The sequence below is a fragment of the Actinoallomurus vinaceus genome (assembly GCF_039542055.1).
Taxonomy (GTDB): domain Bacteria; phylum Actinomycetota; class Actinomycetes; order Streptosporangiales; family Streptosporangiaceae; genus Actinoallomurus; species Actinoallomurus vinaceus.
In genome coordinates this window covers 230,687-284,939 of record NZ_BAABHK010000016.1, presented here as the reverse complement: position 1 = coordinate 284,939, position 54,253 = coordinate 230,687, and the positions used below count along the sequence as shown (strand labels likewise).

At 71.1% G+C, this 54,253-nt stretch carries 58 protein-coding genes and 1 pseudogene (1 of these 59 only partly in view); 30 read left to right on the top strand and 29 right to left on the bottom strand.

Annotated elements, in window-relative coordinates; translation table 11 throughout:
* Positions 1-407, top strand: a pseudogene (locus ABEA24_RS41820) (hypothetical protein); the annotation flags it as partial.
* 54 nt (positions 408-461) lie between these two features.
* Here ABEA24_RS41820 and ABEA24_RS41815 read toward each other — a convergent pair.
* Positions 462-662 carry a DUF1416 domain-containing protein gene (locus ABEA24_RS41815; RefSeq protein WP_345439122.1) on the bottom strand — a complete coding sequence of 67 codons (201 nt, stop codon included), beginning with the start codon at positions 660-662 and terminating at the stop codon, positions 462-464.
* 206 nt (positions 663-868) lie between these two features.
* Here ABEA24_RS41815 and ABEA24_RS41810 point away from each other — a divergent pair, with 206 nt between their 5' ends.
* The 5 genes from ABEA24_RS41810 to ABEA24_RS41790 all read left to right on the top strand — a co-directional run bounded on the left by ABEA24_RS41810 (position 869) and on the right by ABEA24_RS41790 (position 6,909).
* A complete protein-coding gene (locus ABEA24_RS41810; protein WP_345439120.1) occupies positions 869-4,435 on the top strand; it encodes a DUF6531 domain-containing protein in 3,567 nt (1,188 codons plus the stop codon).
* Complete coding sequence (locus ABEA24_RS41805) at positions 4,432-4,704, top strand: S1 domain-containing protein (RefSeq protein WP_345439118.1); 273 nt, start codon at positions 4,432-4,434, stop codon at positions 4,702-4,704. Before ABEA24_RS41810 ends, ABEA24_RS41805 begins: the two co-directional genes overlap by 4 nt.
* A gap of 547 nt (positions 4,705-5,251) precedes the next feature.
* On the top strand, positions 5,252-6,067 hold the full coding sequence (locus ABEA24_RS41800) for a hypothetical protein (protein WP_345439116.1): 816 nt from the start codon (positions 5,252-5,254) through the stop codon (positions 6,065-6,067).
* 10 nt (positions 6,068-6,077) lie between these two features.
* Positions 6,078-6,398, top strand: a complete 321-nt coding sequence (locus ABEA24_RS41795; protein ID WP_345439114.1) for a WXG100 family type VII secretion target — start codon at positions 6,078-6,080, stop codon at positions 6,396-6,398.
* A 34-nt stretch (positions 6,399-6,432) separates the two neighbouring features.
* Entirely contained in the window at positions 6,433-6,909 is a 477-nt protein-coding gene (locus ABEA24_RS41790) for a WXG100-like domain-containing protein (protein ID WP_345439112.1), read from the top strand.
* Between the two features lie 160 nt (positions 6,910-7,069).
* On the opposite strand, the gene ABEA24_RS41785 is transcribed toward ABEA24_RS41790, so the two are convergent.
* From ABEA24_RS41785 to ABEA24_RS41750, 9 genes are all read right to left on the bottom strand, one after another.
* On the bottom strand, positions 7,070-7,378 hold the full coding sequence (locus ABEA24_RS41785) for a DUF1416 domain-containing protein (RefSeq protein WP_345439110.1): 309 nt from the start codon (positions 7,376-7,378) through the stop codon (positions 7,070-7,072).
* A 41-nt stretch (positions 7,379-7,419) separates the two neighbouring features.
* The gene (locus tag ABEA24_RS41780) at positions 7,420-8,259 is read right to left on the bottom strand and encodes a sulfurtransferase (RefSeq protein WP_345439108.1); all 840 of its coding nucleotides are present in this window, start codon (positions 8,257-8,259) and stop codon (positions 7,420-7,422) included.
* Between the two features lie 79 nt (positions 8,260-8,338).
* Positions 8,339-8,761: a DUF4395 domain-containing protein gene (locus tag ABEA24_RS41775; RefSeq protein WP_345439106.1), complete on the bottom strand. Its 423-nt coding sequence runs from the start codon at positions 8,759-8,761 to the stop codon at positions 8,339-8,341.
* Between the two features lie 55 nt (positions 8,762-8,816).
* A complete protein-coding gene (locus tag ABEA24_RS53835; protein ID WP_364393238.1) occupies positions 8,817-8,900 on the bottom strand; it encodes a putative leader peptide in 84 nt (27 codons plus the stop codon).
* 158 nt (positions 8,901-9,058) lie between these two features.
* The gene (locus ABEA24_RS41770; RefSeq protein WP_345439104.1) at positions 9,059-9,475 is read right to left on the bottom strand and encodes a TlpA family protein disulfide reductase; all 417 of its coding nucleotides are present in this window, start codon (positions 9,473-9,475) and stop codon (positions 9,059-9,061) included.
* Between the two features lie 137 nt (positions 9,476-9,612).
* Positions 9,613-10,323 (bottom strand): anti-sigma factor family protein, encoded by a 711-nt coding sequence (locus ABEA24_RS41765; RefSeq protein ID WP_345439102.1) that lies wholly within the window; start codon positions 10,321-10,323, stop codon positions 9,613-9,615.
* Complete coding sequence (locus ABEA24_RS41760; RefSeq protein WP_345439100.1) at positions 10,320-10,829, bottom strand: sigma-70 family RNA polymerase sigma factor; 510 nt, start codon at positions 10,827-10,829, stop codon at positions 10,320-10,322. The genes ABEA24_RS41765 and ABEA24_RS41760 overlap by 4 nt, the downstream gene beginning before the upstream one ends.
* Before the next feature lie 40 nt (positions 10,830-10,869).
* The gene (locus tag ABEA24_RS41755; protein ID WP_345439098.1) at positions 10,870-11,574 is read right to left on the bottom strand and encodes an LmeA family phospholipid-binding protein; all 705 of its coding nucleotides are present in this window, start codon (positions 11,572-11,574) and stop codon (positions 10,870-10,872) included.
* Between the two features lie 128 nt (positions 11,575-11,702).
* Complete coding sequence (locus tag ABEA24_RS41750; RefSeq protein WP_345439096.1) at positions 11,703-11,957, bottom strand: MoaD/ThiS family protein; 255 nt, start codon at positions 11,955-11,957, stop codon at positions 11,703-11,705.
* 137 nt (positions 11,958-12,094) lie between these two features.
* Here ABEA24_RS41750 and ABEA24_RS41745 point away from each other — a divergent pair, with 137 nt between their 5' ends.
* The gene (locus tag ABEA24_RS41745) at positions 12,095-12,805 is read left to right on the top strand and encodes a winged helix-turn-helix transcriptional regulator (RefSeq protein ID WP_345439094.1); all 711 of its coding nucleotides are present in this window, start codon (positions 12,095-12,097) and stop codon (positions 12,803-12,805) included.
* A gap of 18 nt (positions 12,806-12,823) precedes the next feature.
* Here ABEA24_RS41745 and ABEA24_RS41740 read toward each other — a convergent pair whose 3' ends face one another.
* Together ABEA24_RS41740 and ABEA24_RS41735 are read right to left on the bottom strand one after the other, a co-directional pair.
* The gene (locus tag ABEA24_RS41740; RefSeq protein ID WP_345439092.1) at positions 12,824-13,111 is read right to left on the bottom strand and encodes a hypothetical protein; all 288 of its coding nucleotides are present in this window, start codon (positions 13,109-13,111) and stop codon (positions 12,824-12,826) included.
* A 42-nt stretch (positions 13,112-13,153) separates the two neighbouring features.
* Positions 13,154-13,939, bottom strand: a complete 786-nt coding sequence (locus ABEA24_RS41735) for a hypothetical protein (protein WP_345439090.1) — start codon at positions 13,937-13,939, stop codon at positions 13,154-13,156.
* A 118-nt stretch (positions 13,940-14,057) separates the two neighbouring features.
* Between ABEA24_RS41735 and mshD the strand changes: the two genes are divergently transcribed.
* The 5 genes from mshD to pstB all read left to right on the top strand — a co-directional run bounded on the left by mshD (position 14,058) and on the right by pstB (position 19,008).
* Positions 14,058-14,954 carry a mycothiol synthase gene (gene mshD / locus ABEA24_RS41730; RefSeq protein WP_425551301.1) on the top strand — a complete coding sequence of 299 codons (897 nt, stop codon included), beginning with the start codon at positions 14,058-14,060 and terminating at the stop codon, positions 14,952-14,954.
* A 200-nt stretch (positions 14,955-15,154) separates the two neighbouring features.
* On the top strand, positions 15,155-16,255 hold the full coding sequence (pstS, locus tag ABEA24_RS41725; protein WP_345439086.1) for a phosphate ABC transporter substrate-binding protein PstS: 1,101 nt from the start codon (positions 15,155-15,157) through the stop codon (positions 16,253-16,255).
* Positions 16,256-16,365: 110 nt separating this feature from the next.
* A complete protein-coding gene (gene pstC, locus ABEA24_RS41720) occupies positions 16,366-17,343 on the top strand; it encodes a phosphate ABC transporter permease subunit PstC (RefSeq protein WP_425551299.1) in 978 nt (325 codons plus the stop codon).
* On the top strand, positions 17,340-18,218 hold the full coding sequence (pstA, locus tag ABEA24_RS41715) for a phosphate ABC transporter permease PstA (RefSeq protein WP_345439084.1): 879 nt from the start codon (positions 17,340-17,342) through the stop codon (positions 18,216-18,218). Before pstC ends, pstA begins: the two co-directional genes overlap by 4 nt.
* Positions 18,219-18,231: 13 nt before the next feature.
* A complete protein-coding gene (gene pstB, locus ABEA24_RS41710) occupies positions 18,232-19,008 on the top strand; it encodes a phosphate ABC transporter ATP-binding protein PstB (RefSeq protein WP_345439082.1) in 777 nt (258 codons plus the stop codon).
* An 82-nt stretch (positions 19,009-19,090) separates the two neighbouring features.
* On the opposite strand, the gene ABEA24_RS41705 is transcribed toward pstB, so the two are convergent.
* Together ABEA24_RS41705 and ABEA24_RS41700 are read right to left on the bottom strand one after the other, a co-directional pair.
* On the bottom strand, positions 19,091-20,122 hold the full coding sequence (locus ABEA24_RS41705; protein WP_345439080.1) for an inorganic phosphate transporter: 1,032 nt from the start codon (positions 20,120-20,122) through the stop codon (positions 19,091-19,093).
* Positions 20,123-20,156: 34 nt separating this feature from the next.
* Positions 20,157-20,774, bottom strand: coding sequence for a DUF47 domain-containing protein (locus ABEA24_RS41700; RefSeq protein WP_345439078.1), 618 nt, complete (start codon positions 20,772-20,774; stop codon positions 20,157-20,159).
* A gap of 226 nt (positions 20,775-21,000) precedes the next feature.
* Between ABEA24_RS41700 and ABEA24_RS41695 the strand changes: the two genes are divergently transcribed.
* Entirely contained in the window at positions 21,001-21,282 is a 282-nt protein-coding gene (locus ABEA24_RS41695) for a metal-sensitive transcriptional regulator (protein ID WP_345439076.1), read from the top strand.
* Between the two features lie 65 nt (positions 21,283-21,347).
* Here the strand turns inward: ABEA24_RS41695 and ABEA24_RS41690 are convergent, their stop codons facing one another.
* Both ABEA24_RS41690 and ABEA24_RS41685 read right to left on the bottom strand, forming a co-directional pair.
* On the bottom strand, positions 21,348-21,515 hold the full coding sequence (locus tag ABEA24_RS41690) for a hypothetical protein (protein ID WP_345439128.1): 168 nt from the start codon (positions 21,513-21,515) through the stop codon (positions 21,348-21,350).
* A gap of 113 nt (positions 21,516-21,628) precedes the next feature.
* A complete protein-coding gene (locus ABEA24_RS41685; RefSeq protein WP_345439074.1) occupies positions 21,629-27,040 on the bottom strand; it encodes a hypothetical protein in 5,412 nt (1,803 codons plus the stop codon).
* A 178-nt stretch (positions 27,041-27,218) separates the two neighbouring features.
* Between ABEA24_RS41685 and ABEA24_RS41680 the strand changes: the two genes are divergently transcribed.
* Together ABEA24_RS41680 and ABEA24_RS41675 are read left to right on the top strand one after the other, a co-directional pair.
* Positions 27,219-27,806: an RNA polymerase sigma factor gene (locus ABEA24_RS41680; protein ID WP_345439072.1), complete on the top strand. Its 588-nt coding sequence runs from the start codon at positions 27,219-27,221 to the stop codon at positions 27,804-27,806.
* A complete protein-coding gene (locus ABEA24_RS41675; protein WP_345439070.1) occupies positions 27,799-28,956 on the top strand; it encodes a CU044_5270 family protein in 1,158 nt (385 codons plus the stop codon). Before ABEA24_RS41680 ends, ABEA24_RS41675 begins: the two co-directional genes overlap by 8 nt.
* 84 nt (positions 28,957-29,040) lie before the next feature.
* On the opposite strand, the gene ABEA24_RS41670 is transcribed toward ABEA24_RS41675, so the two are convergent.
* The gene (locus tag ABEA24_RS41670) at positions 29,041-29,568 is read right to left on the bottom strand and encodes a gamma carbonic anhydrase family protein (RefSeq protein WP_345439068.1); all 528 of its coding nucleotides are present in this window, start codon (positions 29,566-29,568) and stop codon (positions 29,041-29,043) included.
* Positions 29,569-30,063: 495 nt separating this feature from the next.
* Here ABEA24_RS41670 and ABEA24_RS41665 point away from each other — a divergent pair, with 495 nt between their 5' ends.
* Together ABEA24_RS41665 and def are read left to right on the top strand one after the other, a co-directional pair.
* A complete protein-coding gene (locus tag ABEA24_RS41665; RefSeq protein WP_345439066.1) occupies positions 30,064-30,951 on the top strand; it encodes a DivIVA domain-containing protein in 888 nt (295 codons plus the stop codon).
* 58 nt (positions 30,952-31,009) lie between these two features.
* Positions 31,010-31,540, top strand: a complete 531-nt coding sequence (gene def, locus ABEA24_RS41660) for a peptide deformylase (protein WP_345439064.1) — start codon at positions 31,010-31,012, stop codon at positions 31,538-31,540.
* A 6-nt stretch (positions 31,541-31,546) separates the two neighbouring features.
* Here the strand turns inward: def and ABEA24_RS41655 are convergent, their stop codons facing one another.
* Positions 31,547-31,879: a hypothetical protein gene (locus tag ABEA24_RS41655; protein WP_345439062.1), complete on the bottom strand. Its 333-nt coding sequence runs from the start codon at positions 31,877-31,879 to the stop codon at positions 31,547-31,549.
* Positions 31,880-31,910: 31 nt separating this feature from the next.
* Here ABEA24_RS41655 and ABEA24_RS41650 point away from each other — a divergent pair, with 31 nt between their 5' ends.
* Together ABEA24_RS41650 and ABEA24_RS41645 are read left to right on the top strand one after the other, a co-directional pair.
* Positions 31,911-32,138, top strand: a complete 228-nt coding sequence (locus ABEA24_RS41650) for a TetR/AcrR family transcriptional regulator C-terminal domain-containing protein (protein WP_345439060.1) — start codon at positions 31,911-31,913, stop codon at positions 32,136-32,138.
* A 177-nt stretch (positions 32,139-32,315) separates the two neighbouring features.
* Positions 32,316-32,642, top strand: coding sequence for a chorismate mutase (locus ABEA24_RS41645; protein ID WP_345439058.1), 327 nt, complete (start codon positions 32,316-32,318; stop codon positions 32,640-32,642).
* Positions 32,643-32,798: 156 nt separating this feature from the next.
* On the opposite strand, the gene ABEA24_RS41640 is transcribed toward ABEA24_RS41645, so the two are convergent.
* The 4 genes from ABEA24_RS41640 to ABEA24_RS41625 form a co-directional block, all read right to left on the bottom strand.
* Positions 32,799-33,740: a type IV toxin-antitoxin system AbiEi family antitoxin domain-containing protein gene (locus ABEA24_RS41640; RefSeq protein ID WP_345439056.1), complete on the bottom strand. Its 942-nt coding sequence runs from the start codon at positions 33,738-33,740 to the stop codon at positions 32,799-32,801.
* Positions 33,741-34,016: 276 nt separating this feature from the next.
* Positions 34,017-35,552, bottom strand: a complete 1,536-nt coding sequence (locus ABEA24_RS41635; RefSeq protein WP_345439055.1) for a DHA2 family efflux MFS transporter permease subunit — start codon at positions 35,550-35,552, stop codon at positions 34,017-34,019.
* A 184-nt stretch (positions 35,553-35,736) separates the two neighbouring features.
* Complete coding sequence (gene arfB / locus ABEA24_RS41630; RefSeq protein WP_345439053.1) at positions 35,737-36,165, bottom strand: alternative ribosome rescue aminoacyl-tRNA hydrolase ArfB; 429 nt, start codon at positions 36,163-36,165, stop codon at positions 35,737-35,739.
* An 8-nt stretch (positions 36,166-36,173) separates the two neighbouring features.
* Complete coding sequence (locus tag ABEA24_RS41625) at positions 36,174-36,542, bottom strand: VOC family protein (protein ID WP_345439051.1); 369 nt, start codon at positions 36,540-36,542, stop codon at positions 36,174-36,176.
* A gap of 320 nt (positions 36,543-36,862) precedes the next feature.
* Here ABEA24_RS41625 and ABEA24_RS41620 point away from each other — a divergent pair, with 320 nt between their 5' ends.
* Positions 36,863-38,503 (top strand): carboxylesterase/lipase family protein, encoded by a 1,641-nt coding sequence (locus tag ABEA24_RS41620; protein WP_345439049.1) that lies wholly within the window; start codon positions 36,863-36,865, stop codon positions 38,501-38,503.
* A gap of 386 nt (positions 38,504-38,889) precedes the next feature.
* Here the strand turns inward: ABEA24_RS41620 and ABEA24_RS41615 are convergent, their stop codons facing one another.
* The gene (locus ABEA24_RS41615) at positions 38,890-39,600 is read right to left on the bottom strand and encodes a TetR/AcrR family transcriptional regulator (RefSeq protein WP_345439047.1); all 711 of its coding nucleotides are present in this window, start codon (positions 39,598-39,600) and stop codon (positions 38,890-38,892) included.
* A gap of 37 nt (positions 39,601-39,637) precedes the next feature.
* Between ABEA24_RS41615 and ABEA24_RS41610 the strand changes: the two genes are divergently transcribed.
* From ABEA24_RS41610 to ABEA24_RS41595, 4 genes are all read left to right on the top strand, one after another.
* The gene (locus ABEA24_RS41610; RefSeq protein WP_345439045.1) at positions 39,638-40,681 is read left to right on the top strand and encodes a zinc-dependent alcohol dehydrogenase family protein; all 1,044 of its coding nucleotides are present in this window, start codon (positions 39,638-39,640) and stop codon (positions 40,679-40,681) included.
* A 142-nt stretch (positions 40,682-40,823) separates the two neighbouring features.
* Positions 40,824-41,315: a SigE family RNA polymerase sigma factor gene (locus ABEA24_RS41605; protein ID WP_345439043.1), complete on the top strand. Its 492-nt coding sequence runs from the start codon at positions 40,824-40,826 to the stop codon at positions 41,313-41,315.
* A complete protein-coding gene (locus ABEA24_RS41600) occupies positions 41,312-42,427 on the top strand; it encodes a WD40 repeat domain-containing protein (protein ID WP_345439041.1) in 1,116 nt (371 codons plus the stop codon). Before ABEA24_RS41605 ends, ABEA24_RS41600 begins: the two co-directional genes overlap by 4 nt.
* A 49-nt stretch (positions 42,428-42,476) precedes the next feature.
* Positions 42,477-43,298 carry an oxygenase MpaB family protein gene (locus tag ABEA24_RS41595; RefSeq protein ID WP_345439039.1) on the top strand — a complete coding sequence of 274 codons (822 nt, stop codon included), beginning with the start codon at positions 42,477-42,479 and terminating at the stop codon, positions 43,296-43,298.
* A gap of 46 nt (positions 43,299-43,344) precedes the next feature.
* Here ABEA24_RS41595 and ABEA24_RS41590 read toward each other — a convergent pair whose 3' ends face one another.
* The 3 genes from ABEA24_RS41590 to ABEA24_RS41580 all read right to left on the bottom strand — a co-directional run bounded on the left by ABEA24_RS41590 (position 43,345) and on the right by ABEA24_RS41580 (position 45,472).
* On the bottom strand, positions 43,345-44,109 hold the full coding sequence (locus ABEA24_RS41590) for a crotonase/enoyl-CoA hydratase family protein (protein ID WP_345439037.1): 765 nt from the start codon (positions 44,107-44,109) through the stop codon (positions 43,345-43,347).
* A gap of 10 nt (positions 44,110-44,119) precedes the next feature.
* A complete protein-coding gene (locus ABEA24_RS41585; protein WP_345439035.1) occupies positions 44,120-44,893 on the bottom strand; it encodes an SDR family NAD(P)-dependent oxidoreductase in 774 nt (257 codons plus the stop codon).
* Positions 44,894-44,977: 84 nt separating this feature from the next.
* A complete protein-coding gene (locus ABEA24_RS41580; RefSeq protein WP_345439033.1) occupies positions 44,978-45,472 on the bottom strand; it encodes a hypothetical protein in 495 nt (164 codons plus the stop codon).
* A 77-nt stretch (positions 45,473-45,549) separates the two neighbouring features.
* On the opposite strand from ABEA24_RS41580, the gene ABEA24_RS41575 reads away from it, so the two are divergent.
* Entirely contained in the window at positions 45,550-46,227 is a 678-nt protein-coding gene (locus ABEA24_RS41575) for a response regulator transcription factor (RefSeq protein ID WP_345439031.1), read from the top strand.
* The gene (locus tag ABEA24_RS41570) at positions 46,224-47,726 is read left to right on the top strand and encodes a sensor histidine kinase (RefSeq protein WP_345439028.1); all 1,503 of its coding nucleotides are present in this window, start codon (positions 46,224-46,226) and stop codon (positions 47,724-47,726) included. Before ABEA24_RS41575 ends, ABEA24_RS41570 begins: the two co-directional genes overlap by 4 nt.
* A 137-nt stretch (positions 47,727-47,863) precedes the next feature.
* On the opposite strand, the gene ABEA24_RS41565 is transcribed toward ABEA24_RS41570, so the two are convergent.
* Complete coding sequence (locus tag ABEA24_RS41565) at positions 47,864-48,442, bottom strand: MBL fold metallo-hydrolase (RefSeq protein ID WP_345439026.1); 579 nt, start codon at positions 48,440-48,442, stop codon at positions 47,864-47,866.
* A gap of 138 nt (positions 48,443-48,580) precedes the next feature.
* A complete protein-coding gene (locus tag ABEA24_RS41560; RefSeq protein WP_345439024.1) occupies positions 48,581-49,306 on the bottom strand; it encodes an SDR family oxidoreductase in 726 nt (241 codons plus the stop codon).
* A 159-nt stretch (positions 49,307-49,465) separates the two neighbouring features.
* Between ABEA24_RS41560 and ABEA24_RS41555 the strand changes: the two genes are divergently transcribed.
* The 3 genes from ABEA24_RS41555 (at position 49,466) to ABEA24_RS41545 (ending at position 52,971) form a co-directional block, all read left to right on the top strand.
* Positions 49,466-50,380, top strand: coding sequence for a LysR family transcriptional regulator (locus ABEA24_RS41555; RefSeq protein WP_345439022.1), 915 nt, complete (start codon positions 49,466-49,468; stop codon positions 50,378-50,380).
* Positions 50,381-50,393: 13 nt separating this feature from the next.
* Positions 50,394-51,344: a prolyl aminopeptidase gene (gene pip, locus ABEA24_RS41550; RefSeq protein ID WP_345439126.1), complete on the top strand. Its 951-nt coding sequence runs from the start codon at positions 50,394-50,396 to the stop codon at positions 51,342-51,344.
* Between the two features lie 181 nt (positions 51,345-51,525).
* The gene (locus ABEA24_RS41545) at positions 51,526-52,971 is read left to right on the top strand and encodes a glycoside hydrolase family 18 protein (protein ID WP_345439020.1); all 1,446 of its coding nucleotides are present in this window, start codon (positions 51,526-51,528) and stop codon (positions 52,969-52,971) included.
* Between the two features lie 151 nt (positions 52,972-53,122).
* Here the strand turns inward: ABEA24_RS41545 and ABEA24_RS41540 are convergent, their stop codons facing one another.
* Positions 53,123-53,527 carry a MerR family transcriptional regulator gene (locus ABEA24_RS41540; RefSeq protein WP_345439018.1) on the bottom strand — a complete coding sequence of 135 codons (405 nt, stop codon included), beginning with the start codon at positions 53,525-53,527 and terminating at the stop codon, positions 53,123-53,125.
* Positions 53,528-53,644: 117 nt separating this feature from the next.
* On the opposite strand from ABEA24_RS41540, the gene ABEA24_RS41535 reads away from it, so the two are divergent.
* A protein-coding gene (locus ABEA24_RS41535; RefSeq protein ID WP_345439016.1) for an alkene reductase crosses the window boundary here: on the top strand, positions 53,645-54,253 show its 5' portion. The gene runs 465 nt beyond the window's last position; 609 of the gene's 1,074 nt are visible here — the first part of the coding sequence; the start codon lies at positions 53,645-53,647; the stop codon falls past the right edge of the window.

Genomic DNA, 54,253 nt, shown 5'->3' with positions numbered 1-54,253 from the left:
GCGGCGAGGTGGTGCCGCAAAGCTTCCGGACCGACGGCAGCTGGACCTGGACCGACACGGTCACCTACTACCTCGAAACGCACGGGCTGGCACCCGACCCCGAACTCCACGCACACATCACCGCCGCGCGATACCAATGCCCAGAAGTCGACGACGCCTCGACCGAACGCGCGCTGAGACACCTCCATCGTTCATCAGGCGGCGAACAGCAGGCACCACCGACCACCGACAGCGCCGGCTCCCCCGCCTTCACCGTCTCCAGCGACCCCACACCACCGCCCATCACATTGAAAAGCGGCGACGGCACCCTCAACGTCGCACCGAATCTCACCCCCGAGGAATTCCAAATCCTGGAACGCATGCGCCGAGGTCTACGGGACCGGCCATCGGGAGACCAGTCGGCCTAAAGAAAAAGGCCCGCCGCCACGCGAAGGTGACGGCGGGACTCTGAGGCCGTGTGGCTAGATGGCGACCTCGAGCTTGGCGACCTCGCCGATCTCGGCGGTCACCTGCGAGTCGATGCTGACGCCGCCCGGGGCGAGCACCCAGATCGTCCAGTCGCCGGGCGCGGCGAAGAAACGGAAGACCCCCTCGTCGCTGGTGACGACCTCACCGGTGAACTCCCCAGTCGCGTCGAGCAGGCGCGCATACGCGCCGGACACTCGACACGGCACCTTTGAGGGCAAAGGGGACAAGGGGGAACCGATTGCGGAGCCGACGAGTCTGTCTTTACGCCGGGGCTGCGCGCAAACCCGTTGAACGACCTGCCCGAGATTGCGCCAGGTATTCGTTTCGTGGTGACCTGTGGGGTCATTCCAATGGCACACTAGGCGCTCTGTGACATTCCAGCCGTATGAGGAGTTCGCGGGTGCCCGGTGGTCGGTTCGGCCTGTTCGAGCCAGTGCTGCGCTGGATGCGGACCGTGCCGGAAGGTGTCGCCCGGCAGTCCCGGAAGGTGCTGCCGAAGTTGCGCGGCTTGCGGACTGGCGTGACGAACGCGCGCGCGAAGGCGTGGCGTTACGTCTCCCGTCCGACGACCCGCGACCCGATCGACGTGGCGTCGGGTGAGGTCGTGCTGCGGCAGGTCGACATCGACCTGCCCGGCTCGCTCCCGTTGGTCCTCGAACGCACGCACGTCTCCTCCTATCGCGAGGGCGCACTCTTCGGCGCCTCGTGGGCCTCCACGCTGGACCAGCGCGTGGAGGTGGACGGCTCCGGCGTTGTCTTCGCCGCGGCGGACGGGATGATCCTCATCTATCCGCCCGCGACGGTTCCCGGTGTCGCCGTGTGGCCCGAGGAAGGGCCGCGCTGGCCGCTCGTGCTGACCGAGGATGGCGGCTATGAGGTCAATGACCCGCAGCTCCGCCGCACACTGCACTTTCCGCCTGGATCGGCCGACACCTTCCGGCTCGGCGCGATCAGCGACCGCAACGGCCGACGGATCGATCTTCTTTACGGGGACGACGACAACCAGGGCAGCGCGCCGCGCGAGATCCGGCACTCGGGCGGCTACCGGATCGGCGTCGAGAGCGACGACGCTGGGCGCGTAACGGCCTTCCGGCTGCTCACCGATGACGGTGCCGTGCCGCTGGCGCGGTTCGGTTACGAGTCGGGCCGGCTAGCGTGCGTGGCCGACGCGTCGGACCGGCTGCTGCGGTTCGAGTACGACGCCGAGGAACGGCTGACCGGCTGGGTCGACCGCAACGGCGGCTGGTACCGCTACGTCTACGACGAGCACGGCCGTGGCGTCCACGGCTACGGAGCGGACGGCTACCTCGACGTCCGGCTCGCCTACGGCGACGGGTTCACCGTCGTGACCGACTCTCTGGGGAACCAGACAAGATTCCACCTGAACGAGCGCGGGCAGGTGGTCGCGAAGACCGACCCACTGGGACACGTGACCCGCTCGGAGTGGGACCGTTACGACCGGCTGCTGGCGCGCACTGACCCTCTCGGCGGGCTGGCCCGCTACGCCTATGACACGATGGGGAACCTCACCGAGGTCGTACGCCCGGACGGTGCCCGCTTCACCGCCGCCTACAACGCGCTCGGCCTGCCCACCGAGGTGACCGGCCCCGAGGGTGAGATCTGGCGGCAGGCCTATGACGAGTGCGGCAACCTCACCGTGTCGGTCGACCCACTGAACGCGACGACCTCCTACAGATACGACGAGCGCGGCCACCTGAGCGGCGTCACCGACCCTCTCGGCGCCGTGACCCGCCTGATGACCGACGCCGCCGGGCTGCCGGTCGCCGTCACCGACCCCGCAGGCGGCACCACCCGGTACACGCGCGACCCGTTTGGGCGCGTGTCCGAGGTCGCCGACCCGGTCGGCGGCATCACCCGGTACCGGTACACCCCCGAAGGGCGGCTCGCCACGCGCTCGCTGCCGGACGGCGCCACCGAGCGCTGGCTCTATGACGGTGAGGGCAACCTCGTCGCCCACGCCGATGCGGCCGGGCACACCACCCGCTTCGAGGTCACCCGCTTCGACGTACGGTCCGCGCGGACCGGGCCGGACGGCGCGCGCACGGAGTTCACCTATGACACGGAGCTTCGGCTGACCGCGGTCACCGACCCGCGCGGGCTGGTGTGGCGGTATGAATACGACGCCGCCGGTCACCTGATCCGCGAGACCGACTTTGGCGGACGCACCCTGACGTACGTCTATGACGCGTGCGGGTGGCTCTCTGAGCGCGTCAACGGCTTGGGCGAGACCACTCGCCTCACCCGTGACCGGCTCGGCAACGTGACCGAGGTCCGTACCGGCGCCGAGGTGACCACGTTCGCCTACGACCGCGCGGGCCGCCTGGTCCACGCGGTCAACGCCGACGCCGACCTCCGTTTCGAACGCGACGTGTGCGGCCGCGTCACCGCCGAGACCTGCAACGGCCGTACGGTCTCCTCCCTTTACGACGCCGCGGGCCACCGCGTGTGGCGTCGCACGCCCGCCGGGGCCGAGGCGGCATGGCGCTACGACTCCGCCGGGCGGCCGGCGGTGCTGGAGACCGCTGGCCGGACCCTTCGGTTCGACCATGACGCCGCGGGCCGGGAGGTCCGTCGGTGGATCGGCGAGACCGTGGTCCTCGACCAGCAGTGGGACTCCGGCCACCGGATGAGCGGGCAGACCCTGTGGGGCGACCGTGCGACCGGGCGGCCGCTCGTGGACCGCGGCTACGCCTACCGGGCCGACGGTCTCGTGCGTGCGATCAGCGACGACACGTTCGGGACCCGCGACCTGACCCTGGACGCCAACGGGCGGGTCACCGCCGTCCAGGCGCCGGCGTGGAGCGAGCGCTACGCCTATGACCGGGCCGGCGACCTCGTCTACGCGACGTGGCCAGGTACGGCATCCGCCGAGGCCACCGGCGAGCGCGAATACGCCGGCACCCTTCTGCACCGGGCCGGTGAGGTGCGCTACGAACACGACGCCCAGGGCCGCGTCGTCTCGTCGGGCGGATCCGGGACCTGGCGGTACTCCTGGGACGGCCAGGACCGCCTCGCCGCGGTGACCACGCCGTTCGGTCACCGCTGGCGTTACCGGTACGACCCGCTGGGGCGCCGCATTGCCAAGCAGCGGCTCGACTCCGGCGGCGAGGTCGCCGAGCAGACCGACTTCACCTGGGACGGCGCCGTCCTCGCCGAGCAGAGCGAGGCCGTACGGGCGGACTCAAGAATCGTCCGCAGGTCCCTCACGTGGGACTGCGTCCCGGGCGACCTGCGCCCGCTCACGCAGGTCGAACGCCAGATACCAGGTGCCGGTCAGGAGTTCCACGCGGTCATCACCGACCTCACCGGCGCGCCCGACGCGATGGTGGACACCACCGGGAACATCACCTGGAGATCCGGCGCGACCCTCTGGGGCGTACGGCCACCGGACCCGGCCGGCCGGACCAGCTGCCCGCTGAGATTCCCCGGCCAGTACCACGATGCCGAGACCGACACCCTCTACAACTATCGCCGGTACTACGACCCGGCCACCGCCCGCTATCGCAGCCCCGATCCGCTCGGCCTCGTGCCCGGGCCGAACCCGTACGCGTACACCCGTCATCCCCTCATGTTCAGCGACCCGTTCGGGCTGGCGGCCTACACCACCATGTACCGGACGTCGCCAAAGGCGCGGGGCGAGGACGAGCTGAAGCACGGCCTCAACCCTGACCACTTCCCCCGTACGCCGGACGGGAGTCTCGACGGCGCGGCGCACTTCGGGAACGAGAAGGTCGCGGTGGACTGGGCGAGGATGCACCCGGACACGCATGGGACCGGCTTCCGGGTCGACGTCCCCGACAGCTGGTTGCGACCGCGCGTGGATTCCGGTGAGATCGAGGTATGGGAGGGCTTCACCGAGGAGCACCTCGAGTACGTGATCCCGAAGGAGCTCTTCGGTGAGTTCAACGCCTTCCAGCGGCATCCGTGGAACGGTCAGGTGTCATGAGCGACGAGCTGAAGAGATGGACCATCGTCCTCGGTGAGGTGGTTGCGCACATGCCGTACGGACTGAGGGTGCGGGTCCCGTCCGGCGAGATCGGGGTGCTGGACTCCGCCTACCTCGATGACGTTCCCGTCGCCCCGTCCGACTGGCCGGATGTTGGGTCGCGGATCACCGTCGTCTCCGGCGGTCGCACCAGCGGTGGCCAGTTGCGCCTCAGCGCCCGGCCGAGCCATCTCGCGCACGCCCGTGAGCTGGCCCGTACCCCTCACTGACGGCCATCCGGAAGTGATGATAGCTCGACGACACCTACCCGATCGGGCTCGCGCTGCTGGCCACCTTGCGCTTCGTACACCTGGCCGTCACCGACCCCGACCACCGGCCCATGTCCGCACCCGGTCAGGGTGACTTGCTGGCCGAGCATCGTCGACCAGCACGCCGCCGACCGATGGATCACCTACGCCGAGCACGGCAAGACCGTCCACGTCATCCTCCCCGCCCCGGCATCACCCTGACCGGCGCGGAACTCGCCGCACGTCGGACCCCGGCATGACCTTTGCCGCCGCTCTCGCCTCCTTGCCGCCGGCAGGTACCCCCGCCTGCGGTATTCGCCGCTCCCCGAGGCGTTCGCCGAATGGTCGAGCGGCGCAGGCGTTCCAGGACGCGTCGATCGCTTCTGTCCCGTCGTCCCAGGCGATTGAATGGATCCGGATCCAGGCGACCGACGTCAGATACGGCGAAATACCCGAGATGCCGTGAGATGAGCATGTGAACAGTCCGTAGAGTTACCTAGTCACAGAGCCGACCACAGGGGTGATCGCGGTGCCGGCGCCACTCGATGACGAGGAACTCGGGCAGCTGATGCGGGAGACACGCACGCTGGTCGACGCGCTCCGCGCCGGCGAGGCCCCGAACGAGGCGCCGGATGTCGAGGGACAAGGCGAGACCGCGAATGAGCGGGTACGGGTCACGGCGCGTGCCGGGCGTATCGGCTCGATCGTGTTCGATCCCCGCCTGCTGCGGCTCTCCCCGGAGGAGTTCGCCGACGCGATCCGCGACGGCGTCAATGCCGCGCTCGGCGATTTTCTCGGGCGGTCGGCGTCGCAGGCGGTCCCCGATCTGGCGGCGCTCAGCGAGATGATGCACCGGGTCCAGAACGAAGGTCTGCGCCAGATGACGATCATCTCTGAGGGGATCGCCGACGCGATGGCCAAGATCCGCGAGCGGACGTACATCAGCGGCGATCCGATGCCCCACGGTCTGGAGCAGTTGCTGAGTCTCGCGCAGAGCAACGTCGACGACGCGCTCGCCGTCACCGGTGGCCGGGAGGACGCCCGCGGGGAAGGCTCGGCGGCGCGCGGAAAGATTCGCGTCGTCGCCGCGACCGACCGCGTGGAGTCGGTCACGGTCGACCGGCAGGTGATGCGGATGACCTCGCACGAGTTGGCCGAGCAGTTGAGGACCGCGGTGAACTCCGCCCTCGACGACGTACCCGCGAAGGCGGTCGAGCAGGCCGGTGTGAACTTGGACGAGTTGAGGCAGCGAGTGCGCGAGGTCCAGGACATGAGCCTGGAGCAGATGCATTCCTACACACGTGCGCTCCGCGACATCATGCGGAGCATCGGAGGGCCGGAGTAAAGGAGGTTCCATGAGCGAGATGGAAGTCTATCCGGCGGACATACGCACCTCCGCTGGAGGCGTGACGTCGTCGGCCGACGCGGTGCAGGGACATGTCAACAGCCACCAGGCGAACATGGCAGACATGGCTGACGTGTGTGGCGACGACGACCTCGGCTCTCTCATCTTGGGCTGTTACCAGGCGATTCACGAAGTGGCGTTCGGCTCGTACAACGACAACAACAGCGAGTTGCACAACCACGCGAAGACCCTCAACGCCATGGCGGACAACTACGACGCCGGCGAGCAGGCGAACACCTATGAAGTGAACAACGTCAACAAATATCTCTGACCGATCGGCATCCGGAAGGTGCTCAGGTAACGACATGGGCATGCAACTCCCCGGCGAACTCGCCACACTTCTCCAGGATCTGGGCTTCATGTGGCCGAAGTCCGACGAGGAGAAGCTGTTCCACAAGGGTGGCCACTGGCTGAACTTCGGCGGCCAGCTCGACCAGCCGGTCAGCAACGCGAACGACCACGCGACACGTGTCTACACCCAGAACAAGGGCGAAGGCGTGCAGGCGTTCCAGACTTCCTGGAACGGCCAGGACTCCCCGCACAAGAACCTTCTCAACGGCACGACCGGCGCCACGATCATCAGCGCGGGCCTGATGATCTGCGGCGGGATCGTCCTGGCGCTGAAGATCAACGTCATCGTCCAGCTCGTCCAGCTGGCGATCGAGATCATCACGGCCGCCACCAGCCTCGTCGCAGCCGCCTGGATCCCCGTCTTGAAGAAGATCACCAGCATGCTGATCAATCTCTGCCTCAGTCTCGCCATGAACGCGGTCCTGGGCTGAGCTGAGGCCCGACACCAAGTCGCCGTCCCGCGCGCCTCACGAGGAATCCGGCGGCGTTCGCCGATGGGCCGATGCGAAAGAATGGTCAGCCCGACGACCTCCCGAAACACATAGTCCCGCCGCCACGCGAAGGTGACGGCGGGACTCTGAGGCCGTGTGGCTAGATGGCGACCTCGAGCTTGGCGACCTCGCCGATCTCGGCGGTCACCTGCGAGTCGATGCTGACGCCGCCCGGGGCGAGCACCCGGATCGTCCAGTCGCCGGGCGCGGCGAAGAAGCGGAAGACCCCTTCGTCGCTGGTGACGACCTCACCGGTGAACTCCCCGGTCGCGTCGAGCAGGCGCGCGTACGCGCCGGACACCGGCGCGCCCTCGCGTACGACTGTGCCCTGGATGACCGCTTCGTTCGCCAGGTCGACCGTGGCCGGCAGGCTCGCCGTCTGGGCCGGAGCTCCGCAACCGTCGCTCATTGTTCCTCCTTTGGGATGCGCGTCCTTGTGCCGACGAACGGCTACTTGGCGTCGCCGAGCTCGATCGGCACGCCGACGAGCGAGCCGTACTCGGTCCAGGAGCCGTCGTAGTTCTTGACGTCGGGCAGGCCCAGCAGCTCGTGCAGGGCGAACCAGGTGTGCGACGAGCGCTCACCGATGCGGCAGTAGGCGATGGTCGGCTTCGACAGGTCGACGCCGGCCTCTTCGTACAGCTTCTGCAGCTCCTCGTCGGACTTGAAGGTGCCGTCGTCGTTGGCCGCCTTCGACCACGGGATGTTGCGCGCGGTCGGGATGTGGCCGGCCCGCTGCGCCTGCTCCTGCGGCAGGTGCGCGGGAGCGAGGAGCTTGCCGGAGAACTCGTCGGGCGAGCGGACGTCCACGAGGTTCTTCGTGCTGATGGCGTCAACGGCCTCGTCGCGGAAGGCGCGGATCGTCAGATCCTGCTCCTGGGCGACGTAGTCCGTCTTCGGCCGCGACGGGACCGCCTCGACGAGCTCGCGGGAGTCCAGCTCCCACTTCTTACGGCCGCCGTCGAGCAGCTTGACGTTCTGGTGCCCGTACAGCCTGAAGTACCAGTAGGCGTACGCGGCGAACCAGTTGTTGTTGCCGCCGTAGAGGATGACGAGGTCGTCGCTGGCGATGCCCTTCTCGGAGAGAAGGTTCTCGAACCCGGTCTTGTCGACGAAGTCGCGGCGGACCGGGTCCTGGAGTTCGGTCTTCCAGTCGATGCGAACGGCGCCACGGATGTGGCCCTTTTCGTAGGCGCTGGTGTCCTCGTCGACCTCGACGAGGACGACACCCGGGTCGTCGAGGTGAGCCTGCACCCAGTCGGCATCGACCAGGACGTCGGAGCGGCTCATGCGTTGGTCCTCCTTGTGGAGTTCGGCGGATCGTTCTTCGGGTGTTCGTGGCAGGGCCGTGTCTTCGAAAGAACCCGGCCTACGGTGCGGCCCGCCTCGGAGCGAGCCGCCGGATCAGCAGATAAGCCTCACAGCCCAGGCAGAACCCGAAGGCGGCGTTGAGGAACGCGGCGACGAGCGCGAGCGCCGTCGCGGCCATCCCCAGTGCCGGAACCTTCATGACGTATCCGAACACCCCGATGAGGGCGAACGCCGCTCCCACTCCCTGTGCGAAGCGCGGCGGCGCCTCCGGCTCGAACTCACGGGGAGCACCGAGCCGGGGTCGGACGAGTGCCTGGTAGATCAGGCCGTACGGGGCATTGCGGAGACCGAAGACGACTCCGACGAGGAACACGACGGCCTGGGCCGCCAGCAGCAACCAACTGCTACTCACAAGGACGACGATCAAGACGATTGCGGTGAGGGTCGCGCCGAAACGCTGACCCCGTGGGTCGACCTGCATCGGCTGATGCTCCTGGTGACTGCGGTGGTGCGACGGGCTGGACGGGCTGACTGCCTCAGGCCGCAGGACAGAGCGCGGTGGCGACGCGGCAGAAGTCGACCGCCCGTCGCTTCGTCAGCAACTCTGTCCAGGAACGCACGGACACGATGGTAAGCGGCGTCTCGCTCTTCGTAAAACCCCGTCTCGGCCATCGAGACGTGAAAGACTGCCCCAGCACAGCCCCGGACCTGCGCGGACGCCTTCGGAAGTATCTTGAATCCGCGGCGTGCCGTGGCCTTACCACGCTCGGGACGCGCCTCACGCCACGGCCTCGCCGAGGGCGGCGATGATGTCCGCTTTGCGGGGCAGGCCGGAGCCGCGGCGTACGATCCGGCCGGAGGCGTCGAGGACGAAGACGGTCGGGGTGCGCAGGACGTTCAGCCGCCGTACGAGGTCGAGGTTGGCCTCCGCGTCGAGCTCCACGTGGACCACGCCGTCGACCATGCCGGTCACCTCGCCGAGGACCCGCCGGGTCGCGCGGCAGGGCGCGCAGAACGCCGAGGAGAACTGCACCAGGGTCGCCCGGTCGCCGAGGTCGGCGCCGAGCTCGACGGCGTCGAGACGCTCCACGTCACCATCCCTCCGCGCGCGCAGCACACCATTGCGGTGTCGCCAGATCAGGCCGGACACCGTGGCCAGAACGAGCGCCGCCACCGCGACGTAGACGCCGGTCATCACCTCTCACAAAGGCGTGTACGGCCCCCGGCATTCCCGCAGCTCCCCAAAGTCTCGCCACGCGGCCCGTCTCCGGGCCTCCCCACGGCTCTCCACCGTCTCGCCGCTCGGCCCCGGCTCCGGGCTTCCCGCAGATGTCAGACCCGCACGCTGAGCAGCCGTTCGCCGTCGACGGTGCGCACCTCCAGGGAGGTGATCCGGTCACTGGGGATCATGGAGGATCCGGAGAACTCGGCGGACCCCTCGTACTCCACCTGCCAGCCTCCCGCGATGTCCCGTTGCCCGTCCCGGCCGACGGCGACCAGCCGGCACCGGGACCCCACCGGAGCCCCGGTCAGGCGGACCGTGAACGCCGTCCCCCACTCCTTGGACCACATGGTGATCTGCGCGCTGACGCCCGTCGCGGCGTCTTTGCCGCGCACGGTCGTCCCGCCGGTCGCCGTCGGGCCGGGCGTGGCCGTCCAGCCGGGGGTGGGAGTGGCGACGGGCCGGTCCGCGCCGAGCCGAACGCCTCCCGCGACCCCCGCCCCTCCCGTGATCAGGGCGGCGGCCGCGGCCACCGCAAGCCACCTGCGGCTCCGGCGGTTCCGGGCCCGATGCTCCGCGGCGCCGCGGGCGAGCAGCGGCTCGAGCAGTTCCTGCGGCGGCGCGCCGGCCTGCGCGATCTGCTCCTCGGTCACCCGGCCCAGCAGGGCGGGCAGGCCCGCCAGGCCCGCCAGCTCGTCACGGCACCGGCGGCAGTGGGTCAGATGGGCGTCGACCACGGCGCGTTCGGCGGGATCGATGGCGCCCAGGACGTACACCCCGAGCAGCGCCCGAAGATCGGCGCAATGGGTGTTCCGCATCATGGCGCCAACCCCCGCTCCTCCAATGCCAGTTTCAGCGCCCGCAGCGCGTAGTACGTCCGGGACTTGACCGTCCCGGGCGGGATTCCGAGGACCGCCGCCGTCTCGGCGACCGAACGTCCGCGGTAGTACGTCTCGACCAGCACGGCCCGGTGCTCGGCGCTGAGATCCGCGAGCGCCTCGGCGACCGTCCACGATTCGAGGGCACGGTCGATGTCGTCGCCCGCCGGCAGTCCGGCGAGCGCCGCCTCACCGGTCTCCGGCGGCCTCGATCTTCGCGCCCGGTGCCCGTCCACGACGAGGTTGCGCGCGACCGTGAACAGCCAGGGCCGTACGGGACGGCCGACCAGCGCGCCCGGATGACGCCAGGCACGGAGAAGCGTCTCCTGAACGATGTCCTCGGCCTGCTGGCGATCGCCGCCGGTCAGGCGCAGGACGTAGCCCAGGAGCGGTCCACCGTGCTCCGCGTACAGTGCGCGCAGCAGCCGATCGTCCGCAGTGGGTCCCACATCCTCAACACGTACGACGGGGACGGAAGGTTCACACCGATCAGTGGACGTTGAGGCTGGAGAGTTTGACGTTCTGCGCGGTGGTCGACACGCGCAGGCCCTCCGGCTTGACCTGGACGTCGCTGATCCGCGTGCCCAGCGGCAGGCCCTTGACGGGCATCGTGAAGGTGAACGCCTGACGGACGAGGCCGACCGGCACGGCCATCCCGCCCGCCTTGACCGTCTGCGGGACCACGCGGACAGTCCGGCCGGAGGGCTGCACCGTCACCGTCGCGGTGACGGTCCGCGTGACGCCCAGCACGGTGTACGGGCCGCGCACCTGCAGGGAGGAGCCCTGGGCCGAGACCTTCATGTTGTTCGGCGCCTGCTTGTTCACGTCGTCGTAGCCGATGGTCGCCGTGGAGGTCGCGGTGTCGGCGACCATCTTCGAGGCGTCGCCGTGCATCGCGTCGGACATCGGCGCGGTGACGCCCTTCAGCGCGACCGTCGTGTCGGTGAGCCGGACCCCCTGCTCGGTGAGCTCGCCCACGTTGATGTCGATCTCGTCGTACCGCCCGTCGAGCGCCTGGGTGAGGAACGGGAAGCCCTTGATGGACACCTTGGGCGTGTGGTCGAGCTGGTACTGCGAAGCGACGTTCTTGGCGATCTCGTTCTGCGCCACCCGGCGGCCGATGATGTCGCCGGCGATGAAGATGCCGCCGAGCACGACCAGCAGAATCAGGCAGGTCACGAGTGCTTTGCGCATGTCTCTCCCGATCGGCGGTAGACGATCACCCTATCGAGGGCACGGCATCCGTCGAATCACACCGCATGGTGAGATCGGCCGGGGTCGGATCGGTCGCGAGGACCACGTTCCCGTCCGTCCCATCGGCCTCATCCGCCCGCGAACGGGGGCAGGACCTCGACCGTGCCGCCGTCGGGCAGCGCGACGCCGGCGGGGTCCCTCGTGCCGACCGGAGCGCCGTCCACCAGGAAGGAACTGCGGGCGAGCACCCGCTCGAACTCCGCTCCCCGCCCGGCCGAGGCGGCCGTCAGCGCCTCCGCCAGAGTGGCGGCGTCATAGGGCTCCTCCGCGGTCCCCGCCGCCGCACGAGCGGCGGCCCAGTACCTGATCAGGCCCTTCGCCATGTTCCCTCTCCCGTGGTCTACACCACTCCGGTAGTGAGCTCTTCCTCTCCGTCCGATATCCTCTCGTACTAGGGATCCGGGCAGCGTCGCCCTCGGGTCCTCGACGTCTTTTTGGGGCCGCCGGACCGGGAGGCCGTATGAGTAGCCTGCTGTTGCTGACCAACGTGCTCGAACCCTCTGACGAGGTCCTGCCCGCTCTGGGCCTGCTGCTGCACTCCGTTCGCGTCGCGCCGGCGGAGGGATCGGCCCTCATCGACGCGCCACCGTCGGACCTGGTGCTCGTGGACGCGCGCCGGGACCTCGCCCAGGCCAAGAGCCTCTGCCGTCTCCTCCGCACCACCGGTCTCGACGCTCCGCTGATCGCGATCGTCACCGAGGGCGGACTCGCCGCGCTCACCCCGGAATGGGGGCTGGACGACGTCTTCCTCCAGACCGCCGGACCGGCCGAGGTCGAGGCGCGGATCCGGCTGGCGCTGGGGAGGGTTGCCGCCGCCGAGCCCGAAGACGTGCCCGGGGAGATCCGCAGCGGCGAGCTGACGATCGACGAGGCGACGTACACCGCGCGACTGCGCGGACGCGTGCTCGACCTGACGTTCAAGGAGTTCGAGCTGCTCAAGTACCTCGCGCAGCATCCCGGCCGGGTCTTCACCCGCGCCCAGCTGCTGCAGGAGGTCTGGGGGTACGACTACTTCGGCGGCACCCGGACCGTGGACGTCCACGTCCGGCGGCTGCGGGCCAAGCTCGGCGCCGAGTACGAGTCGCTCATCGGAACGGTCCGAAACGTCGGCTACCGCTTCGTCGCCGACCACCGGCCGCCCGCCGAGGAAGAGGTGCCGGCCCACCACTGAGCCATGGCCCGGTGAGGGTCAGCGCGGCGGCGCGCCCGGACCGGGTCCCTCCGGCGGCGATCCGGCAGGGTACGGTCCGCCCGGCCCATAGGGACCGCCCGGCTGCTGCGGCAGGTACTCACCTGGGGCGTAAGGACCTGCCTGCGGCGGCGGACCGTACGGAGCATTCGGTCTCGGCGGGAAGGACGGCTGCTGCGGGCCCGGACCGGACGGCCGCCGGTTACGACGTGCGCTCGAAGCGATGCCGACGATCAGGCCGCCGACCAGGATGACCGGCACCAGGATGACCAGCAGCTCAAATACCATCGCGGCTCCGTCTCGGCTCGGTCGTCTTCCGTGGGCGCGCGCTCAGCGGGAGCCGTAAGGGCCGTACGGAAAGCCGCCCTCCGGGTCCTCAGGCGGGGCGTGCCGCGGCCGGCGGTACGCGGGCGGGTCGTCGTATGTCCCTCGGTCGTAGGCGTCGTACGCGTCGTAGGCGGCGGGCGATCCGTACGAGTCGCGGGCGGAGCCGTACGGATCCTGCGACGAGCCGTAGGAGTCCTGGGACGAGCCGTACGGGTCCGCGGCGGACCGGGAGGAGCCCCCGCCGTACGAATCGGCGGCCGGGCCGTACTCGGACCAGGAGGGCCGCTCAGACGAGCGGCGCGGGGCGGGGACGTACGGCTCCCAGTCGGAGACGCCGGACGAGCCCGACCGGGGCGCTGCGTACGGCTCATGCGCGGGAGAGCTGTACGGCTCACGCGTAGGGGTGCTGTACGGCTCGCGTACGGGCGATGCGTACGGATCGCTAGCGCGCGTGCCGTACGGGTCACGTGAGGGTGTGTCGTACGGGTCGCGCGGCTCGGCGTACGTCTCCTGGGCGGCGGACCTGTAAGGGTCGCGTGCCGGCTCGCCGTACGGGGCCGGCTCCGCGTACGAGGAGCCGTACGGGTCGTAGGCCGGCCGGTGCGACGGCGCGGGCTCGAGTTCGAGATCGTCGTCCTCGTACCCGGCGTCGTACTCCGCCACGAGCGCCTCGTCGGGGCCGGCGAATGCCCAGCGGCGCCCCATCATCGCGAGCACGAGAACGAAGAGCAGCACTCCGACGGGCACGGCGAGCACACCGGCCATGATCGGGAGTCCGGGATCGCCCACGACGACCGCCTTCCGCGCAGGTGAGGGCCCGATCGTATGGCACCGTGACCCTCCGATGGAACGGGTGCGGACAGGTCTTCTGACATCGATGGTCAGACAACAGGGGATTACGCTGCCGATCGTGGACGTAATAGCACGGAAACGACTGACGGACGACGAGGTCAGGGCCGCGCTGGCGGTCACGGAGGCGGCCGCCGCGGCCGACGGCGTACGGCCGCTCGGCGAGAGTTCGCTGTTGCGGCTGCGCGACGGCGGCGGCGCGGTGCTCGCCCGCGACGGCGCGGAGCTGGCCGGGGTCGGCGTCCTCGACGGCGACGCCGCCGAGTTCGTGGTCCATCCCGCCTTCCGGCGCCGAGGGCATGGCCGCGCCCTGGCCACCGCGCTGCTCGAGCGGGCCGGGTCGCTGCGGGTCTGGGCACACGGTGAGCTGCCGGGCGCCGTGGCGCTGGCCGGATCGCTCGGCTTCGTACGGTTCCGGGCGCTGTGGAAGATGCGCCGCCCCCTCGACACGGCGCTGCCGGAGGCGACGTGGGCGGAAGGGGTACGGCTGCGCACCTTCGACGTCGGCGCGGACGAGGACGCGTGGGTCCGGGTCAACGCGCGGGCCTTCGCGGACCACCCCGAGCAGGGCGCGTGGACGCGCGCGGATCTGGAACGCCGCGAGCGGGAGCCGTGGTTCTCCCCGGAGGGGTTCTTCCTCGCGGAACGGGACGGCGAGCTGATCGGCTTCCACTGGACCAAGGTCCACGAGGGAGGGATCGGCGAGGTCTACGTCGTCGGCGTCGACCCGGCGGCGCAGGGGCTCGGGCTGGGCCGGGCGCTGACCCTGGCGGGCCTGCACCACCTGAAGGCGCAGGGCCTGCCGACGGTCATGCTCTACGCCGACGAGTCGAATACACCGGCGATCAGCCTCTATGAGAGGCTCGGGTTCGAACACTTCGCCACCGACGCGATGTACCGCGCCCCGGCCCCTTCACCCCGCACCGATTCGGCCACGGACGGCGCTCGGTTCTGAGAAGTCCACATCCAGGCGTGTTAACCATACGGATGCCACAAGGAACCCCTTCTTTTGCGAGAAGTCACGGTCGCGTTCACCTTCCGTTCATCTGGATCGGAGTGAGTGGACACTTCTCCTCCTTAGCGTCGGGGCCGACGGTGCCCCCCGACTGGAACAGTTCGGGGCCCCGCCCGACTAAACCTTGAGGAGAATCTTCGGTGATCAACAGCACACGGCTGGCCGCACTTGGCGGCGTGGCCCTTGCGGGTGCGCTCGCGCTGACCGCGTGCGGTACGGACGACAACGGTGGCAAGACCGGTGGTAGCGGAGGCACCGCCGCGAGCGGCGACTGCGTGAAGACCTCGGTCAACGCCGCCGGGTCGACGGCCCAGGCCAACGCCATCAGCGAGTGGACCAAGGGGTACCAGCAGAACTGCGCCGGGGCGAACCTCAACTACAACGCCAATGGCTCGGGCGCCGGCATCCAGGCCTTCACGCAGGGCCAGGCGGCCTTCGCGGGTTCCGACTCGGCCCTGAAGCCCGAGGAGCACGGCCCGGCCGACGCGCGCTGCAAGACCGGCAAGGCCCTTGACCTGCCGATGGTCGTCGGCCCGATCGCGGTCGTCTACAACCTGAAGGGCGTCGACGGCCTGCAGCTGTCGCCGACCACCCTGGCGAGCATCTTCGCCGGCAAGATCAAGACCTGGGACGACGCCGCGATCAAGAAGGACAACCCGCAGGCGAAACTCCCGAGCACCAAGATCAGCACGGTGCACCGCGCCGACGACTCCGGCACGACGGACAACTTCACCAAGTTCCTGACCGCCACCGCTCCGGACATCTGGAAGTTCGCGGGCGGCAAGAAGTGGACCGCCCCCGGCGGCCAGGGCGCGACCAAGTCCGACGGCGTCTCCACGGTTGTGAAGCAGACCGACGGCGCGATCTCCTACGCCGAGCTGTCCTACGCGACCAACGGCAAGCTCCAGACCGCGAAGGTCGCCAACGGTTCGGGCCAGTTCGTCGAGGTCTCCTCCGACACCGCCTCCAAGGGTGCGGCGGGTGCCACGATCGCGGGCACCGGCAACGACCTCGCCCTCAAGGTCGACTACAAGACCAAGGACGGTTACCCGATCGTCCTGGTCACCTACGAGATCGTCTGCGAGAAGGGCCTTCCCGACCAGCAGGCGAAGTTCGTCAAGTCGTACCTGACCTACACCTCCAGCCAGCAGGGCCAGTCGGTCCTCAGCGGCCTCGGCTACGCGCCGCTGCCCGACACGATCCTGACCAAGGTCCAGGCCGCCGTGAAGGGCCTGTCCTGACCGATCGAAGTGCCGAGCCGGTGCGGGTCATCCGTACCGGCTCGGCCGCATGTACGTAGTGAAGAGATCTCTATGAACGACAGGGTGAGTCGGTGGGCACGGGAGGCCGGATGACCAGCGAGACCCTCGAGCAGGGCGCGACCGGCGCGCTGGGCGGCAGAGGCCGCAAGATGAGTACCGGGCGCATGGGAGACCGGGTGTTCGGTCTGTCCGCCAAGGGCTCCGGGATCCTGCTCCTCGCCATCATGGCGGCGATCGCGGCGTTCCTGGTCGTGAAGGCCCTGCCTGCGCTGCAGAGCGACAAGGCGAACTTCATCACGTCGCAGGACTGGAGTCCGGATGCGGCACCCGCCAAATTCGGCATCGCGCAGCTGGCGTTCGGGACAGTCCTGTCGTCCTTGCTCGCGCTCATCATGGCCACGCCGGTCGCGGTCGGCATCGCCCTGTTCATCGCGTTCTATGCCCCGCGGCGACTGGCCGACGGGCTCGGCTACGTCGTGGACCTGCTCGCGGCCGTGCCCAGCATCGTGTACGGCCTGTGGGGACTGCAGTTCTTCGTGCCCAAGATGAACCACGTGGCCGACTTCCTGCACTCGAACGCGGGCTGGATCCCCCTCTTCGGCGGGGACGCGATCGGCGGGCGATGCCTGCTGACGGCCGGCATCGTGCTGGCGATCATGATCCTGCCGATCATCTCCTCGATCACCCGTGAGGTCTTCCTGCAGGTGCCTCGGCCCAACGTCGAGGCGGCCCTCGCACTGGGCGCGACGCGCTGGGAGGTGATCCGGATGGCGGTCCTGCCGTTCGGGCGCTCCGGCATGATCAGCGCCTCGATGCTCGGCCTCGGCCGCGCCCTCGGCGAGACGATCGCCGTGGCGATGGTGCTGGGCTCCGCAGCGGGGATCAGCCTGCACATCCTCAAGCCCGGCGGTAACACCTTCGCGGCCAACATCGCTAACACCTTCGGCATGGCCGGGCCGAACGGCCAGAGCGCGCTCATCGCCTCCGGTCTGGTGCTCTTCGTCATCACCCTGATCGTCAACATGGCCGCCCGCGCGGTCATCGCCCGCCGGAAGGAGTTCGTGTGAGCACCGTCAACCTCTCCGGCCCCTCCGCGGTCCGCAAGCTCAAGGACAAGATCGCACTTGTCCTGGTCTGCCTCGCCTTCGCGCTGGCCGTCATCCCGCTCGTCGCGGTCCTGTGGACGGTCGTCAAGAACGGCCTCAAGCGGTTCGACGGGACGTTCTTCAGCCACTCGATGAACGCGATCGGCGCGCGCGACGCCGGCGGCGGCGCGTACCACGCGATCATCGGCACCATCGAGCAGGTCGGGCTGGCGAGCGTCATCGCCATCCCCATCGGCATCCTGACCGCCGTCTACCTCGTCGAGTACGGGGGCAACAGCAGGCTGGCCCGGGTCGTCACCTTCTTCGTGGACGTCATGACGGGCGTGCCCTCGATCGTGTCGGGCCTGTTCATCTTCGCCTTCTGGATCAAGCTGCTCGGCTTCCAGTACATGGGCTTCGCCGGTTCGATCGCCCTCTCGATCCTCATGATGCCGACCGTCGTACGCGCCGCCGAGGAGATGCTCAAGCTCGTCCCGAACGACCTGCGCGAGGCGTCGTACGCGCTCGGCGTGCCGCGCTGGCGGACGATCTGCTTCGTCGTCCTGCCGACGGCGTTCACCGGCATCATCACCGGCGTCATGCTGGCCGTCGCCCGCGTCATGGGTGAGACCGCGCCGCTGCTCGTGACGGTCTGGGTCACCACGGCGATCAACAACAACCCGTTCAAGGACCCGCAGATGGCGCTCCCGCTGTTCGTCTGGGACCAGGCCCAGCTGCCGCAGCAGGTCGCCATCGACCGGGCGTGGGCCGGTGCGCTCACGCTGATCCTCTTCGTCATGGTGCTCAACCTGGCGGCGCGCCTCATCGCCCGCCTCCGCAAGCCCGTTACCCGATAGGAGTACTCCCCACATGGCCAAGCGGATCGAGGTCTCCGGGCTGAACGCCTACTACGGCAAGACCCGGGCCATCGAGGACATCTCGATGACGATCGAACCTCGCTCGGTGACCGCGTTCATCGGCCCCTCCGGGTGCGGCAAGTCGACCTTCCTGCGGACCCTCAACCGGATGCACGAGGTGATCCCCAGCGCCCGCGTCGAGGGCAAGGTGCTGCTCGACGAGCTCGACCTGTACGGGCCGGGCGTCGACCCGGTCGCCGTGCGGCGGGTGATCGGCATGGTGTTCCAGCGTCCGAACCCGTTCCCCACGATGTCGATCTACGAGAACGTCGTCGCGGGTCTGAAGCTCAACGGCGTCCGCCGCAAGGGTCAGCTCGACGAGATCGTCGAGAAGTCCCTGCGCGGCGCGAACCTGTGGAACGAGGTCAAGGACCGGCTGGGCCGTCCGGGAGCGGGCCTGTCCGGTGGCCAGCAGCAGCGGCTGTGCATCGCCCGCGCCATCGCGGTCGAGCCGCAGGTGCTCCTGATGGACGAGCCGTGCTCGGCGCTGGACCCGATCTCCACGCTGGCGATCGAGGACCTCATCGCCAACCTGAAGGACCAGTACACGATCGTCATCGTCACCCACAACATGCAGCAGGCTGCGCGGGTGAGCGACCGTACGGCCTTCTTCAACCTCGCCGGCCCGGGCAAGCCGGGCCGGATGGTGGAGATCGACGAGACCAACAAGATCTTCACGAACCCGAGCGAGAAGGCCACGGAGGACTACATCACCGGTCGCTTCGGCTGATCGAAAGGCAGGGGGCGGGGCACGTCGGCCCCGCCCGTACAACCGGCGGCCCGTCGTGCCGCCGGTCCGCCTGTTTCCAGAGTCAGGCGAACAGGTGCATGACCCAGTACGCGACCGCGGCGACGATCCCCGCCGCGGGAATGGTGAGGACCCACGCCATCACGATGTTGCCCGCGACGCCCCAGCGCACCGCCGACAGGCGATTGGTCGATCCGACGCCCATGATGGCCGCGGTGATCGTGTGAGTCGTGGAGACCGGTGCCTGCCAGATGAACGCGGTCGCGTACAGGACGCTGGCCGCGGTGGCCTCGGCGGCGAAGCCCTTCGGGGGATCGAGCTCGATCACCTTTCGGCCGAGGGTCCGCATGATGCGCCAGCCGCCGGCGTACGTGCCGAGGGAGAGCACCGCGGCGCAGACCAGGATCACCCAGACCGGCACGTGCGTGTCGGCGGCCCCCTGGTAGCCGGTCGTGACCATCGCGAGCACGATGATGCCCATGGTCTTCTGGGCGTCCTGCAGACCGTGACCGAGGGCCATGGCCGCGGCGGACAGCGACTGCGCGATGCGGAATCGGCGCCCGACCTTGCCGGGAGTGGCATTCCGGAAGATCCACAGCATCGCCACCATGATCAGGTAGCCGAGGACCAGGCCGATCAGCGGCGACAGCACCATCCACAGCACGACCTTGTAGATCACTCCGTGCCACAGGACGGTCGAGGACGCCGCGAGGGCCGCCCCGATCAGGCCGCCGATCAGTCCGTGCGTGGACGAGGAGGGCAGGCCGTAGTACCAGGTGATGAGGTTCCACACGATCGCGCCGATCAGCGCGGCGGCGACGATCGACAGGCCGTGCATGTCCTTGGGCGGGTCGATGATGCCGCTGCCGACCGTCTTGGCGACGCCGGTGCCCAGGAACGCTCCGAGGAGGTTCATCACGGCGGCCATCGCCAGGGCCGCTCGTGGGGTGAGCGCCCGGGTGGAGACGGACGTGGCGATCGCGTTCGCGGCGTCGTGGAAACCGTTCGTGTAGTTGAAGAACAGCGCGATGCCCACGACGACGATGAGGGCCGTCAACTCCACGCCGGCGTTCCCTTCCTCGCTGCGGACGGACATCGCATGGTGGTCGACCGCTTTGACGACACGATGCTCACGATTCCTTGACCGCGATCGTCTCGACCGTGTTCGCGACGTGCTCGAACGCGTCCGCGGCGGCCTCGAGCTGGTCGATGACCTCCTTGAGCTTCAGGACGGTCAGCGCGTCGTACTTGCCGCTGAACAGCTCGGCCAGAAGTCGCCGGTAGGTCTGGTCGCCCTGGTTCTCCAGCCGGTTGATCTCGATCCAGTACTCGCTGAGGTCGCGCAGCCCGCGCAGCCGCGGCATGGCGTCGGCGGTCAGCTCGGCCGCGCGCTCGAGCACCTCGACCTGCGCGATGACGTCACGGGGCAGTTCCTCGATGTTGTAGAGCAGGACCAGGTCGGCCGCCGCCTCCATGAAGTCCATGACGTCGTCGAGGGTCGAGGCGAGCCGGTAGATGTCCTCCCGGTCGAAGGGCGTGATGAAGCTCTCGTTGAGCCTCCGCATGATCGCGTGAGTGAACTCGTCGCCTGCGTGCTCGCAGGCGCGCATCTTCTCCGCGATCCCCTCACGGTCGGCCCCGTCCGCGATCAGCTCCACGAGCAGCCTGGCCCCTGTGACCAAGTTGTTCGCGGAATCCGCGAACATGTCGTAGTAGCTGTCCTCACGCGGGGTGAGTCGGAATCGCACGTCCTTCTCCTGAAGTGCGGGAACAGTCCGCAGAGGATGGTACGGCTAACCAGCGGGAAAGCGAACCTTCGCCCCCCTGTTACTTCACCGCAACACGTCTCGTGCGGTCCTGTTCGTCGGGCGAATGCATCGGATGTACGGGGCATACGTGCCCCTGGTGCCCCCGGTACAGACGTCTCAAACGATCACTTGGACCTCTACCCCTGGGGGGTATACAGTGGCCGGTATGCACGGGTATACGAGCGACAAGGACGCCTACCTCGTCCGCTTGCGCCGCATCGAGGGTCAGGTGCGCGGGCTCCAGCGGATGGTAGCCGAGGATGAGTACTGCATCGACGTCCTCACCCAGGTGTCGGCGGTCACCCGTGCGCTGCAGTCCGTCGCGCTGGGTCTGCTCGAGGACCATCTCGGCCACTGCGTCGCCGAGGCGATCAACGAGGGCGGCCCGGCGGCCGAAGAGAAGGTCAAGGAGGCCTCGGCGGCCATCGCGCGCCTCGTCAAGTCGTGAGCCTGATCACGGGGCCGTGAAGTGAGCGGTCGGCGCATCCCCGCGTGCGCCGACCATGACGTCGCTCACAACCGTGTGCTGTGGCCGATCCCGAGCACCATGTCGATCTCATCGGTCGTCAACGGCCGATCCGCCGTCGCGACGGCGCTGAGCATCTCGGAGTACAGCTCGATCTCATCCAACGCGACACGGTCATGGACGCGCATATCGAGGTTCTGGCGCATCGCGTCCACCTCCGTTCGTCCCCACACCTGTGGAAAGGCTACGCGCCCGACCCGCGTCGGCACATGACCCAAGAGGACCATTCGGCGGCCACCCACCCAGGTGGGTCGGGGGCCACCTCGGGCTACCGGCGGGTACGGTCCTCGTGGAGATGCTGCAGCAGCCGCTCGGCCGGCGACTCGGGCAGGTCACGTACGGTGAGCCGGGCCACCGTGGCGGCGTCCACACGAGCTCCGGCCAGCCGCGCCGCCTGCCGCGCCACGATCGCGTCGAACAGCCGCCGCACCGTCTCGGCGAACGCGAACCTCCGCGACCCGCGCATCTCACCGAAACGCCCCAGCAGTTCGACGCGAAGCTCCTCGTCGAGCAGGTAGAGCTCGCGTTCGGCGAACCGGGAGAACAACTGCACGAGCTGCCGATCCGTCGGCTCCCGGAACTCCACGATCGCCCCGAACTCCGCGCGGAACCCTGGGTTGGCGAGCAGGAAGCCGTCCATCTCGTCCGGCTCGCTCGAACAGACCACCAGGAACTTGTCGCGCCGCTCCTCCATGTGCCGGAGCAGCGCCGTCACCGCGGCGGACGTCCGGTCGAGCAGCGAGGCGTCCTCGATGAGCAGCACACCGCCGACGGCCCGGTCGACCTGAGCGGCGACCTTCGCCGCCACGCGATCGCCGGCGAGGTCGCGGGCGCTGCACGTCACCACCTGCCCGGAGTCGAGGAGGCTCAGCGCGGCGTACATGCCCCCGATCAGCCCCGCCACGGTCCGCTTCCCGGTGCCCGGCCGGCCCAGGAAGACCAGGTGACGGCTCGGGTTGCCGGACGGCAGTCCCCGCGCTGCCCGTTCCGCCGCGAGCCGTGCCTCGGTGACCAGGTCCCCGACGATCTGCTTCACCTCGTCCAGGCCGATCATCTCGTCGAGGGAACGCAGGAACCCGTCGACGTCGCCGGGGGCGCGCAGGGCCGGCTCGATCTCCTCGGCCACTCCGCTGAAGTCCTCCGGCGTCAGCACCAGGCGGTCGCGGGACGCCGCCCCGAACCGATCGGTGTGCCGTGCGATCGCCCGGTCGAGGTACGCCTCGACCAGGCGCGCGTTCACCAGGTCGCCGTACCCGGTCAGCCGCGGCAGGTCCGCCTTCACCGTCTGCAGCGCGGGTGCGTTGACCGTCACCCGCCGCTCGTCCGCCAGCACGTGGACGAGGGCCAGCCGGGTCTCGGTGTCGGAGAGGTCCGGCAGCCGGAACACCCGGAACCTCCCGATCGACCCCGGGAAGTCGGCCGTCAGCCGCTCGTACGCACCCGGCTCGCAGGTCGCGATCAGCGCCGTACCGTTCTCCCGGCACCGCGTGACGGCGGAGGCCACCGCCCCCGGATCGGACGCCCGCAACAGGGCCGCGTCGATCCACTCGAACAACAGCGGAGCCCCGCCGACCGGCGTCGCGTCGAGGATCCGCACCGGATCGCCGTGCGCATCGGTGCCGTCGACGGTCCGCACGGAGCCGTCACCGACACCCGCGTCGGCGAGGGTACGGGCGACGAGCCGGGCGAGCCGGCGCTGGCCGCTGTGGTGGGCGCCGACGACGAGGAGCGCCGGACTCGTCTCCTCCCCGGACGACGCCCGGCGGCGCACGTCGTCGAGCAGCCCGGCGAGGGGGTCCTCGCCGGAGACGAAACGGATGCCGAACCGCTCGGTCACCTCGGGCAGGACCGTGCCGGAGGGCGGCGGCTCGATGTCGCCGACCGGACGCCCGGGCATCGGCGCGCCCAAGAGGTCGCCCATCATCGTCTGCGACATGATCATGGTGCCCGGCCGCTCCGGCTGCGGCTTGCGAGTGCCCGGCGGCTCCGCGGAGCCCTCCTGCACACCGAGGACCCGGGTGCGCGGAGGCCCTGGCGCGCCGGGCGCGGCCCCGCCCGGCGCGGCCCCGCCCGGCGCGCCGGGACCAGGCCATGCCACGTCACCAGGCCGTGCCGCGTCGCTGGAATCGGCCGCGTCACCGGGACGATACGCGCCGCCCGGACGAGGCACGTCACCCGGCCGCAGCGGGACGCCGCCCGGGCCCGGCGGCACGTCACCTGCGCCCGGAGGCACGTTGCCCGGGCCTTGGGGCAGGTTGCCCGGGCCCGGCGGTACGAGAGGTCCGGGGGCGCCGGCCGGCATGAGCGGCACGGGAGCACCCGCCGGCATGGGCGGTGCGGAGGGCACCGGAGGACCCGGCGGCATGGGGGGAACGGAGTACGCCGGGGGCGGGCCCACGATCGGAACCCCTCCGGCGTCCGCCCGGGTGCCACCCCCGGGCGCGTCGATGTACGTGGCGTCGAGCGGCGCGGCCTGGCCGGACGGCCGGTCGAGCATGGTGGCCTCTCCCACCTTCCCCGGCTCCCACGCCACCCTGGTAGGCGGCGCCGACGCAGGTCCGGACTCGCTCGACGCGTCCCGCGCGGCAGGCGATACGGACGCGGCCCCCGGCTCGCCTGACGCGAGCCCGGATTCCCTCGACGGATCCCACGCGCGTGTGGCCGGCGGCACAGGAGCGGCCCCCGGCTCCCCCGACGCGAGCCCGGGCTCCCCCGACGCGAGCCCGGGCTCCCCCGACGCGTCCCGTGCGCGTGTGGCCAGCGGCGCAAAGGCGGCCCCCGGCTGGCCCGACGCGGCCCCGGACTCCCCCGACGCGTCCGGCGTGGCCGACGGCACAGAAGCGGCCCCCGGCTCCCCTGACGCGAGCCCGGGCTCCTCCGACGCGTCCCGTGCGCGTGTGGCCGACGGCGCAAAGGCGGCCCCCGGCTCGCCCGACGCGTCCGGCGTGGCCGACGACGCGGACGCGGTCCCCGGCTCCGCCGATACCCGCGTGGCCGGCGGCGCGGGCGACAGCGGATCGGCGTCCGCGGCCCCAGACGCATCGTCGGGCCGAGCGCTCGACGACGTGGCGCCCCTGCCTGCCGAGGCGGCCGGCCGAGCCGCCGAATCGACGTCGGCCATCGTCCCCGCAGGTCCAGCCTCCGCCGACGGCGGATCGGCGTCCGCAGCCCCGGATGAGACGTCGGACCGAGCATCCGACGACGCCGCGTCCCCGCCTGCCGAGGCGGCAGACCCAGCGACCGGAGACGGGCCGACGTCGGCCATCGTCCCCGCAGAACCCGCCACCGCAGGTAGGACCGCCTGTGACGGGTCCACGTCCGCCATCGACCCCGCAGGTACGGAAGCCGACGGCGGATCGGCATCCCCAGTCCCGGACGCGCCGCCAGACCGGGCACCCGACGACGTTGCGCCCCTGCCTGCCGAGACGGCAGGCCGAGCCGCCGAATCGACGTCGGCCATCGTCCCCGCAGATCCAGCCTCCGCCGACGGCGGATCGGCGTCCGCGACCCCGGACGAGGCGTCGGACCGAGCACCCGACGACGCGGCGTCCCTCATGCCGCCTGCCGAGGCGGCAGAGCCAGCGACCAGAGACGGACCGACATCGGCCATCGTTCCCGCAGAACACGACGCCGGAGGAGGGACCCCTTGCGACGGGCCCACGTCCGCCATCGACCCCGCAGGTACGGAAGCCGACGGCGGATCGGCATCCCCAGTCCCGGACGCGCCGCCAGACCGGGCACCCGACGACGCGGCATCCCCGCCCGCCGAGGCGCCAGACCGCGCATCCGAAAGCGGACCGACGTCCGCCATCGTCCCCGCAGGTCCGGCCGACATCGACTGCGGATCGGCATCCCCAGTCCCGGACGCGCCGCCAGACCGGGCACCCGACGCTGCCGCGTCCCCGGCCGCCAAGGCGCCAGACCGAGCAACCGGAGGCGGGCCGACGTCGGCCATCGTCCCCGCCACTCCCGACGCCGGCGGCGGATCGGCATCCGCGGCCCCGGACGAGGCGGCGGGCCGGGCGATCGGGGGCGGACCGACGTCCGCCATCGTTCCCGCAGCTCCCGACGCCGCTGGAGGGGGCCCCTGCGGCGGGCCCACATCGGCCATCGTCCCCGCAGGTACGGCCGCCGCGGCGGGCGGTGGGGCCCAGGTGGGTGCCTGGCCCGGCGGGCCGGTGGGCGGCTGGTGCGCGACGGGCGGGGCGGCGGGCGGCGCTGCGGGCACCGGGTTGGCGGGGTACTGCCGGGCGAGCGGGGCGACGCCGGGGGTCGGCGTCACCGGGTCGGCGGGCGCGGCGGAGCGGGCGCGGTCGGGGCCGAGGATCTCGGCCAGGATCGCGACCGGGGCGGGGAAGCCGCGTGGACGGGCGGGGATGCCGCCGCCCAGCCGGCACCAGGCGAGGTCCACGGCGTACATCGTGGCCAGGAGCGCGCCGCGCGCGCTGGGCCGGAGCTTCTCGACGCGCCGCCGCAGGAGGAGCGGGAGTCGGTTGTCCTTGGGCCAGAACCGCCGCAGCGGGTGGTCCGGGCCGGTGAGGATCGCCTGGGTCGTACGCCGGGTCTCGGGGTCGAGCCAGCCGATGACCTGCCCGGCGACGTCGCGCCGGACGACCGCGAGGTCGGCGGCCAGCAGCGCGGCCGCGACAAGGCGGGGTTCGACGTACCCCTGTTCGGCCGGGTCGCCGGCGACCGAGGCGAGGGCGACGGCGAGGTCGTAGAAGGCGTTGCGGAAGTGTTCGCCCGCCGACGCCTCGATGCGCAGCGCGGGCGCCAGGACGGGCGGGCACCGGGTGAGCCACTGCTGGACGATCGCCTGATCGCCGTACGGAAGGGCGGCGTAGTCGACCGTGGGATTGTGCAGGGTGGTTCCGAGGACGGCGAGGAGCGCGTCCGCGCGGGGCCGGAAGCGGGCATCCTGGCGCAGAGCACTGGCCATCGCCCACATCGTGCGCAGGATCACGACGGCGGCGTCCACCCGATGGGCGCGCAGCCGCTCGGCGTACAGTCCGACCAGGGACTCCAGCGGTGGTGGGGTGAGCCAGCGGGGCCCGTCGACGTCGGGCAGCGGCCGGGCGCGGTACGGCGACCAGAGGTCGAGCAGCTGGGCGTCGAGACCGGAGTAGAACACCGGCGCGGCGGCGGACCACAGCATCACGCCCCAGCCGACGGCCACGGTGCTCGGTGTGGACGAGGAGAAGGCGCCCCACCAGTGCGGGTAGTCATGGGGCGGGAGCGCCGCCGCCGACTCGACGGTCGCTCGTACGCGCGACGTCACCTCGGGCCGTACGTCGACGTCCACGAAGGGCAGCGCCTGCGGCGGCTCCTGGCTGAAGTCGGGACCGGAGGGCACCAGGTGAGGCGGGATGCGCGGCACCGGCATGCCCTGCCCCAGAGGCCGTGCCGACGTGCGCGTCATCGGCAGCCGGGGAGGCGGGCACAGGTGCCACTGGCCGTCGGCGGGGAGCCAGCGGTACCAGCGGGCCCACGCTCCGAACAGCCACCATGTGCCGTCGGGCAGGACGAGCATCCGCCCGGCGGTGAGGTTCTGCCGCTGGAGGGGCGGCGTGGTGGCCCACCAGCTCGCCGTCACCATGGCACGCGTGTCCCGCTCGACCACCGCGAACGGATCGTGGGCGGCGGCCGAGGGCACCTCGCCGTACGCCTGCCCCCAGACCACCATGCAATGGTAAACGGCACGCCAAGCCAGCCCTGACCATCGGCCGGAGGCGGTCTGTCGGGCGACCACGACAAAACGGAAATCTTCGATCGGGAGCGAAAGCGATCGGGCGAAGGCGCGGAGTACAGGTGACCGTTGACCACCTCGCCCGGAAGGCGCCCATGACGGAGATCGAGACGTGACCGGCTTGGCCGGCATCGACGGGGTCGGGCAGCTGAGCGACGCGGACCTCGTACGGGAGTACCGGCGAGATCCCGATCGGTTCACCGCCGTCTACGACCGGTACTTCGGCGACGTCCACCGGTACGTCGCGGGGCGGCTCGACACGCAGGCCGCGGATGACATCGCGGCCGAGACGTTCCTCGTGGCGTTCCGCAAGCGGGACCGGTTCGACCCGGCGCGTGGGGCGCTGCGGCCGTGGCTGTTCGGCATCGCGACCAAGCTCGTCGCCCAGCACCGGCGCGTCGAGTCACGGCACTACGAGACCCTCGCCCGCGCGCGGCCGAGCCCCGCCGACGACGGCCACGAGAACCGGGTCGTCACGTCGGTCACCGCGGCCGGTCTCCAGCCGCAGCTCGCCCGCGCGCTCGCCGCGCTGACCCGCAAGGAGCGGGACGTCCTGCTGCTCGTGGCACTGGCCGACTTCAGCCATGAGGAGGTCGCCCAGGCGCTCAGGATCCCGTACGGAACCGTCGGCTCGCGCCTCAACCGGGCCCGGAAGAAGCTTCGCACCGCACTCGAGAAGGAGATCGACGTCAATGGATGACGAGCTGCGCATGGTGCGCTCGCTGCTGGACAAGCCCGCACCCGAGCCCGCGGTCGTGGCGATGGGGCGCGACCGGCTCCGTACGGCGGCGCGCGCCCGTGGCCGTACGCGTCCCGCGCGCCGGACCATGTGGATGACGGGTGGTCTCGGCCTCACCGCGGCGGCGGCCGCGGCGGCGGTCGCGATCTCCGCGACCGGTGCGGCCGGCGATCGGCCGGGCGGCACCCGGCCTCGGACGGGCGGACCCACGGTGACGCTGAGCGCCCGCTCCATCCTGCTCGCGGCCGCGACCGAGGCGGACGGGCAGACGGACAAGGTCGGCAGGTACTGGCACACCACGACCGTGAACGGAAACGCCTACCGGGTGACCGGCGGGTACACCGTCATCGACCGGTCGCAGCAGGAGCAGTGGACGCCGAGCCTGCCGCAGCAGGAGCAGTGGGGCAGCGATCAGCGGCTCGGTGCCCGGCCGGACGGCCCCGCGGACACGGCGGCGTGGAAGCGGGCCGGCTCCCCGACGACCTTCACGGCCCCGGCGCCGAAGGGCCCCGGGAAGGGGAAGCTCGAGCCGATGCCCCTGTCGACGCAGCCGGGCCGGCCCAACGTGAACCGCTCTCCGCTCGTCGACGGCGACAAGGTGTTCTGGCTCGGCCGCAACGTCAGCATGAAGGACCTCCGGGCGCTGCCCGCCGACCCGCAGCGGCTCAAGGCCTCCCTGAAGCGCTGGTACGCCGGGCACGGCACCGAGTCGTCGAGCGACCCGATGTCCTCGGACCTGTGGCTGTACACCGTGGCCAAGGGCCTGATCACGGACATGCCGGTGACCCCGAAGGTCCGTGGGGCGGCGTTCCGGATGCTCGCGGACCTGAAGACGGTGACGGCGATCGGTTCGGTCAAGGACGCCCAGGGGCGGCCGGGCACCGCGATCGCGATCACGGAGCACACCAAGTTCGGCGGCGTGCAGCAGCACCGGCTGATCCTCGACACCGCCACCGGCCGGGCCCTGGGTGAGGAGATCGTCGTCGTACAGCCGAGCGGCACCACGGCGGGCCTGGCCCCCGGCTCGGTGTGGATCTCCTCGATGGTGGTCGCGCAGGGCTGGACGGACTCGGCACCCGGCAGCACCTCGGGGGCGCAGCGCGGGCACTGAGCCCCGGACGGCCTCTGATCGCACGGATCGGAACCTGACGCCACCGGCGGACGGGGCCCGGTCCGTGCGACTCCGCGGGGAGCGTCAGTCCCAGTGGGCGTCGCGGTGCCGCGCGGCCTTGCGGACGTACGTCTCCGGCGTGTGGGCGAGCACCGCCCGGTCGTCGTCGTTCAGCTCCCGGATGACCTTTCCCGGCACCCCGGCGACGAGCACGCCGGAGGGGATCTTCTTGCCCGGGCCGACGAGCGCACCGGCCGCGACCAGCGTGCCGGCGCCGATCCGCGCGCCGTTCAGCACGATCGCCCCGATGCCGATCAGGGAGCCGGTCTCGACGTGCGCGCCGTGGACCATGGCCTTGTGACCGAGGCTGACCCGGTCCTCCAGGACGGCGGGCATGCCCACGTCGGCGTGCAGGCAGCACAGGTCCTGGATGTTGCACTCCTCGCCGACGATGATGTCCTCGTCGTCGCCGCGCAGCACCGAGCCGTACCAGACATTGGCCGCCCTGCCGAGGCGTACGCGGCCGACGACGACGGCGCCCGGTGCCACCCACGCCTCCGGGTGGATGTCGGGCCGATGCTCACCGAGCGTGCCGTGAAAGAAGTCCGTCACGATCGCCAAGTCTAGAAGCGAACACACCACCGCCCCCGCGCCGGGCTGCCGCGCTGTCCCCGCGCCGGATACCGCGCGCCGTCCCCGCGCCCGGGAGCCGCGCCGTCCCCGGCTGATGCCACGCGCCGTCCCCGACCGGATGCCACGTCGTCCCCAGATTCATGCCGCGCCGCCCTCCGGCCGGATGCCACGCCGTCCCGCGCCGGGGAACCGCGTCGTCGCCAGGGCTGCTGCCGCGCTGTCCCCGGGACTGCTGCCGCGCGTCGTACTCCGGCCGGATGCCGCGCCATCCCCCGGGCGTGATGCTGCACCATCCTCGGCCGGTCGGCGCGTCATATTTCCCAAAAACGACATTTTGCGGTATTTAACCTGGGAAGACTCTCGTGCTGCCGCACCGATGGGCCGGGAATTCGTGCGAGTAGCCGCATTCCCCTTGCGCGAAAGAGGGGAACCCCCGAGAGTCGTCAGAGACGTTCCTTCGACCCCCCTAGGGCAATGAGCAACGAAGCCGAGATCCTGCCGAACCTCTTCCGCGAGGAAGTCCGCGAAGAGACGTTCGAGATCGTCATGCGCGGCTACAACCGCCGTCAGGTCGACGAATACATCGCCCGTACCCGCAACCAGATCCGCGAACTCGAGGCACGGCTGTCGCGGGCCCTCGACGAGGTCGAACGCACCCGCCGGGAGATGTCCGAGGTCCGCGAGGCCCGGCGCCCCACCGGCGACGACCTCAGCGAGCGGCTTCGCCAGATCATCAACCTCGCCGAGGAAGAAGCCCAGTCGAAGCTGAGCGATGCTGAGCGCAAGGTCGCCCACATCCAGCAGGAGGCCGAGCGCGAGGCCAAGCGCGTCATCGACGAGGCGCAGAGCAAGTCCGAGCGCAGCGTCGCCCAGGCCCAGGAGAACGCCGGCCACATGCTGTCGGCGGCTCAGCAGGAGTCCGAGCGCGTCATGTCCGCAGCCAAGAACGAAGCGGACAACCTGGTCACCGAGGCCCGTACCGAGGCCGAACGCACGCTCAGCACCGCAGAGCGCCGTTCCTCGGTCATCAACGAGAGCGCCACCGAGCGGCTGTCCCAGCTGACGAAGCAGCACACGCAGGCGCTGACCCGGCTCAACGAGATCACCGACACGTTGGTGACGCTCCTGGAGCAGGAGGAGAAGGCCGGCCCGCTGGAGCAGATGGTCGCCAACGCGGTCGCGCAGGGCGAACAGGACGCGCCCGGCGCCCGCCCCGAGCCGCAGCAGTCCCCGGCCGGCCGCCACCACCAGGCCCAGATGCCACCCCAGGTCCCGGCCCAGCCACAGCCACAGCCGGTGCAGCAGCCCCAGGAACGCAACGTCCAGGTCTTCCCCGCCACCGGCGACCAGACCCCGGAGTGAAATGATCAGGCCGGTGATATTGGCCGGTCACCGGCCTGATCATCTACAGTCCTGAAGTGTGATACGACGAAGCGACGGCACGGGCACCGTCCGCCCGATCCGCTACATGGGCGATCCCGTGCTGCGTACCGAGTGCGACCCGGTGCGGGCCTTCGACGACGACCTGCGGCGGCTGATCGACGACATGTTCGCGTCGATGTACGCCAACGACGGCGCGGGGCTGGCCGCCAACCAGATCGGCGTCTCCCTGCGGCTTTTCGTGTACGACTGCGACGACGACGCTGGCCGCAACCATGTGGGCCACGTGGTCAACCCGGTCCTGATCTCCGCCGACGGCGCGGCCATCGAGGACGAGGAGGGCTGCCTGTCGCTGCCCGGCCTCCGTTTCCCGACTCCGCGGCACGCCCACGCCGTCGTCGAAGGCGTCGACATGACCGGCAATCCGCTGCGCGTCGAGGGCACCGGTTACTTCGCCCGTTGCCTCCAGCACGAGATGGGCCACCTGGGCGGCCGGCTCTACGTCGACACCCTCAAGGGCGACGCCCGCAAGGCGGCCCTCCGCGCCGTCCGCTCCATCGACTGGAGCTGATCCGGCTCACGCCTCCGTGGGGATGCTCGCGTCGGGGATCGCGTCGAGAAGACGCCCCCACTCCGGATAGGTCGCCACCTTCTTCAGGTGCATTCGCATGATCTTTCCGCCGAGCTCGGGGTCCATGTCGTCGGACAGGCGCACCGCCGACAGTCGCGCGAGGTGCGGCAGGATCCCGAAGTCGCCTTCGAGATGCACCGGGTCGTACATGTAGCGCTCCAGGGCGGCCAGGTCCTCGATCCCCACGCAGTACGCGTAGGCGTAGCCCTCGGCGGGGTCGCCGAGGTCCTGTCCGACGGTTGAGAACGACGCAGACTCGACGGTCGCCGTACGCCTCATCGCCGCCAGCACTTCGGCCCGCTGTTCTTCCGTGATCTCTTCTTTGAAGCTGAACCGCGCCCGGCTCTCGCTCGCCGGTCGCCTACGCCGGTGCGATCCCGCGCAGGCCGCCGAGCACCTCCTCGCACTTCTCACCGGCCCGATGGAGGCGCGCACCTTGCTCGGCACCCGGCAGGCCTCCCCCGCGGAGACGCGCGCCGTCGCCGAGGCCGCAGTCGACACCTTCCTCCGGGCGTACGGCCCGGAAGAGATCACCTGAACTCACCGGAAGATCGTCGCCTGCTAGGTTCGGCGTGTGACGACTCGCCTCGCATCCTGGTGGCGCCGCCCGTAGGCGGCCTGTCGTCACGCATTCCCAGACCGCCGCTCCAGAGCAGGTCTGGGCGCAGGTCGGCCGAGATCGCACGCTCGGGAGCCGACCAGAGGACACCCCCTCATGACCCACGACGAGATCCACGGGATCCGCACCGAGATCGACGAGCTCGACCGCCGGATCGTCGCGCTGCTGGCCGAACGGGAGAACCTCGTACGCCGGGCCGGCCGCCTCAAGACCGACGCCGCCGCCGTACGAGCACCGCAGCGCGTGGAACAGGTCGTCCAGCGCGTACGGGCCACGGCCTCCGACCTGGGCGCGACGCCCGACGTGGTCGAGCGCACCTACCGCGCGATGATCGGCGCCTTCATCGACCTGGAACTGACGACCCTCCATACGCCGCCGATCGACCCGTCCGGACCGAAGACGCCGACGCCCCCGAACAGCTGAAGGCTGCGCTCTGCAGAGAGTTTCCGTGGCTCTGACCCCGAAGACCCTCGGCGGTAGCGACGCCCACCGATGCGCAGCCGGTCGGCCGCCAAGCTGCTCGTGGAGTCCTGCGACACCCTTGCGCCAGAACACATCGTGTAGCCGGGGCGGGCGTGGTCAGGCGGCGGCCTCGAGGACGCACCCCGGCCCGCAGGGGCGAGGAACGCCGGTCCACCCTCGGGCCCGGTAGACGTCGGCGATCTCCGCTGCGACGAGACACGGGCGTGCGGTGACGTCGCCCCAGCCGTAGCGGAGGGGCGCCCGACCCGCACGCACGACCGCGTTGTCGCGGCGCATGTCGCGGTGCCGCTCGGCGAACGGATGCGCGGCCACCCCGTCCAGCTCGATGACGACGCCGTACGCCTCCGAACGCGCGTCCTCATAGGTCACCCGCCCGCCGCGCAGGAGCCGGACCTGCTTCGTGCCGGCCGGGAGCCCGTGCGCCCGCTCGACGTCACGGACGAACCGGATCTCCAGCAGCGTCGACGCGCCGTCGTCGACATCGGCCAGCGCCGCCACCAGTTCGGTCCGGCGGCGCACCTTCTGCCGCTTCGCCAGGGCGGACAGCAGCCGATCCGGTGTGGTGCGACGGCGCTGGCACGCGCGCGCCGGCCAGGCCATCGCCTCGTCCAGGTCATGCGCCGAGACGGCCAAGTCGATGACGGTCTCCTCGACGGTCGTGCGCGGTGGCAGCCGCGCGGGATGGCGCGCGTCGTCCACCCGGGCCGAGTAGTGCACCCGGACGCCCGGGATCGGCAGCACGTTCCGGCCGCGCGCGACGGTGACATGGATCGGATCGCGAACGTCGTCGACCAGCCCGTACAGCTCGGCCGCCGTCCGATGGCTCAGGACGGCCCCGGACCCGGCGCGCAGGACGGCCGCCCACAACACCGACTCCCGGGGCAGCGGACCGCTGAACGCCGCGTACACCCCTCGGGAGACCCGTTGCCAGCGCCCGCCGCTGACGCGGGCGCGCAGCCCTTCGTCGGTGAGACCGCACGCGAGCGCCTGCCACCGGGCGATGACCCCGTGCTGCCGTGCGAGAACCTGTTCGAGCACGCCATCAGAATCGACCACATCGTCGACCCGCAGAAGCCCGTTCCCCAGCCTGTGGACAACCCCGTGGCCTCGCGGGTGACGCTCATTGCTGCCGCCGAGGGTTGTCGGTGCTGGAACCACGACAACTCTCGGCGGCGGCCCGTTGCGAGAGGCGCCGCCGCGATCGCGGCGGCGGGCACTGGTGGTCGCGGCTACGGGGTCCCGGGGCGGGGGTTCGGAGATGACGACGGCCCCACGGTTTGAGGCCGTGGGGCCGGGGCGTGTGCTGTGCGAGGCTCAGTGCATGGGCATCGGCGTGTCCGCCGAGGAGCTGGTCGGCTTGTGGCGGGGCAGCAGCAGCGCCGGGATGAACGCCAGTGCCAGCAGGCCCACCGCCCACCAGTAGGTGCTCTGGAAGGCGTCCGCCATGGGGCCGGCGATCTTCTGCATGATCTGCGGCGGGACCTTCTGGGACGCGGATAGACCGCCGCCCGCCGCGCCGCCGAGCTTGTGAGTCAGGGCGTTCGCGAGCAGCACGGACATCAGCGCCGTACCGATGGAGGCGGACACCTGCTGGATGATGTTCAGCATGGTGCTGGCCTTGGGCACCTCGTCGTGGACGAGCGTCTGAATCGCCGCCGCCATGGTCGGCATCATCGTCATGCCCATGCCCAGACCCATCACGAACAGCACGCTGCCGAGCACCCAGTACGAGGTGTCGGCGTGCAGGACCGCGGTGAAACCGGCGACGGAGGCGACGACGACGAGCAGGCCGATCAGGACCACCCGGCCGGGACCGATCCGGTCGGTGAGCTTGCCGCCCACCGGCATGGTGACCATCGCGCCGATGCCCTGCGGGGCGAGCAGCAGGCCGGAGGAGAACGCGTTCTCCTGCCGCACCGCCTGGTAGTAGAGGGGCATCAGGAGCATGGCGCCCATGAACGCGCACATGAACAGGACCATCGTGCCCGACGCCGCCGCGACCGAACGCCGCTTCAGCAGCCGCAGGTCGATCAGCGGGTTGGCGGCGGTCAGCGCGCGGAGCGCGAACAGCACCACCAGCACCGCTCCGACGATCGTGGTGATCAGGGCATCGGCCCGGCCGAAGTCGCGGTGCTGCGCGCCCGTGGCGAGACCGTAGATGAGCGAGGCCAGGCCGGGCGACAGGAGGATGAGACCCAGGATGTCCAGGCGTTCGCCCGGGCGCGGAGTGTCGCGATCGAGGATCCTCGCGGCGAGGAACAGCGCGACGACGCCGATCGGCAGGTTGATGAAGAAGATCCACCGCCAGGAGACGTCGTCGACCAGCCAGCCACCCAGGATCGGTCCGCCGATCGGCCCGAGCAGCATCGGGATCCCGACGACGCTCATCACCTGACCGACCCGCGAGGGTCCGGCCTTCTGGGTGAGGATCGTCATGCCGGCCGGCATGATCATGCCGCCGCCAAGGCCCTGCAGCACACGGAAGGCGATCAGCGACTCGGCCGACCAGGCCATGCCGGCCAACGCCGATCCGGCCACGAAGAGCGCGATGGAGATCATGTAAAGCCGCTTCGTGCCGAACCGCGCCGACGCCCAGCCCGTGAGCGGGATGACGGTGGCCAGGGCGAGCGTGTAGCCGGTGGCCACCCACTGGATGGTGGCGAGCGGGGAGTTGAACGCCCCGGCGAGATGGCTGATCGCGACGTTGACGACGGTCACGTCGAGGATCGACATGATGGCGCCGAGGACGACGACCATGGCGACCGCGAGCACGCCCCGATCCAGCCCGGCCGGCGGTGCGGAGGTCTGCGGTGGATCTTCCGCAAGCTCGGGTGATGGCAGAGTGCTCACTTCGGTCTTCCAATCGTCAATCGCCCACATGGGCGGCTAGCTGCGGATTTTGGTGGCCGCACCATGATGCCGGGTGGCACCGACAATCTGGCAATCGAATTAAATCCGCAGGTAGCGCCACCGGCCACGGCGGCCGGTGGCCGGCGGCTGCGGTCGGCGGCGGTCCGAGGGTGGCGCGGGGCGTTCAGGATTCGAAACGGCCGGAGCGGCCGCGCTTCACCTCGCCGCGGCGGCGCTTGTTCTCCAGGCGGCGCTCGTGGACGCGGCGGCTGGGCTTGGTGGGACGGCGCGGCTTCGGCGGCGGGGCGGTCGCCTCGGCGAGCAGGGCGGACAGCCGCGCCTTGGCCGCTTCACGGTTGCGCAGCTGTGACCGGTACTCCTCGGCGCGGATCGTGATGACGCCGTCGACGAGGCGTCCGGCGAGGCGCTGCAACGCACGATCCTTGTACGGCTTCGGGAGCGCGGCGGAGGCTGCCACGTCGAAGGACAGCTCGGCGGCGGTATCGCTGGTGTTGACATGCTGCCCGCCCGGCCCCGACGAACGGGAGAAACGCCAGCGCAGCTCGGCGTCGGGGATGACGACTGAGCCGCGGACACGCACGGGATCGGACATACGACCGATTATCCCCAGTGGGCGTGCTTCATGTCGCCTGATTTAGGGGCGGGCTCCGGCATCGCCGTGACCGGCTTCGGCTGGCTGAGGTGCCAGAGGTTGCCGAAGGGGTCACGGAACGCGGCGTCGACCCCGTAGCAGCGTTCGGTCGGCTCCTCGGTGAACTCCACGCCTTTCAGCTCCTCGTACGTCGCCCGGCAGTCGTCCGTGGCGAGCGCTCCCACGTCGAGGTCGCCGGCCGCCGTGAGGTCCCGGACCTGGGCGACCTTCGCGTCGTCCGTGAGCGGAACGTCCCGGCACGCACAGCATGAGGGGGACCTCCGGCTGCCACGGCGAATGCGCCGCCGGCCGGCGCCCGCCGCCCTCCATCGGCGCACGGCATGAAGGACCTGTCACCTCCGCTGGAGGCCGGCCTGATCCCCGTCTCGGAGACGGTGTTCGCCGGCCTCCGGCGCCGGCCCGTCGTTCAGCGAGGACCACATGCCCGTCGCGTTCTCCACCCTCGTCGACGGCACCCGGTGCGTGTACGTCGGGATGCGTGCCACGCCCAAGGTCGCCTGAAGCGCCCAGGGTGGTGGTGGGCGCACCACCACGGTGACGGCAGGGCGTCCGCGAAGCGGGGCCGAGGCCCACTGACTCCGCGGGCGCCCTGCCGCACAGTCGTGAACGTCGATCGCGAACTGTGGAGGTGGCGTTCATGCCGGAACAACGAGACGACGCGAGGCCGAGGGTGCGGAGGATCGCCATGGCGGGAGCGGCCGGGCTCGGCTTCGTCGCGCTCGCCGGGACGGCCGTGCCGGCGATGGCCGCCGGGAACGGTGACGCCGCGGTGGTGCGGACCGCGGCGGGGCCCGTACGGGGCGTCGTCGCGGCCGACCACCGGTCGTTCGAGGGCATCCCGTACGCCGCGCCGCCCGTGGGGCCCCTGCGCTGGACCTCGCCGCGACCCGTCACCCCGTGGACGCGGACGCGGGACGCGACGAGACCCGGCAGCGCCTGCGCACAGACGGCGGGCTTCCTCGGTGACGCGCCGAGCGAGGCGGAGGACTGCCTGTACCTCAACGTCACCACGCCCCGGCGGACCACCGGGCGGCGGCTGCCGGTGATGGTCTGGATCCACGGGGGCGGCTTCTACTCCGGCTCCGGAGACCTGTACGGGGCCGAGCGCCTGGCGACCAAGGGAGACGTGGTCGTCGTCACCCTGAACTACCGGCTGGGCGTCTTCGGGTTCCTCGCCCACCCGTCGCTGGACCGGGGCGGGCGGTCGTCGGGCGACTTCGGGCTGGAGGACCAGCAGGCGGCGCTGCGCTGGGTCCGGCGGAACGCCGCGGCGTTCGGCGGGGATCCGGGCAAGGTGACGCTGTTCGGCGAGTCGGCCGGAGGCATGAGCGTCTGCTCGCACCTGGCCGCCCCCGCATCGGCCGGGCTGTTCCAGCGCGCCATCGCGCAGAGCGGCCCCTGCTCCCTCACGACCCAGTGGCCGTACAAGGACGGGAACTGGGTGGTACGGCCGCGGGCGGACGCCGAACGGCAGGGCGCGTCGGTCGCGGCGAAGCTCGGCTGCGCCGGCGCGGCGGACGTCGCGACCTGCCTGCGCGGCAAGCCGGTCTCGGCTCTGCTGGACGCCTCGGACGGCGGCCAGGGGTTCGGGCCCGTGTCCGGCGGCGGTGTGCTGCCGACCGACCCGGCGACGGCGCTGGCGACGGGACGGTTCGCGAAGGTGCCCGTCATCCACGGCACCACGCGCGACGAGCACCGGACATTCGTCGCCGCGCTCGAGTACTTCACCGGTCACGCGACCACCGAGGCGGACTATCGGAGCGAGATCGAGGGCTTCTTCGGCAAGGAGAAGACGGCGAAGGTCCTGGCCGCCTACCCGGTCGTGAAGTACGGCTCGGCGAGCACGACGCTGGCCACCGTCTGGACGGACTACAGCTGGGCGTGCACGGCGCGCCAGGCCGAGCGGGCACTGAGCGCGCGCGTGCCGACCTACGCGTTCGAGTTCGCCGACGAGAACGCGCCGTGGGCCACCGACACGCCCGCGCCGCAGTTCGCCACGGGCGCGTTCCACGCCTCGGACGTGCAGTATCTGTTCGACGACGCGCAGTTCCGCGGGGCGCTCACGGCCGAGCAGCGCCGGTTGTCCGACCAGATGATCGGATACTGGACGCGGTTCGCCCACACCGGCGACCCGAACGGCGGCGGAGCGCCGACCTGGGCGCGTTCCGGCCCGGGCACCGAGCGCGTCCTGTCGCTCGCCCCCGGCTCCGGCGGCATCCGGCCGGTCGACCTCGGCCGTGAGCACCGGTGCGGCTTCTGGGCGTCCCTCGGCCGGTGAGACGCCGAGTTCGGCGCGCAACGAGAAATCGGCGCCGTCGTCCGCCACACGCGAACGACGGCGCCGACCGCGTACGGACAGCGGCGCCCACCGCGTACGGGTGCCGTTGCCCACCGTGTGCGAACGGCAGCGCCCACCGCGTACGGACGGCCCGCCGAGTGCGGACGGCCCGCCGCGTACGGACGGCCCGCCGCGTACGGACGGCCCGCCGCGTACGGACGGCCCGCCGCGTACGGACGGCCCGCCGCGTACGGACGGCCCGCCGCGTACGGACGGCCCGCCGCGTACGGACGGCCCGCCGTGTGCGGGCAGCGGCGTCACGCCGTGGTCCCGACCGCCCCACGCGGAGGACGGCGTCGCGTGTGGTGCCGGCCGCGCGGTCGGCCTCAGTGTGGTTCGAGACCGAGCGACCTGATCAGGTCGAACAGTTCGGCGTCGTAGAGCTTTGCAGGCTCGTGGGTCTGCGGGCCGAGGTGCCCGTACATCTCCAGGGCGAGCAGGCCGTGCATACGCCCCCAAACCCGGAGGGCCAAGGCGAGGGCCGCGGGCGGCAGGTCGGGGAACGCATCGCGAACCGTGTCCACCAGGGCGGGGGCGAAGTCGGACCACCGATGGTCTCCGCCGGACTGGAGTCTTTCGGCGTGCGGCCAGGCCGCGGCGATGAGGCCGGTCAGGGCCAGGCAGGCGCGCTCGGCGGCTTCGGGGGCGGGCCCGGCGTCGGGCGCCCGGTATCCGGCCACGGGGTCGCCGTAGATCAGCCGGAAGCCCTCCGGGTTAGCGAGGGCCCACTCGCGAAGGGCCCGGCCCCAGGCGAGGATCCGGCCGGCGACGTCGTCCGGTGGACAGGCGTCACGCGCGGCCTCCACCCGGTCCACCAATGACGTGTAGACATCATCGATCAACGTGGTGATGAGCGCGTCACGGGTCTCGAAGTAGCTGTAGATGGCGCTTCCGCTCATCCCCATCTCGCGGGCGATGGCCCGCAGCGAGATCGCGTCCGCTCCACCATCGGCCATGAGCTTGAGCGCGATCGTCTTGATCTCCGCGGTGGTCTGCGCTCTCAGCCGCGCCCGCCTGCCGGGTGTCCGCTCCTCCACCCTTGACACCTTACAGCGCTCCAGTACAGTACGGCGCATGAAAACTGAACGGTGCACGGAAATTGAGCGCCGTACAATGAAGGAGTCGATGATGGCCACGGCGGTGCTGTTCGACGAACTGGGCGGACCCGAGGTGCTGCGCCTGGAGGACGTACGGCTCGAGGAGCCCGGCGACGGGGAAGTGCGCGTCCGGATCGAGGCGATCGGGCTGAACCGGGCCGAGGCGTTGTTCCGCTCCGGCGGGTACTACTACCGGCCGACGCTGCCCGCCTCCCGGATCGGCAGCGAGGCCGCCGGCGTCGTCGAGGCCGTCGGCGCGGGCGTCGACGGCTTCGCACCCGGCGACCGGGTCAGCGTCCTGGCCACCGGTATCCACATGTCCACCCACGGCGTCTATGGGGATCGGGTGAACGTCGCCGCCCGCAACCTGCTGCGACGGCCGGACTCGGTGGACGCGGTCACGGGAGCCGCCGTGTGGCTGTCCTACCTCACCGCCTACGGCGCCCTCGTGGAGGTCGGCGGGATGAGACCGGGCGACGAGGTGGTCATCACCGCCGCCTCCAGCAGTGTCGGTGTGGCGGCCATCCAGATCGCGAACCACCTCGGCGCCGTTCCCATCGCCGTGACCCGCACCGCCGCCAAGGCGGACCGGCTGCTGCGGGCCGGAGCCGCACACGTGCTGCCCATGGACGAAGGCGACCTGGTCAAGCGCGTGCACCACCTCACGTCGGAGCGTGGTGCCCGGCTGGTCTTCGACTCCATCGGCGGGCCGGGCCTGGCCGACCTTGCCCGGACCGTGGCGCGGGGCGGGACGCTGATCGTCTACGGATGGCTCGATCCGCGGCCCGCGCCGTTGCCGATGAACTGGCCGCTCAACGTCTTCGGCTTCGGCCTCAACGTCGTCACCGACGACCCTGCGGCCCTGTACCGCGGCGAGGCGTTCGTCAACGCCGGGCTGCGTTCGGGCGCCCTGGCCCCGGTGATCGACGCCACCTTCGACCTGGCCGACATCGCCGATGCGCACCGGCACATGGAGGCGAACGGCGGGCTCGGCAAGATCGTCGTCACCGTCGAGCACTGACGGTCGTTCATCACTCGGGGCCCACCGCGGATCCGAAGCGGTGCGGGTTTCTCGGCGGGCACAGGCAACCTGGCGGCCACCACGGCGTCTCTGGGACATGAAAGCAGAAGCGGTGACTCACGCGGCACCCCGCGCGAGGGACGTGGCGGACGCGGATACCGCCGTCACGGCCCTGTATCGCGGTCATGCCCTGGGCCTGATGCGGCTCGCGCTGATCATGGTGGGCGATCGGCCGACCGCGGAGGACGTCGTACAGGACGCCTTCCTCGGTCTGCACCGGCGCTGGGGGCATCTCCGTGACCGGGAGAACGCGCTGGCGTACGTCAGGTCCACGGTCCTCAACAACTGCCGGTCGGTGCTGCGACGCCGCCGGCTGACGCCGCGCGGGCGGCACGAGCCGCCGGTCTGGTCGGCGGAGGCCGCCGCGCTCGTCGGAGAGGAGAGGCGCGAGGTGATACGGGCTCTCCAGAGTCTTCCGGCCCGCCAGCGGGAGGCCCTGGTCCTGCGTTACTTCTGCGAGCTCACCGAAGAGGAGATCGCGCGCACCATGCGGGTCAGCCGCGGAACGGTCAAGTCCACGACGTCCCGGGCGATCAGCGCCCTGGGCCGCATTCTCGAGGGGGGGGAGCGATGAACGCGATCGAGGAACGCCTGAAGGACTCGCTCGGCGCCGTGGCGGAGACGTTCCCGGCCGAGGCCGTCCCGGACCTGCGGCTGCCCGCCCGTCGTCTCGCCCTGTCCCGTCGGCTCGTGCCGCTGATCGCGGCCGGTGCGGTCGCCGCAGCGACCGCCGGGGTGGCCGTCGCGCTGCCGGACGCGACCCCACGCCATCGGACGCCTCAGGTGACGGCGGTACCGCCGCTGGGGCAGGCCGCCATCCCACCGCGCTACTACCTCGCCGCCGTCGTCCCGGACCGGATCGCCGTGTACGAGACGGCGACCCGGCGAAAGGTCGCCCGGACGTCGATCGGGGGTGTCACGCGGCTGGCCGGGACGGGTGACGGCCGCACGTTCTTCGCCATGACCGATCAGGGAGCGCACCGGTTCTACCGGATCCGGATCACCGACAAGGGGAAGGTCGCCGAGACCACGCCCGTTCCGGTGAAGGTGGAGTCCGGCTCCGTGGTCGCGTTCGCGGCCTCCGGGGACGGCACGAAACTGGCTCTGGTGCTCCAGCTGGGGGTCACGAACGGGACGCCGAAGCCCGACACCATGCGCGGAGCGGTTGAGGTCGCCGACCTGACCACCGGGACGACTGCGACGTGGCGCTCCAGCGCGCAGGGGCTGGTGCAGTCCGTGGCCATGGATCCGACCGGCCGCACCGTCGCGTTCGACTGGCAGACGCTCGGACGTGACCACGTTTCGCAGATCCGCGCGCTGGACGTGACGTCGAAGAACACCGACCTGCTGGCGAGCCGGATCATGGTCCGCACCGCGACGTTCGGGGCCGTAAGCGGACCGCTCGCCTTCAGTCCCGACGGACGCTCCATCGCCGCGATCGGCCAGTCCGAGAAGGGCGGCGTCCAGATCGTCCGATACCCGGTGACTCCCGGCCCTCGCCCGCGCGTCCTGCTGTCGGCCAGGCCGGGCGGCGCGGCGGAGTTCGGGGCGCTCGCTTTCGACCCGACGGGGACCAACCTGCTGTTCGAGGGCGGCGGGTATCCGGTCAGCCGGTTGGCGAACGGAACGGTCACCTTGCTGGGCGATCGCAAGGACGCCGACGTGGAGTCGGCCGCCGCTTGGTGAGTGCATCCGAGGTCTCGTCGCGACGCAAGTGGTTACTTACAATGGCGGCATGGGCGATGGGCACTTCGACGACGGGGACCTGATCCGCGCGGTCGGCCGGGAGGGGGTGTTGATCGCGGCCGGGGGCGCCGCGTCACTCCTGCAGACCGCCCACCCGAAGATCGCGCAAGGCGTGTACGACCACAGCTACACCGCTCAGGACCCGCTGGGCCGGCTGCGCGGCACGATGCAGTGGGTGTACGCCGTGGAGTTCGGCACGAGGGAGGAGGCGGAGCGGCTGAGCTCGGTCGTCCGCCGGATGCACGACGGCGTGACCGGTGAGGACTATCGGGCCGACGACCCGGAGCTGCAGGTCTGGGTCGCCGCCACGCTCTTCGCCACCTCCGTCCACGCGTACCGGCTGATCTTCCGGGAGCTCACGCGCGAGGAGCTCGAGACCTTCTACGAGCAGAACAAGGTCTTCGCGACCATCCTCGGCTGCCCGTACGAGATGATGCCGGCGTCGTACGAGGACTTCCGGGACTACTACGCGCGGACGCTCGCGTCGCTGCGGATCAATGACGCGTCGCGGGCGATCGCGCACCAGGTGCTGCATCCCCGACTGCCGGGCGGCCGGCTGAACGAGCCCGCCCTCGCGGCCATCCGGCTGCTCACGGTGGGGCTCATGCCGGATCCGATCCGGCGGCAGTACGGCTGGCGCTGGGATCGCGCCCGGCGTGCCCGTTTCGACCTGCTCGTCCGGTCGCTGCGGCTCGTCTACCCGCGGCTGCCGCTGCCGATCCGCACGCTGCCCCGCGACTATTACCTGTACGAGCTGCGCCGCAGGCTCGCCAGGGCGTCGAACCGGCCCGCGGCGGCCTCCACCGCCTGAGACGCGTCGGGGGCGAGGCCGGCCCGCCCCGCCCCCGACGCGACGGTCACTCGCCGGACCAGTTGGGCGCGCGCTTCTCGGCGAAGGCCGCGGCACCCTCCATCGCATCCTTGGACGCGAACACGGGAACGATGATCTCGCCCTGCCGGGCGAACTGCTCGTCGCTCGGCCAGTCGCGGGACTCGACGATGACGCGCTTGGTGGCGGCCAGCGCCAGGGGGGCGTTCGCCGCGACCTTGGCGGCCAGTTCCTTGGCGGCCTGGAGGGCCTGTCCGGGCTCGGTGACCCGGTTGACCAGGCCGAGCTCCGCCAGCCGCGCGGCCGGGTAGTGGTCGCCGGTCAGCGCGATCTCCAATGCGACGTGATACGGGATCCGCTGCGGCAGCCGCAGCAGGCCGCCCGCGCCGGCGACCAGACCGCGCTTGACCTCCGGCAGCCCGAACTTCGACTCCGAGGACGCGACGACCATGTCGCAGGACAGCGCGAGCTCGAAGCCGCCCGCCAGGGCGTACCCCTCGACGGCGGCGATGATCGGCTTGGCCGGGGGCCGCTCGGTGATGCCACCGAAGCCACGGCCGCCCTTGGTCGGATCGTCACCGGTGAGGAACCCCTTGAGGTCCATGCCGGCGCTGAAGGTGCCGCCGGCGCCGGTGAGGACGTACGCGGAGACGTCCTTGCGGGCGTCGAACTCGTCGATGGCACTCGCGATGCCCTGGGCGACCGCGCCGTTGACGGCGTTCCTCGCCTCGGGCCGGTTGATCGTGATGACGGCGACGCCGCCGTCCACCTCGGTCAGGACCGCATCCGACATCGTCAGGACCTCACTTGGGCTGGAAGCGGATACCGCCGTCGAAGCGGATGACTTCGGCGTTCATGTAGTCGTTCTCGACCAGGGAGCGGACGAGGTGGGCGAACTCCGACGGCCGGCCCATGCGCTTGGGGAAGACGACCGGCGCGACGAGCTTCTTCTTGAACTCCTCGGCCTGCTCACCCTGGCCGTAGATCGGCGTGTCGATGATGCCCGGGCAGACGGTGTTGACGCGGACGCCGATCGCGGCCAGGTCGCGGGCTGCGGGCACGGTCATGCCGACGATGCCGCCCTTGGACGAGGAGTAGGCGATCTGGCCGGTCTGCCCTTCCAGGGCGGCGACCGACGCGGTGTTGATGACGACGCCGCGGCTGCCGAACTCGTCCACCGGCTCGGTCTTGGCGATCGCGGCCGCACCGAGCCGCAGGCCGTTGAACGTGCCGATCAGGTTGACCTCGATGACCTTCTTGTACGAGGCGAGGTCGTGCGGGGAGCCGTCCCGGTTCACGGTCCGCGTGGCCCAGCCGATGCCGGCGCTGTTCACCACGACGCGCAGCGGCGCGCCGGTGGCGACGGCCGCGTCGACGGCGGCCTGCACCTGCTGCTCGTCGGAGACGTCGACCTTGACGAAGACACCGCCGATCTCGTCGGCGATGGCCTTGCCCTTCTCCTCGTTGAGGTCGGCCACGACCACCTTGGCACCGTGCGCGGCCAGGTCCCGCGCGGTCGCCTCACCGAGTCCGCTCGCGCCGCCCGTGACGATGGCGGCAACTCCGTTTACGTCCATAGCAGGAGGCTACAGGAGAGACCAGAATCGGATTCGGGTGACGTTACTCACGCGTATCAAAATTCTTTCCCAGGCCCGGGTCTCCTACTGATTCTCCACCTGAACGGCGGGCGGATGGCCATTCCACGTTGCGAACAGCGAGGAGGTTCGCTCGCCCTGCGTGAAGTCCACGCGCAGCCACCCGGGCGCGTGCCAGGTCCGTACCTCCCACCCGGCGGCCGGCGTGGCGGAGACCAGCCGCGCCGACGTCGCGCCCATCGACAGCACGACCTGGCCGCCGGAGAGCGTGTAGCTGCGCGTGTCGGCGTGCGGCGACGAGGCGGGTTTCGTACTCGACCGCGACGGCGTGGGATGTGCGGTCCGCTTCGGCGTCGCCCGTGCGGTGGGGCTCGGCTCCGCCGGAGAGGGCGGAGCGGTCGAGGTGGCCGACGACACCGGCACGCGGTCGACGACCGAGCGGGCCGGCGGCGGCCCGAACACCGCGTTGTGCAGGACCGGGCGCGCGCCGAACCAGACCAGCAGCACCGCCAGTGAGGTCGCACCACCCCAGGCGGCCACGTACGTCATCGCCCGTCGCACCGCCCCATGGTGCCGCAATCGCCGTAGTTTGTTGCTATTTCGGCGCTTCTGCCGTGTCAGGCTCTAGGGTGCCGGGCATGGCCAATGTGCTCGTGGTGGAGGACGACCAGTTCGTACGGTCGGCACTTATCCGTGAGCTCACCGAGCGGGCGCACGCCGTCCGCAGCGCGGGCACCGCGCTGGACGCCCTGCGCGAGGTGACCCGTGCCGCGCCGGACGTCGTGATCCTGGACCTGGGACTTCCCGACCTCGACGGCGCGGAGGCGCTGAAGATGCTGCGCGGCGTGTCCGACGTCCCGGTCATCGTGGCGACGGCGCGCGACGAGGAGACCGAGATCGTACGGCTGCTGAACGCCGGAGCCGACGACTACCTGATCAAACCGTTCTCCGGCGAACACCTGAGCGCCCGCCTCGCCGCGGTGCTCCGCCGCGCCAAACCGGCGCCCCAGGGACGGCTGTGCGAGGTCGGCGGCCTGCGCGTCGACCTGGACCGGCGCGAGGCGTACCTCGATGGTGTGCTCCTCGACCTGACGCGCCGGGAGTTCGACCTGCTCGCCCACCTCGCGTCCCGCCCTGGCCACGTCGTCTCCCGCCGGGAACTGCTCGCCGAGGTCTGGCAGCAGCCGTACGGCGACGACCAGACGATCGACGTGCACCTGTCCTGGCTGCGCCGCAAGCTCGGTGAGAAGGCGTCCCGCCCGCGCTACCTGCACACGATCCGCGGCGTGGGCGTCAAGCTGATGGCGCCGCCGTGAGACGCTCCCTCGCGCTCGTGTCGGCGGCCGTCACGTCGATGGTCGCGCTGGCGTTCCTCATCCCGCTCGCGCTCATGGTCAAGGAGATCGCCCGGGACCGCGCACTAGCCGACGCCGAACGTCAGGCGGGATCGCTCGCCCCGGCGCTGGCCATCACGACCGACCGGACCGCGCTCGAACGCGCCGTCGCCAGCACCCAGGCCGGCGCGGCCGGCCGGATGGCGATCCACGTCCCCGCCGGGGCCCCGGCGGCGAACGCGCCAGGCGACCCGCCCCGCACGGGATCCGGGGCCGCGCCCCGAACGAGAGCGGGCGCCGCGCCCCACACGGGAACAGGGGCCACACCCCATACGGGAACGGGGGACTCACCCCGCACGGGAACGGGGGGCGCGTCGACCGCGGGAGTGGCGAGTGCGTCGACCGCGGGAGCGCGTGGGGGCGAGGGCACGGTCGGGACGTCGCATGCGCGGCAGGGCGACCTGGCGACCGCGACCGCGCGCGGCCGGGCCTTCTCCGCGCCCGCGCCCGGCGGCTACGTGCTGCTACAGCCGGTCGCGCTGGACCAGGACCGTACGGCGATCGTCGAGGTGTACCTGCCCCGCCAGGACCTGGCGAGGGGAGTGCGGCCCGCCTGGATCACGCTCACCGTGGTGGCGGCCGTGCTCGTCGCCGGATCCGTCGTCGTCGCGGACCGTCTCGGCTCCCGCGTGGTCGGCTCCGCGCGGACTCTGGCCCGGGCCGCGACCGCGCTCGGCGGCGGCGACCTGCGCACCCGCATCGACCCACAGGGACCACCGGAGCTGCGCGAGGCCGGCCGCGCGTTCAACACGATGGCCGACCGGGTCGAACAGCTCCTCGCGGCGGAACGCGAACTGATCGCCGACCTCTCCCACCGCCTGCGGACCCCCCTCACCGCGATGCGGCTCAACGCGGCGGCGCTCGGCTCGGAACCAGCGGCCGAGCAGACGCGGCTCGCCGTCGCGCGCCTTGAGGAGGAGGTCGACAAGATCATCCGGTCGGCGCGCAAGCCGAAGGAGACGGCCCGCTGCGACGCCGCCGAGGTGCTCCGCGAACGGATGGCCTTCTGGTCCGCGCTGGCCGAGGACCAGGAGCGCGACTGCGAGCTGATCGGCGCGGAGCATCCCGTCGCCGTCCCGGTACCACGCGCCGAGCTGAGCGCCGTGCTGGACTCGCTCCTGGGCAACGTGTTCCGGCACACCCCGGAGGGCACGGCGTTCGCGGTGACACTGCACGCCGGCGCCGGACTGGTCGGCATCCTCGTCGCCGACGCGGGCCCGGGGATCACCGACCCGGACGCGGCGCTGCTCCGAGGCTCCAGCGGCGGCGGGTCCACCGGCCTGGGCCTCGACATCGCCCGCCGCATGGCCGAGGCGATCGGCGGGGACGTGCGGATCGACCGCTCGGCACTCGGCGGGGCGCAGATCCAGATCTGGCTCCCCACCACCCCGAAACGCCCCCGCCAAGGCCGGCGGTCTTAGGGCCGTTCCCGCAGGGCGTCGCGACCCGGACCGCGTCCGGCGCAATCAGCGCGATGCTGATCGACCTGCGGAGACCATGAGCCCGCGGTCCCGCTGCGCGGCGCTTGTGAAAACAGCCCCCTGGCGTCCGGCGTTGGTCAGCGGGGCGTGGCCGCCGTCGGGTGGAAGGCCGGGCCGTGGCCCGGGACGACGACGTCGGCCAGGGCGAGGACCCGGGCCCGGCCCGCGTGCAGGGCGTCGAGGTCGGTGGCGTACTTGTCCCCGGCCGACGTCGGGGTGTTCCACAGGTGTGTGAACGCGACGACCCCCTCCGCCGTGCCGACGAGGGTGGTGATGTCCTCCGGGGTGTGGCCGGGGGTGCGGATGAGACGGACGGACGGGCTCAGCTCGTGGCCCTCGGCGTCCCGGTCCTCCCAGACGTCACCCTGGTAGATCGCCCAGTGATCGTGGAACCGGGCGGCCGGGAACAGCGCGGCGTTGAGGGTGTGGTCCGGGTGGTGATGGCTGAACACCACGTCGGTCACGTCGCCCGGCTCCACGCCCAGGGCCCGCAGCGGGTCGAGGATCAGGCCCCGGTCACGGACCATCCCGGGGTCGGTCACCATCAACCGGTCCCCGTCCCGGACGAAGCCGACGGTGCTGGCCACGGTGCCGCCGACGTACCCCGTGTGCAGCAGGGCGTAGGTCGCGCTCGACTCGCGCGGACGGTCGCTCATGACCGCCAGTATCCGCCGCGATGATCGTCGCCGCGATAACCGTTCGACGACCGGATGGGGCCACGATCCCCGCTGGTCCCCCACGGCGGTCGTGACCGCCGAGTGTGTGACCAGGGCCATCACCCCGGCGCCCTCCCACTACCAGGGCACCACCCCGGCGTCCTCGAAGAATCCGCCGGTCGGGCCGTCGTCGGGCAGGGTCGCGAGCCGGATCGCGATCGCCGCGCCCTGTTCGGGGGTGCGGACGCCGCGGTGGCCGTTGAGGTCGGTCGCGCAGTAGCCGGGGCAGGCGGCGTTGATCAGGATGTTCGTGTCGTGCAGCTCCTTGGCGTACTGGACGGTGACGGCGTTGAGGAACGTCTTCGACGGTGAGTACGCGGCGGAGATCGGGCCCGTCTCGGCACCGGGAGTGGTCTGCCGGGTGAGGGAGCCGACGGTGCTGGACATGTTCACGATCCGCGGCGACGCCGAGCGGCGCAGCAGCGGCAGCATCGCGTTGGTGACGCGGATGACGCCGATCACGTTGGTCTCCACGGCCGTCCGCACGTCCGCGGGGTCGACCCGGGTGGGCTCCTGCGGCAGGCCGCCGGTCACGCCGGCGTTGTTGACGAGCACGTCGAGGCGGCCGGCGCGTTCCTCGAGCAGCCCGGCCGCCGCGGCCACGCTCGCGTCGTCGGTCACGTCGAGCGGCACGCCGAACGCATCGACGCCGGCCGCGCGCAGCTTCTCCACGGCGGCCTCCCGGCGCTCCTCGTCGCGGGCGCCGACGCCGACGCTCCAGCCGAGGGCGCCCAGTCCGGCCGCGATCTCGTATCCGATCCCCTTGTTCGCGCCGGTGACCAGCGCGATCGTCTGTTCGCTCATGCATTTGATCCTGTCCGCGCCCCGGCGGAGGCTCCAACACCGTCTGGGTGGGCAGCGATACCGCCCCGGTATCGGCCCAGGTCGCCGACTTCCCCGCCCCCTCGGCCATCGGCTTTCGGCGGCGCCGCACGGGGTCCGTCCCGCAGGTACCGTGGCGGCATGGAGACGCGGGAGCTGCGGTACTTCATCGCCGTCGCCGAGGAGCTGCACTTCGGCCGGGCCGCGGAGCGACTCGGGATCGCACAGCCGCCGCTGTCGCGGGCGATCCAGCAGCTCGAACGGCGGCTCGGGGTGGCGCTACTGGACCGCAACAGCCGCGCCGTCACGCTGACCGAGGCCGGGTCGGTGCTGCTGCGCGAGGGCCAGGCGGCCCTCGACGCGGTCGACGCCGCCGACCGCCGTACCCGCCGCGCCGCCCTCGCCACGACCGGCCACCCCGGCCTGGTCCTCGTCACGAAGGCCGGAGCGTCCGGCGACCTGCTGCCGAAGCTGCTCGACGCGTACGCCGCCGAACCCGGCGCGGTCGCCGTCGACGTGCTCCTGTGCGGGCCGGGCGAGCAGGAACGGCTGTTGCGCGACGGGCGGGCCGACGTGGCGCTGCTGCACCGGCCGTTCGACTCGACGACCGGGTTCGACACCGAGGAGCTGTGCACGGAGGAGCAGGTCGTCATCCTGCCCGCCGGGCACCCCCTCACCAGCCGGGCCCACCTGCGGATGGCCGACGTCACAGCGCTGCCCGGCCTGCCGATGCCGCGCTGGCCCGGCCCCGACGGCACGTACCCGGACGGCCCCGGTCCGCAGGTTCGGGACCAGGCGCAGCTTCTCCAGCTGATCGCGCTCGGCCGGGCTTCGGCGGTCCTGCCGGAGTCGTGCCGGGCCCATCTGCGCGGCGACCTCGCCACCGTGCCGGTGCTGGACGCACCGACGGTGACGACGGTGATCGCGTGGCCGCCGCACAGCCGGTCCCGGGCCCTCGCCGGGCTGGTCCGGGCCGCGACCGGAGCCGCCACGCGCGTGACCGGACCGTCGAGCGGCGCCACGGTCCTGGGAACCGGGCGAGGCACTGATCGTTGATCACCGTATGGTGCTGAAAGAGTTCTATCCGCCGATCGATCCCTATGACTCCGGCCTGCTCGAGGTCGGGGACGGTAACCGGATCCACTGGGAGGTCTGCGGGAACCCCGCCGGTAAGCCTGCGGTCTTCCTGCACGGCGGCCCCGGCGGCGGGCTCCTGCCCGGGTTCCGCCGGTTCTTCGATCCGGCGGCCTATCGGATCGTGCTCTTCGACCAGCGCAACTGCGGTGCCAGCCGGCCGAACGCCGGCGACCCGCGGGTCTCGCTGGAGCACAACACGACCCCGCACCTGATCTCCGATATGGAACGGCTCCGCGAGCACCTGTCCATCGACCGCTGGCTGGTCTTCGGGGGAAGCTGGGGCAGCACCCTTGCCCTCGCGTACGCCCAGGCCCACCCCGACCGCGTCACCGAACTCGTGCTGCGGGGCATCTACCTCGTCCGCCCGTCCGACCATGCGTGGGCGTTCACGCCGACCGGCGCCGCCAAGCTCTTTCCCGCCGAGTGGCAGGCGTTCCGTGACGCGATTCCCACCGCCGAGCGGGACGACCTGGTCGCCGCGTACGGCCGTCGCATCGGCGACCCGGACCCCGCGGTGCACCTTCCCGCGGCCCGCGCCTGGATGGCCTGGGAGTTCTCGGCCAACACCCTGCTCCCCGCCGAGCCGCCGGCACTCGACGACGACGCCGTCCTCGCCGCCGCCCGGATCCTGCACCACTACATCGGCAACGGCGGCTTCCTCCCCGAAGGCGGTCTGCTGGCGGGCATCGATCGGATCCGGCACGTTCCCGCCGTGATCGTCAATGGTCGCTACGACATCAAGACCCCTCCCGACCAGGCATGGGAGCTGCACCGGTCCTGGCCCGAGGCCGAGTTCCACATGGTCGAGGACGCGGGTCACGCCAGTGTGGAGCCCGGGACCCGTCACCTGCTGATCGACGCCACCGACCGCTTCCGTCCCTGAAGCCCCCGCGGAAGGACCCGGCGGGGACTCCCACCCCGCCGGAGACGGCAGCCTTAGGCGCCTTTCAGCCGCTCCTTAAGGGCGCCTTAACGGCGGCCTCCGAGGGGTTCCACGGCCGTACGTTGGCACCGCCCTGCAGGCGCACGACCGTAGACCCCCGCTTCCCTGGAGGCACCCCCTCATGAGTCCACACCCCACGCGCCGACGGCGGACGAAGCTGCCGATCGTCCTCGGCCTCGCGGCCGTCCTGGGCGTCGGCGGCGTCGCCCTGGCGACCGGCGGCACGAGCACCGGCGGCCTCACGGCGGCCTCCGGAGCGGCCGACACCGCATCGGTCAAGGCCGCGTTCCGCACCGTGTCCTCGTGGGACTCCGGCTACACCGGCCAGTACACGCTGACCAACGCGGGCACCGACACCGTGCACGGCTGGGACCTGTCGTTCGACCTGCCGGCCGGCGCCAAGGTGACCAGCCTGTGGAACGGCGTCTCCCACCAGAGCGGCAGCCACGTCACGGTCAAGAACGAGTCCTGGAACGGCGACATCGCAGCGGGCCAGACCCGGCAGGTCGGGTTCACCGTGGACGGCAAGGCCACGGCCCCGACCGCCTGTGAGGTGAACGGAGGCTCCTGCTCGGGCGACGGTGGCGGCGGCGCGCCGACGTCCTCGCCGACCACGAAGCCCCCCACCACGACCCCCACGCCGGAACCGCCGACGAGCACCCCGCCCGCCTCGTCCAACGGCGGATTCGCGCCGTACGTGGACGTGGGCCTCTACCCGCCGTACGACCTGACCGGCGCGGCGGCGAAGACCGGCGTGAAGACGTTCAACCTGGCGTTCATCGTGGCGGGCGGCGGATGCACCCCGAAGTGGGGCGGCTCCCAGGCGCTCGGCGACAACGAGGTCGCCAAGAAGATCGACGCGCTGCGCGCGGCCGGCGGCGACGTCCGCGTCTCGTTCGGCGGCGCCAACGGCACCGAACTCGCCCAGGCCTGCGGTGACTCCGGTCAGCTCACCTCCGCGTACAAGCAGGTCATCGACACGTTCAAGCTGAAGAAGGTCGACTTCGACGTCGAGGGCGCCGCCATCGCCGACCAGGCGGCCAACACCCGGCGCGCCCAGGCGATCGCGTCACTGCAGAAGCAGGTGTCGGGCCTGGACGTGTCGTTCACGCTGCCGGTCCTGCCGTCCGGGCTCACCCAGGACGGTGTGAACCTGGTGAAGAACGCCAAGCAGAACGGCGACTCGGTCTCGGCCGTCAACATCATGGCCATGGACTACGGGGACGGCCAGGCCCCGAACCCCAGCGGCAAGATGGGCGACTACGCCATCCAGGCGGCGACGTCCACCGAGGCCCAGGTACGCGACGCGCTCGGCGTGAGCAACGCGTGGAGCCGGATCGCCGTCACCCCGATGATCGGCGTGAACGACACGAACACCGAGGTGTTCACGGTCGCCGACGCCAAGAAGCTCGCGGCCTTCGCCAAGCAGAAGAACCTCGCCTGGCTCTCCATGTGGTCCGCCACCCGGGACAAGCCCTGCCCCGGCGGTCCCCAGCAGTGGGCGAGCGCGACCTGCAGCAGCATCGCCCAGAGCGAGCTCGACTTCACCAAGGCCTTCGCCGGCTGATCCTCTGAGCTCCCCGCTCACGTGGCGGGCCGTGCGGCGCGGCACGGCCCGCCACGTCATTCGTACCGCCAGGACTACCCGAAAACCGGCGTCATCCGGTTTAGGTCCTCGGCGAGCTGCGGCCGACCGAGATCCCGATAGGGGGAATCCGTCATGCCGGGCTGCCACTTCGCACCGGGCAGTCGTCCATCGCCGTGTGCATGCGCTCTCGATGCGCTCGGGCGGTGGCCATCAGCCCGTCGAGCGCGTCCCGGGTCCGGATGAGGTCGGCGATGTGCGCGGAGAGCCGGTCGCGTTCCTGCGCCATCCGCTCCAGCGCCGCGTCGGAGTTCTCCTCGCTGGGCGAATCCACGCACGGCAGGAGTTCGGTGATGGTGCGGCTGGACAGACCTGCGGCGTACAGCCGCTGGATGAACGTGACCCGTTCGACCTCGTGATCCGTGTAATGCCGTTGCCCGCTGGCACTGCGGATGCTGGTGAGCAGCCCCTGCTCTTCGTAATAGCGCACGGACCGAACGCTGACTCCGGCCCGTGACGCGAGCTCCCCGATGCGCACGTCGCCCCTCCCGGTTGTGAACTGCGCCACAAAGCTTGCCTCTGACGTCAATGTCAGGTTCTAGCGTAACTGCCGTGCCCGAGATACGGGCGCTGTGGACCACGGAGGAGTCCCGACGTGACGACCATTTTCAGCGGCTATCGGCTCGGCGACCTGACGCTTCCCAACCGCGTGGTGATGGCCCCGATGACGCGGGTCCGGGCCGCCGCCGGCGGTCTGGCGACACCGTCGATGGCGGCGTACTACGCCCAGCGGGCGACGGCCGGACTGATCGTGAGCGAGGGCGTGCAGCCGAGCCTGATCGGACAGTCGAATCCCGGTACGCCCGGCTTGCACACCGATGAGCAGGTCACCGCGTGGCGTCCCGTGACCGCCGCCGTGCACGCCAACGGCGGGCGGATCTTCGCCCAGCTCATGCACGGCGGACGGGTCTCACACCCCGACACCATCGGTGTGCAGCCGATCGGCCCCTCGGCCGTCCCCGCCGTCGGCCACGTCTTCACCCCGGCCGGGCCCCAGCCCGCACCGACACCCCGGGCTCTGGACACCGCCGAAGTGCCTGAGCACGCCGAGTCGTACGCCCAGGCCGCCCGCCGCGCCATCGACGCCGGGTTCGACGGCGTCGAGTTGCACGGCGCCAACGGCTACCTGATCTCGCAGTTCCTCTCCTCGAACGCCAACCTGCGCACGGACCGCTACGGCGGCTCGGTCGCCAACCGGATCCGG

Excerpts from the sequence above, each read along its gene's own strand:
- ABEA24_RS41645 (WP_345439058.1), top strand. The coding sequence starts at position 32,316 with ATGACCCACGACGAGATCCACGGGATCCGCACCGAGATCGACGAGCTC.
- ABEA24_RS41555 (WP_345439022.1), top strand. The coding sequence starts at position 49,466 with ATGGAGACGCGGGAGCTGCGGTACTTCATCGCCGTCGCCGAGGAGCTG.
- ABEA24_RS41595 (WP_345439039.1), top strand. The coding sequence starts at position 42,477 with ATGGGCGATGGGCACTTCGACGACGGGGACCTGATCCGCGCGGTCGGC.
- ABEA24_RS41745 (WP_345439094.1), top strand. The coding sequence starts at position 12,095 with ATGAGTAGCCTGCTGTTGCTGACCAACGTGCTCGAACCCTCTGACGAG.
- ABEA24_RS41655 (WP_345439062.1), bottom strand. The coding sequence starts at position 31,879 with ATGAGGCGTACGGCGACCGTCGAGTCTGCGTCGTTCTCAACCGTCGGA.
- ABEA24_RS41585 (WP_345439035.1), bottom strand. The coding sequence starts at position 44,893 with ATGGACGTAAACGGAGTTGCCGCCATCGTCACGGGCGGCGCGAGCGGA.
- ABEA24_RS41780 (WP_345439108.1), bottom strand. The coding sequence starts at position 8,259 with ATGAGCCGCTCCGACGTCCTGGTCGATGCCGACTGGGTGCAGGCTCAC.
- pstC (WP_425551299.1), top strand. The coding sequence starts at position 16,366 with ATGACCAGCGAGACCCTCGAGCAGGGCGCGACCGGCGCGCTGGGCGGC.
- ABEA24_RS41785 (WP_345439110.1), bottom strand. The coding sequence starts at position 7,378 with ATGAGCGACGGTTGCGGAGCTCCGGCCCAGACGGCGAGCCTGCCGGCC.
- ABEA24_RS41560 (WP_345439024.1), bottom strand. The coding sequence starts at position 49,306 with ATGAGCGAACAGACGATCGCGCTGGTCACCGGCGCGAACAAGGGGATC.
- ABEA24_RS41750 (WP_345439096.1), bottom strand. The coding sequence starts at position 11,957 with ATGGCGAAGGGCCTGATCAGGTACTGGGCCGCCGCTCGTGCGGCGGCG.
- pstB (WP_345439082.1), top strand. The coding sequence starts at position 18,232 with ATGGCCAAGCGGATCGAGGTCTCCGGGCTGAACGCCTACTACGGCAAG.
- ABEA24_RS41775 (WP_345439106.1), bottom strand. The coding sequence starts at position 8,761 with ATGCAGGTCGACCCACGGGGTCAGCGTTTCGGCGCGACCCTCACCGCA.
- ABEA24_RS41575 (WP_345439031.1), top strand. The coding sequence starts at position 45,550 with ATGGCCAATGTGCTCGTGGTGGAGGACGACCAGTTCGTACGGTCGGCA.
- ABEA24_RS41590 (WP_345439037.1), bottom strand. The coding sequence starts at position 44,109 with ATGTCGGATGCGGTCCTGACCGAGGTGGACGGCGGCGTCGCCGTCATC.
- ABEA24_RS41545 (WP_345439020.1), top strand. The coding sequence starts at position 51,526 with ATGAGTCCACACCCCACGCGCCGACGGCGGACGAAGCTGCCGATCGTC.
- ABEA24_RS41770 (WP_345439104.1), bottom strand. The coding sequence starts at position 9,475 with ATGACCGGCGTCTACGTCGCGGTGGCGGCGCTCGTTCTGGCCACGGTG.
- ABEA24_RS41740 (WP_345439092.1), bottom strand. The coding sequence starts at position 13,111 with ATGGTATTTGAGCTGCTGGTCATCCTGGTGCCGGTCATCCTGGTCGGC.
- ABEA24_RS41765 (WP_345439102.1), bottom strand. The coding sequence starts at position 10,323 with ATGATGCGGAACACCCATTGCGCCGATCTTCGGGCGCTGCTCGGGGTG.
- ABEA24_RS41675 (WP_345439070.1), top strand. The coding sequence starts at position 27,799 with ATGGATGACGAGCTGCGCATGGTGCGCTCGCTGCTGGACAAGCCCGCA.
- ABEA24_RS41755 (WP_345439098.1), bottom strand. The coding sequence starts at position 11,574 with ATGCGCAAAGCACTCGTGACCTGCCTGATTCTGCTGGTCGTGCTCGGC.
- ABEA24_RS41695 (WP_345439076.1), top strand. The coding sequence starts at position 21,001 with ATGCACGGGTATACGAGCGACAAGGACGCCTACCTCGTCCGCTTGCGC.
- ABEA24_RS41805 (WP_345439118.1), top strand. The coding sequence starts at position 4,432 with ATGAGCGACGAGCTGAAGAGATGGACCATCGTCCTCGGTGAGGTGGTT.
- ABEA24_RS41610 (WP_345439045.1), top strand. The coding sequence starts at position 39,638 with ATGAAAACTGAACGGTGCACGGAAATTGAGCGCCGTACAATGAAGGAG.
- ABEA24_RS41665 (WP_345439066.1), top strand. The coding sequence starts at position 30,064 with ATGAGCAACGAAGCCGAGATCCTGCCGAACCTCTTCCGCGAGGAAGTC.
- ABEA24_RS41705 (WP_345439080.1), bottom strand. The coding sequence starts at position 20,122 with ATGTCCGTCCGCAGCGAGGAAGGGAACGCCGGCGTGGAGTTGACGGCC.
- ABEA24_RS41565 (WP_345439026.1), bottom strand. The coding sequence starts at position 48,442 with ATGAGCGACCGTCCGCGCGAGTCGAGCGCGACCTACGCCCTGCTGCAC.
- ABEA24_RS41600 (WP_345439041.1), top strand. The coding sequence starts at position 41,312 with ATGAACGCGATCGAGGAACGCCTGAAGGACTCGCTCGGCGCCGTGGCG.
- ABEA24_RS41620 (WP_345439049.1), top strand. The coding sequence starts at position 36,863 with ATGCCGGAACAACGAGACGACGCGAGGCCGAGGGTGCGGAGGATCGCC.
- ABEA24_RS41795 (WP_345439114.1), top strand. The coding sequence starts at position 6,078 with ATGAGCGAGATGGAAGTCTATCCGGCGGACATACGCACCTCCGCTGGA.
- arfB (WP_345439053.1), bottom strand. The coding sequence starts at position 36,165 with ATGTCCGATCCCGTGCGTGTCCGCGGCTCAGTCGTCATCCCCGACGCC.
- ABEA24_RS41790 (WP_345439112.1), top strand. The coding sequence starts at position 6,433 with ATGGGCATGCAACTCCCCGGCGAACTCGCCACACTTCTCCAGGATCTG.